This is a genomic window from Paenibacillus sp. GD4 (assembly GCF_030846225.1).
Lineage (GTDB): Bacteria > Bacillota > Bacilli > Paenibacillales > NBRC-103111 > Paenibacillus_G > Paenibacillus_G silviterrae.
In genome coordinates this window covers 4,451,619-4,509,289 of record NZ_JAVCYK010000001.1, presented here as the reverse complement: position 1 = coordinate 4,509,289, position 57,671 = coordinate 4,451,619, and the positions used below count along the sequence as shown (strand labels likewise).

At 53.6% G+C, this 57,671-nt stretch carries 42 protein-coding genes (2 of these 42 cut by a window edge); 3 read left to right on the top strand and 39 right to left on the bottom strand.

Annotated features, from left to right (window positions below):
* The 5 genes from RAC89_RS21275 to RAC89_RS21255 form a co-directional block, all read right to left on the bottom strand.
* A protein-coding gene (locus RAC89_RS21275) for an NfeD family protein (RefSeq protein ID WP_306615670.1) crosses the window boundary here: on the bottom strand, window positions 1-673 show its start. It extends 710 nt beyond the left edge of the window; 673 of the gene's 1,383 nt are visible here — the first part of the coding sequence; its start codon is at window positions 671-673; its stop codon lies beyond the left edge, outside the window.
* Between the two features lie 127 nt (window positions 674-800).
* Window positions 801-1,244: a GatB/YqeY domain-containing protein gene (locus tag RAC89_RS21270; protein WP_284638696.1), complete on the bottom strand. Its 444-nt coding sequence runs from the start codon at window positions 1,242-1,244 to the stop codon at window positions 801-803.
* A gap of 14 nt (window positions 1,245-1,258) precedes the next feature.
* Complete coding sequence (gene rpsU, locus RAC89_RS21265; RefSeq protein ID WP_284638695.1) at window positions 1,259-1,432, bottom strand: 30S ribosomal protein S21; 174 nt, start codon at window positions 1,430-1,432, stop codon at window positions 1,259-1,261.
* A 123-nt stretch (window positions 1,433-1,555) separates the two neighbouring features.
* Window positions 1,556-1,906 (bottom strand): histidine triad nucleotide-binding protein, encoded by a 351-nt coding sequence (locus RAC89_RS21260; RefSeq protein WP_306615669.1) that lies wholly within the window; start codon window positions 1,904-1,906, stop codon window positions 1,556-1,558.
* A 135-nt stretch (window positions 1,907-2,041) separates the two neighbouring features.
* A complete protein-coding gene (locus RAC89_RS21255) occupies window positions 2,042-3,502 on the bottom strand; it encodes a methyl-accepting chemotaxis protein (RefSeq protein ID WP_306615668.1) in 1,461 nt (486 codons plus the stop codon).
* 367 nt (window positions 3,503-3,869) lie between these two features.
* Between RAC89_RS21255 and RAC89_RS21250 the strand changes: the two genes are divergently transcribed.
* Window positions 3,870-5,789: an FAD-dependent oxidoreductase gene (locus RAC89_RS21250; RefSeq protein ID WP_306615667.1), complete on the top strand. Its 1,920-nt coding sequence runs from the start codon at window positions 3,870-3,872 to the stop codon at window positions 5,787-5,789.
* Between the two features lie 17 nt (window positions 5,790-5,806).
* Here the strand turns inward: RAC89_RS21250 and RAC89_RS21245 are convergent, their stop codons facing one another.
* The 5 genes from RAC89_RS21245 to addB form a co-directional block, all read right to left on the bottom strand.
* Window positions 5,807-7,933, bottom strand: coding sequence for a stalk domain-containing protein (locus RAC89_RS21245; protein ID WP_306615666.1), 2,127 nt, complete (start codon window positions 7,931-7,933; stop codon window positions 5,807-5,809).
* A gap of 111 nt (window positions 7,934-8,044) precedes the next feature.
* Window positions 8,045-11,437 carry an AAA family ATPase gene (locus tag RAC89_RS21240; RefSeq protein ID WP_306615665.1) on the bottom strand — a complete coding sequence of 1,131 codons (3,393 nt, stop codon included), beginning with the start codon at window positions 11,435-11,437 and terminating at the stop codon, window positions 8,045-8,047.
* A gap of 119 nt (window positions 11,438-11,556) precedes the next feature.
* Window positions 11,557-12,729: an exonuclease SbcCD subunit D gene (locus tag RAC89_RS21235; RefSeq protein ID WP_306615664.1), complete on the bottom strand. Its 1,173-nt coding sequence runs from the start codon at window positions 12,727-12,729 to the stop codon at window positions 11,557-11,559.
* Window positions 12,730-12,756: 27 nt separating this feature from the next.
* The gene (gene addA / locus RAC89_RS21230) at window positions 12,757-16,665 is read right to left on the bottom strand and encodes a helicase-exonuclease AddAB subunit AddA (RefSeq protein ID WP_306615663.1); all 3,909 of its coding nucleotides are present in this window, start codon (window positions 16,663-16,665) and stop codon (window positions 12,757-12,759) included.
* Window positions 16,662-20,330 carry a helicase-exonuclease AddAB subunit AddB gene (addB, locus tag RAC89_RS21225; protein WP_306615662.1) on the bottom strand — a complete coding sequence of 1,223 codons (3,669 nt, stop codon included), beginning with the start codon at window positions 20,328-20,330 and terminating at the stop codon, window positions 16,662-16,664. Before addB ends, addA begins: the two co-directional genes overlap by 4 nt.
* A gap of 367 nt (window positions 20,331-20,697) precedes the next feature.
* On the opposite strand from addB, the gene RAC89_RS21220 reads away from it, so the two are divergent.
* Both RAC89_RS21220 and RAC89_RS21215 read left to right on the top strand, forming a co-directional pair.
* Window positions 20,698-22,458 (top strand): ABC transporter ATP-binding protein, encoded by a 1,761-nt coding sequence (locus tag RAC89_RS21220; protein WP_373430033.1) that lies wholly within the window; start codon window positions 20,698-20,700, stop codon window positions 22,456-22,458.
* A complete protein-coding gene (locus tag RAC89_RS21215) occupies window positions 22,442-24,268 on the top strand; it encodes an ABC transporter ATP-binding protein (RefSeq protein WP_306615660.1) in 1,827 nt (608 codons plus the stop codon). Before RAC89_RS21220 ends, RAC89_RS21215 begins: the two co-directional genes overlap by 17 nt.
* A gap of 47 nt (window positions 24,269-24,315) precedes the next feature.
* On the opposite strand, the gene RAC89_RS21210 is transcribed toward RAC89_RS21215, so the two are convergent.
* From RAC89_RS21210 to lepA, 29 genes are all read right to left on the bottom strand, one after another.
* A complete protein-coding gene (locus RAC89_RS21210; RefSeq protein WP_306615659.1) occupies window positions 24,316-24,675 on the bottom strand; it encodes a response regulator in 360 nt (119 codons plus the stop codon).
* A 46-nt stretch (window positions 24,676-24,721) separates the two neighbouring features.
* Window positions 24,722-25,765, bottom strand: a complete 1,044-nt coding sequence (locus RAC89_RS21205) for a protein-glutamate methylesterase/protein-glutamine glutaminase (RefSeq protein WP_306615658.1) — start codon at window positions 25,763-25,765, stop codon at window positions 24,722-24,724.
* A 35-nt stretch (window positions 25,766-25,800) separates the two neighbouring features.
* Window positions 25,801-26,604: a CheR family methyltransferase gene (locus RAC89_RS21200; RefSeq protein ID WP_306615657.1), complete on the bottom strand. Its 804-nt coding sequence runs from the start codon at window positions 26,602-26,604 to the stop codon at window positions 25,801-25,803.
* 26 nt (window positions 26,605-26,630) lie between these two features.
* The gene (locus RAC89_RS21195; RefSeq protein ID WP_306615656.1) at window positions 26,631-29,717 is read right to left on the bottom strand and encodes a methyl-accepting chemotaxis protein; all 3,087 of its coding nucleotides are present in this window, start codon (window positions 29,715-29,717) and stop codon (window positions 26,631-26,633) included.
* 102 nt (window positions 29,718-29,819) lie between these two features.
* The gene (locus RAC89_RS21190) at window positions 29,820-31,892 is read right to left on the bottom strand and encodes a chemotaxis protein CheA (RefSeq protein WP_306615655.1); all 2,073 of its coding nucleotides are present in this window, start codon (window positions 31,890-31,892) and stop codon (window positions 29,820-29,822) included.
* Window positions 31,893-31,903: 11 nt separating this feature from the next.
* On the bottom strand, window positions 31,904-32,323 hold the full coding sequence (locus tag RAC89_RS21185) for a chemotaxis protein CheW (protein ID WP_306615654.1): 420 nt from the start codon (window positions 32,321-32,323) through the stop codon (window positions 31,904-31,906).
* A gap of 314 nt (window positions 32,324-32,637) precedes the next feature.
* A complete protein-coding gene (locus tag RAC89_RS21180) occupies window positions 32,638-33,291 on the bottom strand; it encodes a response regulator transcription factor (protein WP_306615653.1) in 654 nt (217 codons plus the stop codon).
* 25 nt (window positions 33,292-33,316) lie between these two features.
* Window positions 33,317-36,772 (bottom strand): PAS domain-containing sensor histidine kinase, encoded by a 3,456-nt coding sequence (locus RAC89_RS21175; RefSeq protein ID WP_306615652.1) that lies wholly within the window; start codon window positions 36,770-36,772, stop codon window positions 33,317-33,319.
* A gap of 131 nt (window positions 36,773-36,903) precedes the next feature.
* Window positions 36,904-38,493, bottom strand: coding sequence for a DUF4179 domain-containing protein (locus RAC89_RS21170; protein ID WP_306615651.1), 1,590 nt, complete (start codon window positions 38,491-38,493; stop codon window positions 36,904-36,906).
* Window positions 38,471-39,043, bottom strand: coding sequence for an RNA polymerase sigma factor (locus RAC89_RS21165; RefSeq protein WP_306615650.1), 573 nt, complete (start codon window positions 39,041-39,043; stop codon window positions 38,471-38,473). Before RAC89_RS21165 ends, RAC89_RS21170 begins: the two co-directional genes overlap by 23 nt.
* A 112-nt stretch (window positions 39,044-39,155) precedes the next feature.
* On the bottom strand, window positions 39,156-39,461 hold the full coding sequence (locus tag RAC89_RS21160; RefSeq protein WP_306615649.1) for a Dabb family protein: 306 nt from the start codon (window positions 39,459-39,461) through the stop codon (window positions 39,156-39,158).
* A 21-nt stretch (window positions 39,462-39,482) separates the two neighbouring features.
* The gene (locus RAC89_RS21155; protein WP_306615648.1) at window positions 39,483-40,226 is read right to left on the bottom strand and encodes a Bax inhibitor-1/YccA family protein; all 744 of its coding nucleotides are present in this window, start codon (window positions 40,224-40,226) and stop codon (window positions 39,483-39,485) included.
* A gap of 313 nt (window positions 40,227-40,539) precedes the next feature.
* The gene (locus RAC89_RS21150) at window positions 40,540-41,916 is read right to left on the bottom strand and encodes a class I SAM-dependent rRNA methyltransferase (protein ID WP_306615647.1); all 1,377 of its coding nucleotides are present in this window, start codon (window positions 41,914-41,916) and stop codon (window positions 40,540-40,542) included.
* 26 nt (window positions 41,917-41,942) lie between these two features.
* On the bottom strand, window positions 41,943-42,626 hold the full coding sequence (gene deoC, locus RAC89_RS21145; RefSeq protein ID WP_306615646.1) for a deoxyribose-phosphate aldolase: 684 nt from the start codon (window positions 42,624-42,626) through the stop codon (window positions 41,943-41,945).
* Entirely contained in the window at window positions 42,626-43,057 is a 432-nt protein-coding gene (locus RAC89_RS21140) for an NUDIX hydrolase (protein ID WP_306615645.1), read from the bottom strand. The genes deoC and RAC89_RS21140 overlap by 1 nt, the downstream gene beginning before the upstream one ends.
* A gap of 97 nt (window positions 43,058-43,154) precedes the next feature.
* On the bottom strand, window positions 43,155-44,504 hold the full coding sequence (mtaB, locus tag RAC89_RS21135; protein WP_306615644.1) for a tRNA (N(6)-L-threonylcarbamoyladenosine(37)-C(2))-methylthiotransferase MtaB: 1,350 nt from the start codon (window positions 44,502-44,504) through the stop codon (window positions 43,155-43,157).
* Window positions 44,504-45,274, bottom strand: a complete 771-nt coding sequence (locus tag RAC89_RS21130) for a 16S rRNA (uracil(1498)-N(3))-methyltransferase (RefSeq protein ID WP_306615643.1) — start codon at window positions 45,272-45,274, stop codon at window positions 44,504-44,506. Before RAC89_RS21130 ends, mtaB begins: the two co-directional genes overlap by 1 nt.
* 93 nt (window positions 45,275-45,367) lie before the next feature.
* On the bottom strand, window positions 45,368-46,039 hold the full coding sequence (locus RAC89_RS21125; protein ID WP_306615642.1) for a site-2 protease family protein: 672 nt from the start codon (window positions 46,037-46,039) through the stop codon (window positions 45,368-45,370).
* A 12-nt stretch (window positions 46,040-46,051) separates the two neighbouring features.
* Window positions 46,052-47,032 (bottom strand): 50S ribosomal protein L11 methyltransferase, encoded by a 981-nt coding sequence (prmA, locus tag RAC89_RS21120; RefSeq protein ID WP_306615641.1) that lies wholly within the window; start codon window positions 47,030-47,032, stop codon window positions 46,052-46,054.
* Between the two features lie 120 nt (window positions 47,033-47,152).
* Window positions 47,153-47,548, bottom strand: a complete 396-nt coding sequence (locus RAC89_RS21115; RefSeq protein ID WP_306615640.1) for a hypothetical protein — start codon at window positions 47,546-47,548, stop codon at window positions 47,153-47,155.
* A 21-nt stretch (window positions 47,549-47,569) separates the two neighbouring features.
* Window positions 47,570-47,719, bottom strand: coding sequence for a YfhD family protein (locus tag RAC89_RS21110; RefSeq protein ID WP_284638671.1), 150 nt, complete (start codon window positions 47,717-47,719; stop codon window positions 47,570-47,572).
* 130 nt (window positions 47,720-47,849) lie between these two features.
* Entirely contained in the window at window positions 47,850-48,977 is a 1,128-nt protein-coding gene (gene dnaJ / locus RAC89_RS21105) for a molecular chaperone DnaJ (RefSeq protein ID WP_284638670.1), read from the bottom strand.
* Between the two features lie 111 nt (window positions 48,978-49,088).
* Window positions 49,089-50,924: a molecular chaperone DnaK gene (gene dnaK / locus RAC89_RS21100; protein WP_306615639.1), complete on the bottom strand. Its 1,836-nt coding sequence runs from the start codon at window positions 50,922-50,924 to the stop codon at window positions 49,089-49,091.
* 68 nt (window positions 50,925-50,992) lie between these two features.
* Window positions 50,993-51,586: a nucleotide exchange factor GrpE gene (grpE, locus tag RAC89_RS21095; protein WP_306615638.1), complete on the bottom strand. Its 594-nt coding sequence runs from the start codon at window positions 51,584-51,586 to the stop codon at window positions 50,993-50,995.
* 60 nt (window positions 51,587-51,646) lie between these two features.
* Window positions 51,647-53,188, bottom strand: a complete 1,542-nt coding sequence (locus tag RAC89_RS21090) for a TCP-1/cpn60 chaperonin family protein (RefSeq protein ID WP_306616158.1) — start codon at window positions 53,186-53,188, stop codon at window positions 51,647-51,649.
* A complete protein-coding gene (hrcA, locus tag RAC89_RS21085) occupies window positions 53,185-54,219 on the bottom strand; it encodes a heat-inducible transcriptional repressor HrcA (RefSeq protein ID WP_284638666.1) in 1,035 nt (344 codons plus the stop codon). Before hrcA ends, RAC89_RS21090 begins: the two co-directional genes overlap by 4 nt.
* A gap of 567 nt (window positions 54,220-54,786) precedes the next feature.
* A complete protein-coding gene (locus RAC89_RS21080; RefSeq protein ID WP_284638665.1) occupies window positions 54,787-55,254 on the bottom strand; it encodes an N-acetyltransferase in 468 nt (155 codons plus the stop codon).
* 76 nt (window positions 55,255-55,330) lie between these two features.
* On the bottom strand, window positions 55,331-56,497 hold the full coding sequence (hemW, locus tag RAC89_RS21075; protein WP_306615637.1) for a radical SAM family heme chaperone HemW: 1,167 nt from the start codon (window positions 56,495-56,497) through the stop codon (window positions 55,331-55,333).
* Window positions 56,498-56,701: 204 nt separating this feature from the next.
* Window positions 56,702-57,671, bottom strand: the 3' portion of a protein-coding gene (gene lepA / locus RAC89_RS21070; protein ID WP_306615636.1) for a translation elongation factor 4. 842 nt of this gene lie beyond the right edge of the window; only the last 970 of its 1,812 coding nucleotides appear in the window; its start codon lies off the right edge, out of view; its stop codon occupies window positions 56,702-56,704.

Here is a 57,671-nt window from a genome sequence, read left to right as displayed (position 1 = left end):
CCTGATTGGCGGCCAGCTTCTCGGAATATCCCACCTTCAAGGCTTCTTCTGCGCTAAGAGACACTAACTGTCCCTTCTCCACCGTACGACCGATCTCCGGCATCGTCACCCCCACGTTCTTATCTACCATCGCTTCTGCGATTTTAGGGTTACGTCCCCGCATTTCTGCGGCGGCTCTCATCTCGCTTGCCCAGTGCGCAACCACCTTGGCGTCATCAATGGCATTGCCCGTGACATCCACCACAGCTGCCGCTCCGATAGAGCTGCCTGGCTCCATGGCGATTTTCGTTGCATTCAGAGCAATATAGCTCCCTGCCGAAACCGCTTTCCCATGAACAAATGCCGTAGTAGGAATTTGGCTTCCCCGGATCATCTCTCCGATCTCTTCCGCTGAGTCCACTCGGCCTCCTAACGTGTCAATGTCCAGGATGATGTGCACCGCCCGCCGCTCCTCCGCCTCCCGGAGTGAACGCTCGATAAACTTCTGCAATCCCGTCTCAACCGTTTGATGTACTGGAATAATAACCACCGGTGCGGACTGCGGAGGTTCTGAGGGGAGGGTCTTGGGCGAGGCCGCCGCCGAAGTGCTTAGCCCCAGCAGATGAGCCAGCATGACCGTCCAAAGGACGAACCATCGAAACCACCCCGTGTTAACGCCTGCATGTATCGGCATGGCATACCTCCAAGAAAAGTAACTTTGCTTACATCAGGTTATACGCATGTTTTCCTTTTTTGATTCAGAATAAGCTCACAAAGGCAAAAAAAAGAAACACCCCACAACATGGAGTGTTTCTTATGGTCTACGACAAAAATTGCGAGACGAACCCGTTCACGAGCTTCCCGTCTGCACGGCCCTTTACCTTTGGCATTAATGCGCCCATGACTTTACCCATATCCGCTTTCGAAGAAGCTCCCACTTCTTGGATGGTCTGCTGTACAATGGCTTTAACTTCTTCTTCCGTTAATTGCTGCGGCATGTAATCCATCAAAACGGCGATCTCCGCTTTCAGATCATGAGCCAAATCATCTCGACCGGCTTTTTCAAATTCTTGGAGGGAGTCTCTGCGCTGTTTGATCTCGCGATTCAGAATATCAAGCACTTCTTCTTCATCTAAGGTTCTACGCTGATCGATTTCCACATTCTTTATCGCAGCACGCACCATACGGATAACGGAGAGCTTAAACTTGTCCTGACTTTTCATCGCGAGCTTCATGTCTTCATTTAATCTATCGCTTAAGCTCATCGATTAAAGACCTCCTAGAACTTTCTCTTACGAGCAGCCTCTGACTTCTTCTTCTTCTTCACGCTAGGCTTCTCATAATGCTTGCGTTTCTTCACCTCTGCTAAAACGCCATCTTTCGCGATGGAGCGCTTAAAGCGACGAAGTGCAGCATCTATAGTTTCGTTCTTGCGAACTCGAGTTTCTGACACCAGTTTTCCCTCCCTCCGAACAGACCGTCCAAGACGAAAAAGACATTCATCAAACTTCATTATAGGTTAAACAGAAACATAGTGTCAACCTAAACTGCAAAGCATTTGCAAAATGCTTGCAAATCAAGCGCTTCGAACGTTCAACCCACCCAGCTTCTCACCGGCAAGAAGGTGATAGTGAATGTGGAACACGATCTGCCCGCTGTCCGGACCGCAGTTGTTCACGAGCCGATAGCCGGTTTCGGCGATCCCTTGCTCCCGTGCGATTTGCTGGGCAGCCCGGTGAATCTCGCCTATCAGCGGCCAATCCTCCGGCTCAACGTCATTCATCGATGCAATGTGCTTCTTGGGGATGATGAGCAAATGCAGCGGCGCTGCGGGTTGAATGTCGTGAAACGCTATGACATGCTCGTTTTCGAACACCTTTTTGGAAGGGATCGAGCCTTCGACGATCTTGCAAAAAATGCAATCCATGCTTGTCCCCCCTTCCCGCAATGAAACTTCTATTATCATACCGAAAATTGAATCAAAAAGCGAATCAAAATCGGGGCGAAACGGAAATAAATTTACTTCCCCGCGGCAGGCGGCAGGCGTTCCTCCTCACTGACCTCACTCCATCCAATCGTTTACCAGCTCTACCACCCGTTTGAATCTTTCGCGGCCCTGCATCACTAACGCTTCTTTTGCACGCTCATATTCTCCCGCCAGCATCCATTTGGCATTTTGATCCTTAATCAAGCCGAAATGAAGCCATGCCGTCTGCAGCTCCATGTAATACCTGCGGTCCCGGGACGTCTGGAGCGATTGCTCCAATTCGATGAAGCGCTCCTGAAGCTTCTTTTCCTCGATCAGCTTGCGTTCATGCCAAGCCCCAATGAGCGACGGATCGGTCGAGTAAATCATAGACACCATGACGGCCCGGATGCCCAGCGCGCAATCCAGCCAGCGATCCAGCTCCTTTTGAAGCGGATGCAGCTCCTCCCGGGAGGGCAAACGGAACTGCGATACGACAGAACGCAGGGTCAAGCTGTTATGCGTGGCCTCCTGAATCGATAGATTCATCTGTCCGAGATTATTCAGCTGCAGTTCCGCAGAGGCAAGCACCTCCTGGCTTCCCGCCGATGCCTGCTGAATCATGGCGGATGTTTCATTGACGCTCGACGTGATCGCCAAAGAGCTGCCGGCGATGTCAGCGACCCGTTCATTCATTTGGTTCATATCCCGGGCGATGCCGCGCAAGAACGCGTCCATCGCCTCGTACCTCACCAAAGCCGTTTCCATGGAGCTCCTGCCCGACTGTGCAGAAACTTTCATGTGAGCTATGCTCCCGTTCAAATGCCAGCCTTGTGTACTTACCTGCTCCAGCTGCTCCTCAATGTGAAGAGTAACCTCATTAGTCCGTACCGCAAGCTTGGAGATTTCGCCAGCCACTACGGCAAAGCCTTTCCCCTGTTCTCCCGCTCTTGCTGCCTCGATGTTGGCATTGAGTGCCAGCAGCTTGGTTTGGTCGGCAATATCGGCTATGAGCTTTGTCATCTCCGATATCAGGATCAAGGTTTGATCCAGGCTGCTCATTCTTTGGGCTACTTCCTCCGTATCCGAGGAAATGCGAAGCATCCGCTCCAGCGCTCCTATCATTTCCTGCTTACCCGAAGCTACATCCTCAGTCAGCTTGCCGGCGGAATCAGCGACAGCATGGCTTGTCCCGCGAAGCTCTTCCAAATGCCGTGAAATACGAGAAAGCTCCTCAGCGGTTTCCTGCACGTGAACAGCCGCCTCCTGCAGCCCTTCACTCATATCACGGATAATGTCCGTCACGCTTCCGACCTGCTCCTGAATCTGCAGAGAACTCGCCTTCATCTCCTCCATCCGGCGATGAAGCTTGCGCGAGCTTCCATCAACGATCCTCAGCATACCTCTTAAGCTACGAAAGCTCCTGACCAGTGCCCGGGACATTCGATTCCGGCCGCTTCCGTGAACCGTCTGCTCCTTGGTGAAATCCCCCTCCGCCATCAGTGTAAGGGTCTCCTCTAAGCGTACGGCTGATTTTGAAGAAAACAAACGTATCATGACCAAAGGCCCCCTTGCCCAAAAACCTATGTAATATTACCTTACACTAATGAGGCTTATAACCCAAATATAAATCAAAAACTGACATTAATCAACGATTTTCGGACTATTTTTCACCTCTTTTCAGTATGATTGGGCAGATTTCCTTACATGAAGTTATTTTCCATCGGAATTACCGAACAAAATCCCTTGTTTTTCTATGAAACATTCGCCTCTTTTAAAAATGGACTAGCGCCTAAACAAAGAGTCCGCGGAATTTATAGACCGCGAGTCTAATATCAGTTATAATAATGATAAATCAAAGTTTTACTTATGAAAGCTTGTATTGGAACAGATCATTCGGTTTGGATCAGGGGGCTTGATCGAAATGAACCGTTATATGCGGGAGTCCACCCAGAAGAAGCGCGAATTCATGATGGAGGTTGCGCTTCGCCTGTTCGTGGAGCGTGGGTATGAACATGTTTCCGTAGACGACATCATTGCGGCAACGAATACGTCCAAAGGTACGTTTTATCACTATTTTCAGGGCAAGGATGAAATACTGAGGGAAATTCCGCGGCGGCAAATCGCAATCATCGAAGCCTGGTCAAGCCGAACGCCATCCCAAGTACCGTCGCTGGAGGCTCACGTCAACCGCCTTATGCTGGAGCTTGTTGCGCCCATCGGCGCTTCACCCAAGCTTATGCGGAGCTTAATTGCATTGTCCATGCAGAACGAAGGTCTGCGCGCTGCGGTGGATGAGCAGAATCGGTATCTATATGAAAGCTTATTGCGCTGGCTGCCGGAGCCGGGAAAGGCACGGGTGCTGGTCACGGCGTATTTGGGTACCATCATGATCTGGTGTTCGCGTGAAGGCGAGGATCTAAATGAAATACTGCGCAAGCAGCTCGCTTGGGCTTGGTCGGGCCTTCGCACAAGCCATGTTGAGGAGCCTGTGCTGCCGGAGCCGGAAATGAAAGGAGCAAGAAGCATGAAAATTGCGATTATTGGAGGAGGCTTAGCCGGCCTGACGGCTGCAGCCTATTTATCGGAACACCCGGGAGTAGAAGGCGTTCTGTTCGAAAGAAGCCCGCAGCTCGGCGGCCGCGCTTTTACGTACGAGAAAGCCGGATTCACACTGAACTATGGTGCCCATGCGATATACGGAATTGATCGCCATGAAATCTCCGCTATGGAGCGCGAGCTGGGTCTTTCCTTCAGCTCCAAGCAGGTAGATAAGCGAAAGGTTATGTATGCCAAAAACGATGAGCTGACGCCGGCGCCGCTTGATTTTGTCAATCTGATGCGGACCGAGCTGCTCAGCCCGATGCAGAAGATGCGTTTTGTCGGTGAAATTACCGCCATTATGGCGAATATCCATACTCTCAAAAACTTCAATACGCTAGGCGATTACTTAGCCGACTCGGATGCCGGCGAGGACGTAAAGGAGCTGTGGGAGCATCTGGTCTGCTCCAATTTTTTCATTACGCCGGAGGAAGCCCGCAAGGTTCCCGGTTCCGTCATCAGCGAGTACTATCATAACCTGTTCCTGTCCAGCCGCCCCGTCAATTACGTGCTCGGCAGCTGGGCCGTCATTACGAACCAGCTGAAGCAGAAGATCGACATGTCCGGTCGATGGGATATTGCCTTGCAGCAAGGCGTTGAAAGCATACGTTACGCCGACCGCAAATTCGTGCTGCAGACGAAGAACGGGGAAGCCGCTTTTGATAAGGTGATCTTTGCCATGCCGGTGCAGCAGGTGTGCAAGCTGACCAAGAGCACTCCGTGGGAGCCGTTCCTTGCTCCGTACGAGGATAACACGGCTACCGAGGTGATGGTGTACGATATCGGTCTGCGAACCGTCGTTGCCCGTCCGTTCAGCTATATCAGCGATATGAACAACAAGCTCTTTATAAGCGACGTATCGGCTACGGATCATACTCTTGTGCCGGCCGGCGGCCAGCTGCTGCAGGGCATCGCTTATTTAAGCGATAACTTTGCCGATGAGGCGGAGCGCAAAGCTTACCTTGAAGCCAAGACAGCTCAGATGGAAGCTCTGTTCGATCAATATTATCCGGGCTGGCGCGAGGCGATTGAAGTGAAACGAGTGTCAAAGAAGGCCATGGTCGCCAGTGTTAAAAATATCAGCAGCAACCAGCTGCTTCCGACGCGGCTGGAGAATGTGCCGTTCTACTTTTGCGGAGACGGCTGCCAGGGCAAGGGCGAGCTCGCAGAACGGGCATTTTCCACCGCTCGTCACGTTGCGAAGGCGATTCTCGAAGAAGCTAAGGAGCTCGTAAAGGCATAATACCGTTCGGTATGGACTTACAGCTTGGCTGTAAGCCATGTTTTGACGCGATGGAACAGTCCTGAAGCGGCTGAGGCGATCGTCTGAAGCTTAGAACGCCAACCCGATTCCTGTGTGGAATCGGGTTTTTGCTCATCTGCAGGTTCGGAAGGCTGCGCGGTTGTTTGCTGCGTAGAGGAGTGCGGGAGTGCTGCGGTGTTGCCGTTCGTCGTAATTTGAACCGTTCGGGTGGTTGCGTCCCAGCCCACTTTGCCGCCGAACGCCTCTGCGACGAATCGGGCCGGGGCCATCGTATAGCCGTTCACCAGCTGAGCGGCCATATCCAGTGTTACCTTCTGTCCGTTCTTCTCGGCAATAGGGTTACCGATTTGGATCGTAACCGTAATATCTCCCTTCTTGGCCGTGGCTGTCTTCGATGTAGGGTCCCACTCGACGACGGCGCCCATAGCCTCGAAAATGGCGCGAAGCGGAGCCAGCGTGCTGCCCTCGCGAATGACAGGCGGCTGCTCATAGCTCTGCAGCTTGTTATCGATCGCAACGGATACCTCGGACGAGAGCGTAAACGACTTGGAGCCTACCTTCCTACCGTCATGGTTATAGACTGCCAGTTCAATTTGGGAGTTTTCAGGCACGGAGCCCGCCTTCAGGTCGATGCCATATGGCGGCTTGGTTTGTGTTTCCAAAAGCTCTCCGTTTAAGTAATACTCTAGCTTGCCGATATAAATATCGGGAATCTTCACAAAAGGCGTAAGCTTAGTCTGCTTCGCGAACGCCAAGCCGTCCGTTACCTTGACATGTCCGATGTGATCCGCGGGCTTGGCGTTATTCTCCACCTTCGTAAGGTAATAAGGGCTGGCTATCAGCTTGCGGTAAAGCTCGTACATCCGTTCGTTATCGCGAAGCAGATAATTGTTTCTCGATTCTCGGTCCGCCAAATTTACGTTGAAATAGGTAATGGACTTCAAACGCGGGTATTTCTTCGGCATGATATCATATAAACGCTGCAGATTCAGTGTCCCATATTCCGTGAACGATTCCTGCGGGATATGCGCGTAATGGGAAACGGCCGTTTCGCTAATCATCAGCGGCTTGCGGTCCGCATACGTTTTGTACAAATAATCCAAACGCTCGACCGGCGAAGTTGCCTGCATGTTACCCTGAGCAGGATCGCCGTTCTCATACGGCTCAGAGTACAAGCTTACCCCGACCCAATCTACGACGTCATCTCCCGGATAATAGGCGTCCATTGAATACATCGGAACGTCGCCCGGACTCCATACCATAGCAACATTCGGCGCTTCCTCCGCCATAATTCGGTGAACCATCCTGAATTTCTCGATATATTTTTGCGGATCGCCATGCCATGGAACCCAGTTGCCGTTCATTTCGCTGGCATAACGCAGGAAGATCGGGATGCCGGAGGCCTTGGCTCCCTTGGCGAAGGAGCGAACTATGTCCTCCGTCACCGCATCCAAGCCCTGCGACGGCTCCCATGCGATCTGAATAGCCGCACCGGCTTCCTTCGCCCGATTAGCGAATTGGGTCGGAAAGTCTTTGCTTACCGGACCGTAGGTTAGGTAGAGCGCATGCTTTTTATCGTAAAATTGCTCCGACCGGGTAAAAAAGTTCAGCATTTTCGGATCCTGCTCCGAATATAAGCCGATATACGTACCGTATTCCGGCTCGAACTTCGCCAGCTTGCCGTTCTTCGGTGCGGCCTGGCGTTTCAGCTCCTCCTCCTCATCCGTCGACATATATAGATCGATCGTCGTACGGATTTGCTCCGCACGAATGAGATCCACCGCTCCCCAATCCTTGCCGTGAAGGAGCCAAAATTTATTTTCCAGCTCGTAATATTCGATGGCTTTGTCATACTCCTTGATGCTGTCGTAATACTCGTTCAAGCTCCCGCTGAACAAGGCTGCTCCCTGATAATCTCCCAGCTGTTCATAATGCTTTACAAGAAACTCCCAGTGCGGTACGGCGGCAGCAGGATTGCCCTGTTTTACAGCTGCTTCGGCCGCTACCCAGCGGTCCCAGATCGCATCGGCGCGGGCCGGGGCCGGTGAAGCCGCAGTCAGCAGCAAACTGCAGCATATCGCAGCTGCGTATAGCTTGCGGGTGAATCGTCCCTTTTGCTTCATGATTGCTGAATCCCCCTTGTATGTAGGCACTGACCTCATTATAACATTACGTATGTGGGACGAGGTACAAGTATTCATGTATGGCGGGGTATGCATTTCGTGACCGATAATCTACATTGTCTCCAGTGTGATTCGGCTGCCTTTGCCCCCCGGCTCCGCGGGATGTACGACCAAACGCCGTGCCAGTCTCGCTCTAAGCTCCGGCACATGGCTGATAACGCCGACGGTCAGCTTGTCCATATGCAGCTTCTCCAGGGCACCGATGACCGTCTCCAGCAGCTCTTGGTCGAGTGTTCCGAAGCCTTCGTCCAGGAAGAAGAACTCCAGCGGGTACTGGCCCTTCAGCTGAATTTGGGCCGACAGGGCGAGCGCCAAGGATAACGAGGTAAGGAAGGTCTCTCCTCCGGAGAGCGTGGATACCGGCCTTCGAACCCCGCCGTTGGCGTCATCCCGGATGACAAAGCCGCCTCCCGAATCCACCTCGATCGCATATTTCTGCCTTGTCAGTTGTCCCAGCCGCTCGGAAGCGGCCCGGCTGACCTGCATCAGCTGCTCCTCGGCCAGGTATTCTACGAAGGCATTGCCTCGCAGTACGCTTTGCAGCTTCCCCAGCAGCTGAAGCTCCGCTTGCTTCTCCTGCCTCACCGCTTCCAGCCCGCTCCACCGCTCATGCTTCGCTTGAAGCTCCTCGGCGTCCCGTTCCGTTTTCGCCTTAGCCTCCAGCGCGGCCTCGTCGCGCTCCTTGCATCCGGCCAGCTCCTGCTCCAGCTGCCCCCATGCTTCGTCGGACACCTCGCGCCCGGCCAGCTCCGCCTGCAGCTCCTGGAGCCTTGCGGCTACCTGATGCTCCTGCTTGCGCTGCTCCTCCACTTCGCGGGTGTATTCCTCCAGCTGCTGCGGGGTAAGAAGCGCATCCGTCACTTCCTCCGGAGTAGCGAAGCCTTCCTTCACCGATTCAGCCGCCCATTCGCGCTCCGCTTCCGCGTAAGCCTGAGCAGCGGAATCGACGGCCTGCCGCGCCGCCGCATCGGCCTGCGCCTGCCGCTGCTGCTCCTGCCCAGCCGCGTCCAATACTTCCGCGCTGCGCTTTGCTTCCGATTGCAGCTGCTGCAGCTGCTGCTCCGCGGAACGGGTAAGCTTCCCGATTTCCGTATCCGAGGCCACCCAAAGCGCCAGCTTGTCCTCCTTTTGCTTCACCTGCTGCTGCAGGGTGTCACGCTCCGCGATCGTTTGGACATGCTGTTTCTCGTACTCGTTCAAACGCTGCTGCAGCGTTTCCATATTGCTTTGCTTTTGCGTCAGGAAGTCCGCCGCCACGGCAAGCTTCTCGCGCAGCTGCTCCGCCAGCTCGTCCTTCGCCTGCAGCTCCGCAGCCGCCTGCTCCGTGCTGTCCGGTGACAGCTCGGGGAAGTGCACAGCCCATTGCGACTCCAGCTGACCGAGCTGCGACTGAAGCTCCTGCGTCCTCCGCTCTTGCTGCTCCAGCCACTGCACGGCAGACTGCCGTCGCGCTGCCAGCTCTTGCGACTGCCTCTCGTGCTGCCTACGTTCCTGAAGCAGCTGTGATAGTCCCGCTTGCAGCTGCTTGACTGCTCCTGCGAGCTGCGGCAGCACGCTGCCGGGCTGCAGACTACCTGAGAACGCCGCCGCGGGGGGAGCTGCCGCTGCCGCGGCTTCCGCCAAGCCTGGCAAGCCAGGGGCACCCGAGGCTTCGCTTTGCAGCGCCTCCCGTACCTGCTCCCCCATGGCCGTAAGGCTGTGCAGCTGCTGCTTGCAGGTCAACTGCTGCTCTCTTGCTTCCGCCAGAAGCCTTTCCAGCTTCTCTATGCTGCCGCTCTCTGCGTCGGCTGGCGAACCCGCCGGCTGAGGGTGCTCCAGCGAGCCGCATACCGGACAAGCCTCTCCTTCATGCAAATGAGCTGCCAGCACCGAGGCTAGGGAGCTCAGCTCCGCCTGTTTCATCGCTTCGCGCTGTTTTTTGATCTCGTCCGGCAGCGCGGCGAGCCGCTCCTCAATCCACGCCTCCGCCTGACGAGCCTGCGCCTGCAGCCCCAGGAGCTGCTCCACCCAGACCGCCAGCCTCGCCTCCGCACCGCTCTGCTGCTGCGCCAATGCTTGCCGCTCGCCGTCAAGGCGCGCCAGCTCCTGCCGCTGCTTCGCGAGCTCCGCGCTTTGCGCTTCCGCCTCCTGGCGCAGCCGGTCCTGCTCGCGCTTCTGCTGCAGCGCGGCGGCCAGCCGCTGCCGCTCGGCGCTGCCGACCTCGGCGCGCTTCAGCTCCGCCTGCGGTTGCGCCTGCCGCCGCAGCGCGCCTTCTCGCGCGACTCGCGCTCGCGCGCCAGCTCGGCGCCGGCCTGCGCCAGGCGCGCCTCGAGCGCGCCGCGGCCGCCAGCGCGGCCAGCCGCGTGCGCTCGCCGGCGAGCTCGGCGCGAGCGCCGCCGCCTGGCGCGGTTGCTCGAGCCGCGCGGCCAGCGGCGCCTCCTGCGCGGCGAGCGCGCCCGCGGCGACGCCGTGCGCGGCCTGCGCCGCGCCGAGCGCTTCGGCGGCGGCCGCCAGCGCGGCGGCACGGGCCGCGGCGGCGGCGCGCTCCTGCGCGAGCGGCGCGGACGCGGCCTCGCGCCGGCGCACGAGCGGGCGCGACCGCTCGGCCTGCGCCGCGCGGGCGAGCCGCGCCGCGAGCGCCGCCGCCGCGGGCGCGCGGGCCGCGAGCGCGGCCTGGCGCGTGCCGAGCGCCGCGAGCTCGCCGCGCTCGCGCACGGCGCGCGGCTCGGCGGCGCGGCGCTCGCAGGCGGCGAACTGCGCGCGGGCGGCGGCGGCGGCGGCCTGCGCGTGGCGCGCCGCTCCTGCGCGGCGGCGAGCGCCTCCGCGGAGGCGTCGCCGAGGCCCTCTTCGCTCCGCCTGCGGCTCCTTCACGGCAATGTCGGTTTCCTTGAACCGACCGGCCGTTTTGGCACTAAGCCGATCCCCGTAAGGCTCGAGGTGGAACAGCCGCTGCAGCATAGCCCGTCGCTCGCTGCCCTTCAGCCCGAGGAACTCGGCGAACTTGCCCTGAGGAAGAACAACCGCCCGGGTAAAGTCCTGCATGGACAAACCCAAAATATCGGCTACCTGCTGGTTCACCTCACCGGCTTTGTCCGCAAGCACGACGGTGCCGTTCTCTTCATAGGCGATTAAACGGGACACCGTGCCGTTGACGGACACGTCCCCGCCCCGCTTGAACTGACGATCTACGCGATATCGCTTGCGTCCCCCCGGCTGACCCAGCTCGAAGGTGAACGAGACGGAAAGCGTCGTCTCCGCATGGTTCATAATCGCTTGCGTACCGCCGGGCGCCCGTTCGACCTTGCCGAACAGCGCCAGCGTCATGGCATCCAGGATCGACGACTTCCCGCTGCCGGTCGGCCCGAAAATACCGAACACGCCGGCTCCCGTCACCGTCGTAAAATCGATCTCCTGTACCTCACGATAGCTCTGCAAACCTGCTATGGACAAATGAATAGGCCTCATCGCCCAGTCACTCTCCCTTCCATCTGTAACATGCTTTTCCTGCCCTGCTTCTTATAGCGTCAAGAGATGACCACTGCGGCTCATCAGCCTGTGCTGCTCCTTCCTTCAGAACGGGGCGCTTAAACCGCCTCTTCCTCCGTTCCCTCCAGAAGCTCCAGGAACAGCCTCACCAGCTCGGCCTCGGGCTCCGCGCCCCCGGTCTGTCTGACATAAAACCGGCGAAACAGCTCATCCATCGGCAGCTTAGCAGTCGAGCCGGCCTCCGCCAGCTCCGACTTCATCTCGGGATACACCGGGCGGATGTTCACCAGCCCTTCCCGCGCCCCTCGCAGCTGATGGATCTGCTCCATGGACATCGTTTCCTGCAGGTGCAGCTCCAAATCAATCCAAGCCCTCGCATCGCGCCCTTCCTCCAGCCAGCGATGCACCTCGGCAAGACCTCCCTTGGCCGTCCAGCGAACGAGCGGCCGTCCGCTGTTCAAATAAATCTCCTCCACCTGCGGCATGCCTCCCGGCGCCAGCTCCACCACCGAAACCGACTTGGCCTGTCCCGCTTCCGAGAAGCTGTAGGCAAGCGGCGACCCGCTGTAGCGAATCATCGTATCCGCCTTCATATACTGCGGTCTGTGCAAATGACCCAGTGCCACATATTGTGCGCCTGTACATAAGGCGGACGTATGTACGGTATAAGCGCCGCCGACCTGAATCGGCCGCTCGGATTCCTCCTCCTTGCCGCCAAGAACGTACAAGTGACTCATCAGCAGATTGACCGTATCGGCTCGGAAATGCCCAGATTGCGCAAGCGAAATATGGCGTACCCGCTCCGAATAGGCCGCCCGCAGCACCTCTTCCTCCGCCGAATCCGTCAGCAGCTCTTTCAGCCGGGACTCCGACGGATAAGGCAGCGCAAACAGCACCGCCTTCTCTCCCGTACGAGACACCGCCGTTTCGTGTACGCGGGCCTCCGGCAGCCCGACCAGGGTCACGCCCAGCTTGTGTGCCAGCGGAGCCGCCGCCGCCAGCCGGTCGGGATGGTCATGATTGCCGGCAATCACATAGACGGGACGTCTTCCCTGATCCGCCAGCCTGGCCAAAGCGTCATAAAATAATTGCTCCGCCGCGGCTGGAGGATTGACCGTATCGTACACGTCGCCAGCCAGTAAAACCAAATCGATCTGCTGATCCCGTACGATCGCCGCCAGCTCATCCACGAATGCCTCCTGCTCCGGCAGCCGGCTTCTTCCCTCCAGCGTCCGGCCCAAATGCCAATCCGCCGTATGCAGTATTCGCATGCACCTCTTCCTTTCCTTCCACCGCATTTACAATGGAACCACATGCGCCCCATCGAATAAAAAGATATATTTCGCCGCAACCGACCGCTTCCAGATCGTTTCCACCGCTCTCGCATACAGCTCAAGCTGCAGCCGGTATTTCTCGCCGACTGCGGCGGGAGAGCTTCCTTTGAGATGATCCGTCTTAAAATCAAGCAAAACAAGCCCGGCATCCTCTTCAAACAGGCAGTCTATCACCCCTTGAAGCATAATGATCTCATCGCCGAGCCGCTCCGAGTTCTTCAAGCTTTCCGCGCCGTAAACATCCTTGGCAGGCAGACCATAGCTGAAAGGAACCTCGCGATGCACCTTCGATGAGGCAAGGAGGCGTCTGCCGAGCTCGCTCTCGAAGAAGGAAACGATGACTGCCGGCTCCACCACGCCGGCTTGATCCTCCGTCAGCAGCTCGCGGGTCACCATTCCCGCGAGCACTTCGCGTACATCGGCCTCCGTCGGCGTCTTGGTCAGAGGCATCTGCTGCATGACGGCATGAAACACCGTTCCGCGCTCCGCCGCATTCAGCTTCGTTTGCTCCAGAAAACGAGGTCTGCGAACAATCGCCGGCCGATAGCCGGGACCTCCCGACCTTGCAGCATCGATGAGCCCGGATCCGGGCAGTGCCAGCCCCTCCTCCGTGAAGACGGCCTCCGCCGTTCCCTCGGACTCCGATAACAGCTCCATGAGTTTATGATGCTCAGACAGCCGCTTCAGCTCCGTGACCGATGTCTTGGCGAGCACCTTGGTCGCCTGCTCCTCCCGGTACTGCCAAGACAGCCTGCGCCATACCTCATGCTCCCAGCGCTCCGTCTCGCCTACCGGTTCCAGACGGAGGATGGTTTGCAGCCGCTCGTTGCTCCGCTCGATCGTTCCGGCGGCTTCCGCCATACCTGCGAATACTTCCGTCCCGATAATCTCGACGCGCCAGCGGGAGGGTTCATTCATCAGGAACGCTTGAGCCCGGTAACCGCAGCCCGCCGCATCGCGCAGCGGCTTCCCATCGGGATGACGGAAGACGGCCGGGCCGATCCAGTCCAAGTAACAGCGTGCGGATGCGAGCGCATCATCGGGCAGCTCCTGCCGGTCATGATCAACGAAGCGCAGCCAGGACCGGAGCGTTTTGTCCAGCCCCTTTACCGAGCCGATCAAGTAAAGCTTCTCTCTCGCACGGGTCAATGCCACATACAGCACGCGCATCTCCTCTGCAAGCAGCTCCAGCTTCATCTTGCGCTGGATGGCAAGCCACGGTAGCGACGGATAGCTGACCCGGGTATCCAAATCCATATATTTCGGCCCGAAGCCGAGCTCCTTGTGCAGCAGGAAGGCGTCCGTCAAGTCGCGGCTGTTGAACTGCTTGGCCAGTCCGGCCACGAAAACGACCGGAAATTCCAACCCTTTGCTCTTATGGATCGTCATGATCCTTACGACATCCTCCTGCTCACCAAGCGCCCGAGCCGTCCCCAAATCGCTCCCTCCCGCCTGCATCCGTTCCACGAAGCGAAGAAAGCGGAACAAACCCCGGAACGAGGTTGCCTCATACTGCCGCGCCCGGTCATAAAACGCCCGCAAGTTGGCTTGCCGCTGCTGCCCTCCCGGAAGTCCCCCGACAAAGTCGAAATACCCGGTAGAGCGGTAAATGCCCCATATTAAATCGGCGAGCGGACCTTGCTGTGCCTCTCTTCGCCACTCCGCCAGCTGAACGAGGAAAGCGGCAAGCTTCTCCCGCAGCTCCGAATCCACCGGTCCGTCGTCCTCAGCGCTCCCGGCATAAGCACGCACCGCATCGTAGAAGGCGCCTTGCCTGCTTCGAATCCTTACCTTGGCCAGCTGCTCGGCGCTCAAACCGACGATGGGAGAGCGCAGCACCCCGGCAAGCGGGATATCCTGATAAGGGTTATCCACAATTTTGAGCAAGGACATCAGCACCTGCACTTCAATTGCGGTAAAATACCCGGTACTCAGCTCGGCATACGCAGGAATTCCCTGGGCTGCCAGCTCCTCAATCAGCACGGGAGCCCATGCTTGCGTCGCCCGAAGAAGAATGACCATATCCCGGTATGTGATATCGCGCATTCCCTTGACGGACTTATCAAATACCTGAAACGGCCGGTCCCCGTCCATCCCCAGAAGCCGGCGAATGTTCAGCGCAATCGTACGCGCTTCGAGCTGTACGACCGCCAGCTCCTTCGCTTCTTCCTCGAGACTCGGTCCTTCATCCGCAGGCGAATCCTCCGCCTCCTCAGACCAAACCGCAGACTCCTCTTGAACGTTTGTAGCATTCGAACGGTCAATCAGCAGGAGCTCAACGGCCAGCTTATTGTCCGATCCGCTCTCTTCCGGATAGCTTGCTCCGCATACCAGCTCCGCCGCCCGGTCATAGGCAATCTCACCGACGGTTTCATTCATCACCTGACGGAATATATAGTTCGTTCCGTCAACAACCTGCCTGCGGCTGCGAAAGTTACGCGCCAAATCGATTCTCTGGCCCGGTTCCGTTCCGCCCGGAACATAGCTTTTATACTTCTCCTGAAATAATCCCGGCTCGGCTAGCCGGAACCGGTAAATGCTCTGCTTCACATCGCCGACCATGAAACGGTTCCCGGGAGCCGCGCGGGAAATCAGCTCTACAATAGCCTCTTGCACCCGATTTGTATCCTGATATTCGTCCAGCAAAACCTCCACAAACTGTTCCCTGTAGTCTTGCGCCGCTTGGGAAGGAAGCAGCTCCCCGGGAGAAGCCTCCGCTGAACGAAGTATTTGAAGGCAGTAATGCTCCAAATCGGCAAAGTCCACCAAACCCTTCGCCGATTTCGCCTTCCGGTATCTCTCCCCGAATTCAATGACCAGCTCGACCAGCTTATTCATCAATGGAGCCATTGCGAGAAGCTCTTCTCCGTGCTCCCGAGGCGTTCTGCCGAACAGCTCCTCCTTGATGGCGCCGAGCCGTTCCTTCACTTCATTGCGAAGATCCTTAACCTGCTCCTGAAGCTCTTTATCATAATCGCCCTTGCACGGCTTCAGCTTTCCGAAGCCCGCTCCCTGGAAGGCGTTATAGAGCAGCTCCCATCGATGCTCTCCGGAAACCATCTCCAGCAAATATTCGATAACAGCCGTGTCATCCTCGAGGTTACCCGAATATGGCTCCGGTCCGCCAGGCTGCTTCGTCACGCGAACCGCTTCCTGAAGAACGGCAAGCATGCCCTCCAGCTCCAGCTTGACGGATGCCCGGAGGCTCGGAAGCCACGGACTTTCCTCTTCATTCCAGCCTTGCGTGAATTGCCCTGCCATATCCCGAAGCCATTCATCCGGGAACGGATGACTTCGCGAATAATCGTAAAGCCTTTGAATGAGCTGAAACAGCGCTTCGTCGCTCTTGTCTCCGTTAAACCAATCGGCAAGCCGCCAGAAGGCATCCCCCTCGGCAGACTCTCCGTACTGCTCCTCCAGCAGCTCTTCCAGCAAATCCTGACGCATCAGTGCACTCTCGGTCTCGTTCGCTATGCGGAAGCCGGGGTCCAGTCCAATAAGCTGGTAGTACCGGCCGATCACCTCAAGGCAAAAGGAGTGCAGCGTGGTAATGGAGGCTCTATGGATCAGAGCAAGCTGCCGCCGCAAATGATCGGAGCCCTGATTCGCCGCCAGCGCTTTCTCGAGCGCTTCGCTAATCCGGTGCCGCATTTCTGCGGCAGCCGCCTTCGTGAAGGTAGCAACAAGCAGCCGGTCTACATCGATCGGATTTCGCTCATCCGATATGCGTCGGATAATCCGCTCTACGAGTACCGCCGTTTTGCCTGAACCGGCTGCTGCGGCCACCAGCATGGAATGCCCGCCGAGGGTAATCGCGTCCCACTGGTCGTCCGTCCAGGAGCTTCCCTCCGGCTTCGGTATTCTATCGATCACGGTGCATCTCCTCCTTCCTTCGCTCGGTCCTCATCTTCTATTGTCACTTGAAGCGCGGCAAGCTTGTCCTCCGCTCTTCCCGCCGGCCGGAATCGAGGTGACGATGGGATCGGCTTCACCTGACCGGCGGCAGGGGATTCCATCAGCTCCCATACCCGGTCCTTTCCAAGCATCGGCAGCTGACGATGAGCATTGCCTTCGAACTGTGTGTCAAACTGGCACACCGGGCGATAGGAGCAGCCGTTGCAGGCTGCCGATGGCCCCATGCGGTAAGGGGCGATATCGATTCGGCCTTCCGTTATGGAGGTCCCGATGCTTTGAATGGTTTTTTTCACATAGCTTCGAACCGTATTCCACTGCGCCTCCGTTGCCACCGAGGAGGTCTTGTAAAAGGTTCCGTCCGTCTTGAGCGCCGCTGGCAAAATTTCCGAATAGCCGCTGGAGCTTGCCAGCCCGTTATCCATGAGCTTGACGATCTCGGCATCGGCCCGAAGCAAGCCCTTCATTTTGAAGCGCTTCTTGACCTCCTTCTCCACCGCCTCGGCCTCCAGCCGGTTCTTCTGATTCAGCACGGGATTATGTACATGGAAGTACAAGACGCCGGCAGGCTCCGCTTCCTTGCCAAGCCAGATCGGCGCATGAGTCAGAACAACGTCCAGGTAAGCCAGCATCTGCAGAGATAAGCCGTGATAAACCTCAGCAAGATTCAGAGCCTTAGAGCTCGACTTGTAATCGATCACCCTCAGCAGCGTGCCCCGTTCCGTATCCGCGCGGTCAATGCGGTCGATCCGGCCGCGGAGCTCCATCTTGACTCCGCCGGGAAGCTCGTATTCCAATGGCGGAATCGGCTGCCCCTTGCCGAAGCCGACCTCAAGCCCAATCGGGCGGAATTGTCCGCGCCGCTCATGCTCTCCGAGGATGGCTGCGGCTTTGCCGATGACCTGCTTCAGCTTTCGAGCGATATAATGGTACCTCTTCGAGCTCAGCAGAATTTCACCCTGAAGCCTCGGTGCGAGCATGTCGATGACTAAGGCTGCCCGCTCCTCGCACTCGCGTGCAGACAATCCGCCCCAATCGACCCCTTCCTGCAGCACCTGCTCTGCGAAGCCGCTCAGCGCAGAATGGAACAGCTGCCCGATATCCGGAGCCTCCAGCCGGAACAGCTGCCTCTCCTTAAGGCGCAAGCCGTGAGAAACAAATTGGGAGAACGGACACTGCACGAACCGTTCCATACGGGAAACGCTCGTCTCGATGGTTTCCCCATACAGCTCCCGGCTTGTTTCCTCGCGAAGAGGCGCCTCTTCGTTCGTATATAGCAGCGACTGTAACAGCCGGGATAATCTTCCGCTATATTCCGGCTGACGGGCAAACCAATTGTAAACCGACCACCATACCTCGTTCACTTGCTCTCCATACATCCAACGCTTCAGCTGCATAATTAATAGGCTAAGCGCTTTGTCCGGATGGGCGACATAGCTTAAGTGCTCCGTAAGGCTGTCTTCTTCACCCGGCTCGATGACCAGCAGCCTTTCCTTTACCGCAGGAAACATTCGCTTGATCTGCCGGATCACATCCGACGGAAGGAGGGTCTTCCCTTCCTCGTCCGCCAGCGGGTAGCTAAGCCAAAGCCCGTGGGAGGGCGTGCAGAAGGCGCAATACATTAAGAACGGCTCATCGAGCAAACGGCGCCGGCTGCTTTCGGCCAGCATCAGCCCTGAGGCTGCCAGCAGCTCCCGCTCCTGCTCGGAGACGACCCCGTTCTCCGTAATTTTGGCCGGCATCACGCCTTCATTTACTCCCAGCACAAACATGATCTTGACTTGCCCCGACCGGGTACGATCCATGCTGCCGACCAGTACTTGATCCAGGGTCGGCGGAACGAGCCCCAGCTTCATGCTCTCCATGCCGGTTTCCACCAGCCGGGCGAACACCTCTGTGGACAACGATTCCTCCCCCATCAGCTCGACCAGCTGATCCAGCATGTCCATTACACGATCCCACACTTGAGCGTGCTCTCTCGCCTTCTCGGGCTTTCCTTGGCGAAGCGCCTCCTGGCTCCAGGCCTCCAGTCTTTCCGGTACCTGAAGCGTCACCAAAAGCTCGTAAAGCGCCTCTACGCGGTCCCTTACGCGCTTGCTCGTCTTCATCTTCTCCTGCATTCGCAGCAGCGGTCCCGTCACCCGCCTCCGGCAGGCATTGATTTTGCGTAAAAAGGCTTCCTCTCCCGCGCTTCCTTTCGTACCGTCAGAATCCAGGTCAGCTCGCAAGGAATACGTCCAATCGTCCGGGGACAGCCATTTGGAGCCCTGAATCCCGAAGGCCAGCACATAGTTCTCCAGCTGATCCATCGCATGACGGTCGATAATGACCTCCTCCGAAGTATCCTTGCCGAGAGGCAGGAAGAAATCCGTTTTGACACATCGAAATACAGCATCATACTTCCAGTACAGCTGAATGACCTCCAGAGAGGAACGGATCAGCTCAACGACCGGATGATGCATTACGGTGCGCTTCTGATCGAAAAAATGAGGAATTCCATAATCCTGAAACGTGCCGGCCAGGAGATCCCCATAAGCTTCAATATTTCTAACCGAGACCGCAATATCGCGATAACGCAGCCCGTCCTCCCTCACCAGCCGGACGATATCCCTCGCTACACTTTCCGCCTCAGCCCGGCGGCTTACCGCTGCAGACAATCGAACAGGGAAAGGCTTGCTACGCTCCTCGAAAGAGGCTGAGTAGGGCCGTTTCACTCGCTGCTCCCACGCCGTCTCCAAATACGCCAGCGCAGGACTGTCGGCGAACCTCGCAGGGGGCTCAGAGTCGAGAAGAACGGAAGATTCCATTCGAGTTCCCAGCTCCTGCAATCTCGCATGCAGGTTCATCATGGTGCGTGCCGTCGGATGGAACAGATCGAGCTCATGGGGTTCCTCTCCGTCCCGGTACTCTCGGTTTAAGCACAGCGTCAGCGATACATTCTCGCAATGGACCGCCAGCTGCTCCACCACCGTCATCTCCTGGGGCGTAAAGCCGTGGAAGCCGTCGATCCAGCACTCCGCACCAAGTACGTATGATGAATCCTTCAGCTGCCTGGCCAGCAGCGCCAGGTAATCCTCTCCATCGAGATATTGCCTTGACAGCTGCCGCTCGAATTCACCGTATACCAATTGGAGATCGTGCAGCTTGTCTCTCAAATGCCTGCCGCCGAGGCCCTCCCTTGTCTCCTGCTGCTCTATGTACTGCTTCAACCCGTCTGACGTGACACAATACCTCTTGAATTCCGTCAACAGCTGATTCAGGTTATCCAGAAAGCCCATCTGGTCGGCTGAAGCGTCGAATAATCGTAAACGGTCCTTCTGTTTATGTAAAATGCTGTGAAGCAGCAGCTTTTTGCCGGTTTCATCGATAGGCAGTCTTGCGGTGCCCCCGACCTCCTGCATGACCCGCCAGGCAAGCCTGCGGAAGCTGAGCACCTGTGCCCTTAGCGTGCCGCCAAGCTCCGGAGATTGGATCAAAGCATACTCCGCTTGCGACGTGGCCTGCTCCGGCACAAGCCAGATCAGCGGACGCCCGTCCGGCCGCTCCGCCAGCCTCCGTTTAATTTCCTGCAGGCACCATGTCGTCTTCCCGCTGCCTGCCCTTCCGAGCACGAATCGAAACGCCACCGTTTGTCCCCTCCATCGTCCATTCTATCATTCTATTATTCTATCAAATTTCCATAAGGAAAGCGAAGGTATGTTCTGGTTGGAGCGGCTGGTTTTTGTTTCCGCAAATATCTTTTTTGGATTTTGCACAAAAAGAATGATTATTTTGCGCTTGACTGGTCTAATTTTGTTTCCGTCTATAAACCACAGGAATCCGAAGGGATCGGAAGCATTCGTAAGGTTAATCTGACGTACACGCGTTTTGAAGGGAAATGAGGGGAAATATCCGTGTATTGGTGGGTGAGCCCGGATGATATGATAAGCAGGTCGAAGTATAATATGTGGTTGAGACGGCGATTTGGATATTACAACTAAAAACAGGATGTGGATGCCATTGAAGGACATACGTTTACTTAAGGATTATCTAAAGGCCCACTGGTATGTTTACTTGTTCGCCGTGCTTTGTATTTCGGCGGCCAACATTACGCAAGCTTATTACCCGAAGGTGCTCGGAAATTTCACGGATGATTTGCAGCAGAGCGGGATTACCGCATCATCCATTCGCAATTACAGTCTGCTGCTGCTTGCCATCGGTCTGACCTATGGAATCTTGGGCGGAATCGGGCAGTACGTTGTAATGAGAATGGGCAGATTGTTTGAATTTGTTACCCGAAAAAAATTGTTTGCCCACTTCACAACGCTAAGTGAAAGCTATTATTCCAAAAATGGTGTCGGCAAGCTGCTCAGCTATGTGATGAACGATGTGACGTCGGTCAGAGAATCGATTTCGCAAGGAATCAACCACACGACCAATGCAGTCATTATTATTTTATCCGTAATTGTCATGATGATCTTAAGCTCAATTCCGCTTTATTTAATCATGATTTGTATATTGCCGATGCTAGCCATTCCTTGGGCGGTGGTTTACTTCGGCCCGAGAATACGCGACCGTTCCAAAAAGGTGCAGGAGGCGCTCGCCGGTATGACTGAATCGGCAGAAGAGCAATTCGGAGGCATCCGCGTAACCAAGAAGTTCGCTGTAGAATCCGTCATGCGAGCCAAATTCGGCCAAACGGTCGACCGCATCCTTGACAATCAGGTTAGACTGGTGAGAATCTCCTCCCTGTTTCAGGCGCTGCTGCCGTTTTTGGGAGCGCTGTCTCTGATTCTCTCCCTCGCCGTAGGCGGATACTTAACCGCACACAAGCATATTACTCTAGGCAACTTCGTATCTTTAACGTTATACATGCGGATGATCGTCAACCCGCTGCAGCAAATTGGAAACGTCATCAATACGATGCAGCGCTCTCGCGCCTCTCTGGAGCGACTCAATGCTCTTCTTTCTCTGAAGCCCGAGGTTGCGGAAGCAGCCCATGCTTTGCCGATGGATTCTGACGCTGTTTCTATCCGCGTGAAAGGTTTAACGTTTGCATACCCGGAATCAAGCAAGCCTTCGCTTCGGGACATCAGTCTCACCCTTCCCGCAGGGAAAACCTTAGGCATCATCGGCAAAACGGGAAGCGGCAAAACGACGCTCGTCAAGCTGCTGCTTCGGATCTATAATCCGCCCAAGGGCACCATATGGCTGGGTAACGAAGACATCCATGACGTGACACTGGAAAGCTTGCGGTGCAATATTGCTTACGTGCCTCAGGACGGCTTTCTGTTTAGCACCACCATCCGTGACAATATTGCCTTTCATAACAGAGACACGGCTTTTGAACATGTGGAGCAAGCCGCAAGGCGCGCGCAAATTTATGACAACATCGTTGATTTTCCCGAGGCTTTCGAGACGAAGCTCGGCGAAAGAGGGATTACGCTGTCTGGCGGACAAAGACAGAGAACGTCCCTTGCCCGCGGCTTTATTAAGGACGCGCCCGTGCTAATATTGGACGATAGCGTCAGTGCCGTTGATGCCGTAACGGAAACAAAAATCATTGATAATATTCGTCTTGGACGAAAAGGAAAGACAACGATTATTATCGCTCATCGGATCAGCGCATTGAAGCACGCCGATGAAATTATCGTATTGGATGAGGGACGCATCGTTCAGCGGGGAACCCATCAACAGCTGCTCGCTGAGGATGGTCTGTATGCCTCTCTTTATTCCATTCAGGAGGAGGGGACACGGTATGCCGAAGGAAGCTAACGGCGGTAAGCAGGAGGAAGAAATCAACGCGTCCTATCACGTCAGCCCTGAGCAGCGCCGCCAGGCCTTTCGAGCTATGCTATCCTACATCGTACCGCACCGAAGCAAATTTGTAACCGTGTTTTGCTTTACCTTTCTGGCCATCGCGGCGGATCTGCTTCAGCCCTATCTCGTGAAGATTGCCATCGACGACAATTTGGCCATAGGCAAGAACGATATGGGGATGCTGCTGGTGATCTGCGGCATATACCTTGCACTTTCCTTGCTGGGTCTCACTTTTACTTATTTGCAAAACAATTTGCTTCAATTTACGGGGCAGAGCATCGTCGCCCGAATTCGCAAAGAGCTGTTCGAGCATATCACCAAGCTGCAAATGTCGTTTTTCGACCGTTTTCAAAGCGGCAGTCTTGTCACTCACGTCTCCAGCGATACCGAGACGTTAAACCAATTTTTTACCCAAGTGTTCCTCAGCATGATTCGTGACGGTCTGACGCTGATCTTTATCATCGCATTAATGTTTCATCTTGATCCTACGCTGGCTGCTTACAGCATGATCATTCTTCCGATTATTGCAGGGATCGCGATCGGTTTCCGCAGCTACATTCGTAAAACCTATCAGCTTGCACGAACCCATTTATCCAGACTGATCGCGTTCGTAGCGGAGAATTTGGCCGGGATGAATCTGATTCAAGCGTTTCACCAGGAAAAAGAACAGAACCAGCGATTCACCGGGCGCAACGAAACGTATTTCCGCGCGAACCTTCGCGAGGTCCGTACGAATGTCCTGTTTAACCGCTCCTTTGACTTGCTCGGCAATATGGCTGTAGCGTTCCTGGTGTATGTTGGAGGCCTGGCGGTATTTAACAAAAGCATCGAGTTTGGCGTTCTTTATGCCTTTATCACTTATATACGCCAGTTTTTCCAGCCGATCAACAATATTACCCAGCAGTGGAACACCCTGCAATCCACGATTGTTTCTATGGACCGGCTCTGGAGAATTTTTTCTCTCAAGCCTGAGATTACGGATACAGAGAAGCCTGTCCCGATCGATTTGTCCGCCGTGAAGGGGCGTATCGATTACAACCATATCCAGTTCGGGTATTCGGAGGACAGCACGGTGATCGAAGATTTGGACCTGCACATACGCCCTGGGGAAATGGTTGGCATTGTCGGTACAACCGGTGCGGGCAAGAGCTCATTGATGAGCCTGCTATGCCGCTTCTATGATGTTCGGGAAGGCAGCATCCTTGTGGACGGAACGGATATTCGAGACATCCCGCAGGCTGTTCTGCACCGCATGATCGGTCTCGTGCAGCAAGAGCCTTACTTATTCTCGGGATCGATCATCGATAATGTGAGACTCTTTGACGAAAGCATTTCAAGGGAAAAGGTTATCGAGGCATGCCGCTTCGTCGGAGCAGACGTATTGATCGAAAGGCTGAAGGATGGCTATGATACGCGCCTATCGGAGCGCGGCAGCGGATTATCCGCCGGAGAAAGGCAGATGATCTCCTTTGCCAGAATCGTCGTGTTCGAGCCCAAAATCCTGATCCTCGACGAAGCTACCGCCAATCTGGATTCACATACGGAGCAGCTGGTACAATCGGCGCTTCAGGTGGTATCCCAAGGACGAACCACGATGGTCATCGCCCATCGTCTTTCCACCATTATGCAAGCGGATCGAATTATCGTAATGCGTCAGGGCCGTATTGTAGAAGAGGGAACGCATCGGCAGCTTCTCGATAAACAAGGGTACTATGAGCAGTTATACCGGCATTCGCAGGGCAAAGCGAGCTTAGGAGTAGGCTGATTGCAAAAAAAACGACACGGGGCATTTCCTCCCGTGTCGGAACCTTTTCAGCTGGAGACTGCCGCTACTGCAGCAAGCACCCGATCCTGCTGAAAGGGCTTCACTATGAAATCTTTAGCACCTGCCTGAATTGCTTGAACAACCATCGCTTGCTGCCCCATGGCCGAACACATAACCACTTTCGCTTCGGGGTCATGGTGGCGAATACTTTTCAGTGCTTCAATGCCTTCCATTTCAGGCATCGTAATATCCATTGTAACGACATCTGGCTTTAACGAGATATATTTCTCAATTGCGTCCTTCCCATTCACCGCTTCCCCTACGACGTCATGCCCGCCATTCACAAGAATTTGCCACAGCATCTTCCTCATAAAGGCCGCATCGTCCACAACTAAAATTCTTGACATCGTTGCCCCCGCCCCTCACTGCTTTTCTTAGTTGTACCCTGCCATGTTACACAAATGAAATGATTTGCTGGTACATATGCCCAAGCAATGCCTGGCGATCGGCCAGGCCGGCTTCATAGACAGCCTTAGGCATCCCGTATACGATGCAGGATTGTTCCGCTTCCACAAGAACCCGGCCTCCGTTAAGCTTCACTTCCTTGCACCCGATCAGACCGTCGACCCCCATTCCCGTAAGAACGACAGCCAATAAACGATTACCATAAATGACGGCAGCCGATTGCAGGGTTACATCAACCGAAGGTTTATACAAAGCGTTATAAGATTCGCTGCTTAACACGCGGAGGATAACCCGCCCCCCTGCTTTTTGGAATATCGTGTGATACCCAGCGGGACAAATATGGATGACGCCGGGTGTAATCATATCCCCATCCTCCGCTTCCTTCACCTGCAAGCTGCAGATCGTGTCGAAACGATCTGCCAAAGGTTTGGTGAAACCCGGAGGCATATGCTGAACGACCACGATTCCCGCTGGAAAATCACTTGAGAATCGCGGAAGGATGGACTGAAGAGCCGACGGGCCTCCGGTCGAGCAGCCGATTACAAGCAAATCCGTCTTCGAACCGGAATCATGATAGGGAACCGGAAATGGCTCCTCTTTGGCAATGCCGCTCCCCGCCGCATGAATGTTCTTCGCATTGGCTGCCGCTTTCACTCGCGCCAAAAAGTCCGTTAGAACGGGCTGGTCCATCGGATCCTTCATCAAGTCGGACTTAAGGAAAAAGTCGACGGCCCCCAGCTCCAAAGCGCGCAAAGAAGCTTCCGTTCCTTCACTGGTATGTGTACTGAGCATAACGACGGGAACAGGATCGGATTTCATGATTTCATGCAAAGCCGAAAGTCCGTCCATTTCAGGCATCTCGATATCCATGGTCACCACGTCGGGCCGAAACCTGTGGATCTTCTCCAACGCTTCTATCCCGTTGCGTGCGATTCCTACGATAAAAAAATCAGGATCCTTATCGAAAATAAGACTGATCGCTCTTCTCATAAAGGCGGAATCGTCCACAATTAAAACGCCGTATTGCTTCACGATCTCTCCCCCCTCTCCCTACAAACAGGTTTTAGTTAAATAATGCGGCGGGTTGAACCTTCTTTTTTGCGATAATAATAGGTATTCGGAGCATTCACGGTTTCAAAATCGGTATTGATTCCCAGAATCGTCTCGGCATGTCCTAGAAACAAGTAGCCTCCGGGGTTTAAACGGTCGTAAAAATGGCCGATGATGCGTCTGGTCGTTTCTTCATCAAAATAAATCAAGACGTTGCGGCAAAAGATGATATCCACACGTTCCATCTTTCCTATATCCTGCACCAAATTTAAAGGGCGAAATTCCACCTGATTGCGAATCCGCTCATTTACTTGATACTTGTCACCTTCCAAATGAAAGTATGAATTCAACATTTCGGAAGAGGTTCTTCGAAAGCATAAGGATTGCTTCGGATAACAGCCTTGCCGCGCGAACTGCAGCACCTTACGGTTGATATCCGTCCCCGTAATGGATACCCGTTCGAGCGGAATATGTCCTTGCTCAGCTATCATCATGGCGATCGAATAAGGCTCTTCGCCCGTCGAGCAAGCTGCACTCCAAATGCGAATACGCGGCCTTTGCTTCCATTCCGGTAAAATCACGTTACAAAGCTCGTTCAGCTGAGCCTCCTCGCGAAAAAAGTAGGTCTCGTTAATCGTGATACACTCTACCAGAGGAACCCATTCCTCTTTATGACGGTTAATGTATTCCATGTATTCCGGCAAAGTGATGCCGAGCTCACAGAGCCTTCTGGCTACTTTGGATTCCAGAAGCAACAGGTTATCCATATAATTGATTCCGCAATGGGCATGAATCCATTCCGACAGTATTCTTAAGCTCATGCTATGCATCGTATCCCCCCATATGCTTAAGAGGATTTCAGTACGGACAGCGTATTATAAATCTTAGCGGACTGATCGGCCAGCTCGGCGGTTACCGATACCGTACGCTGCACGTCGTTAATGTTTTGCAGAACGATGCGCTCCGTTGACGAAATCGTTTTTTCCAGCTTCGCCATCTCCACGACTTGGGTTTTCGTATACTCGGTAATTTCCAGAGCTTGGCCAGCAATGCTCTCCACCGCGCGAACGATTTCTTTACCGTGCTTTGCTTGCTCAACGGTAGCTGCTGTTATTTGACGCACCTGCTCACGGGCTTGAACGACGCCCTGTACCACTTCTTCCGCTCCGACAGCCTGCTCCTTGCTTGCTTGAGTGACGAGTGCCGCTTGCTTCGTAACATTCTCAACCGCGCTTACGATTAGCTTGCCTTGCTTAGCTTGTTCCGCCATAGCGACCGTAATCTGGCGCACCTGCTCGCGGGCGTTCCCGATTCCCTGTATGATTTCCTCTGCACCTACAGCCTGTTCCTTCGCTGCTTGAGTGACAAGTGCCGCTTGCTTCGTAACATTCTCAACGGCTCTAACAATTTCCTTCCCTTGTTTGGCTTGCTCCCCGGTAGCAACGGTCACCTGGCGAACTTGCTCACGCGCGTTCCCGATCCCTGCAATGACTTCCTCTGCGTTTCCAGCTTGTTCCTTTACAGCTTGTGTAACCAACGCCGCTTGCTCGGATACATTCTCTACCGCACGGATCATATCTTGTCCTTGCTTTGCCTGTTCTCCGGTAGCAGCGGTAATCTGGCGCACTTGCTCACGCGCATTAATGATTCCCTTGATGATTTCCTCGGTTCCAATGGCTTGCTCTTTTGTTGCCTGAGTGACTAAGGCCGCTTGCCGGGTTACGTTCTCCACGGCATTTACGATTTGTTTTCCTTGGTTCGCCTGTTCACCTGTAGCGACAGTAATTTGACGAACCTGCTCGCGGGCGTTTCCAATTCCTTGAATGATCTCCTCCACCCCGATAGCCTGTTCTCTCGTCGCATAAGTCACAAGCTCGGCTTGCTTCGTAACATTCTCAACGGAACGGACGATATCCTTACCTTGTCTTGCCTGCTCGACGGTGGCGGAACTGACCTGGCGCACCTGTTCGCGCGCATTACCGACCCCTTTAACGATTTCATCGATGCCTAACGCCTGCTCTTTCGTTGCTTGAGTCACCATTTCCGCCTGGCTCGTCACCACGGCTACCGCCTTAACGATTTCCTCGCTGCCTTTGGATTGCTCGATGGTGGCTGTCGTAATTTGTCTGATTTCCTTTGTAATGCTTTCGATTCCGGCAACGATCTGTTCAATGGAATTTCCAGCTTCATCTGCCAGACGATTGCCTTGCTCTACCTTTTCCGTACCGATCTGGATTGCCCTGATTGCATCCGCAGTCTCTCCTTGAATACCTTTGATCAGTTGGGCAATTTCCTTCGTTGCCTTTGCGCTTCGCTCAGCGAGCTTCCTGACCTCGTCCGCTACAACAGCGAATCCTTTACCATGCTCACCGGCTCTAGCGGCTTCGATGGCGGCATTTAGAGCAAGCAAATTGGTCTGCTCGGCAATATCGTCAATGACTTCAATGATGCTTCCGATTTCTTCGGAGCTCTTTCCTAGACTAGTCATCACCCCGGAGGCACGATGCACCACTTCCGCAATTTCTTTCATTCCTGTAAGAGATTGGGCAACTGCATTCTTCCCGCTCCTGGCGTCCGCTTGTACCTTTTCCGTCAGCGCATTGACATTTTGCGCATTCCCCGCCACTTGTTCAATGGAAGCCGCCATTTGCTGAATGGAAGCAGACGTCTCGTTCGCAGACCTCTGCAATTGATCGGCATTGACCGCCACTCCTCTAACGGATTTGCCCATCTGCTCGATGGAAGCCGAGATTTGCTCCACAGAGCTTGCGGTACTTTCCGCATTCCCCGCTACCTGCTGAATCGACACGACCAGCTCTTGAATCGCCGAGGTCGACTCCTGGGCCGAGGCGGTAAGACTCTCCGCATTGTTCGCAACTCCCTTAATCGAATTGCCCATTTGTTCAATCGAAGCCGATATTTGCTCCACCGAGCCTGCCGTGCTCCCACTGTTCCCCGCAACCTGCTGGATGGACGCTACCATCTCCTGAATCGCCGCCGCCGTCTCTTCGGCAGAAGCGGTTAGGCTCTCGGCATTGACTGCGACCCCCTTGATCGATTGACCCATCTCTTCAATGGAAGCGGATATTTCTTCCACGGAGCTTGCCGTGCTCAAGCTGTTCCCCGCCACCTGCTGAATGGAAACAACCATCTCTTGAATCGCTGCAGCGGTTTCCTGCGCAGAGGCGGTAAGAGTCTCGGCGTTGCCGGCAACCCCCTTAATGGATGTGCCCATCAGTTCAATCGATACGGATATTTGCTCCACTGAGCCTGCTGTACTCTCAGCATTGCCGGCTACCTGCTGGATGGAGGCTACCATTTCTTGGACGGCTGCGGCCGTTTCTTCCGCCGAAGCCGTTAAGCTCTCCGCGTTGCCGGCTACGCCCTTGATAGATTTGCCCATTTCCTCAATAGAAGCCGATATTTGCTCCACAGAGCTGGCCGTGCTTTCCGCATTTCCCGCTACCTGCTGGATGGACGCAACCGTCTCTTGAATAGCCGCGGCCGTTTCCTCCGCTGAAGCCGTCAAGCTTTCCGCGTTGCTTGCTACGCCCTTGATCGACCTGCTCATTTCTTCAATGGACGCCGATATTTGCTCGACGGAACGGGTTGTGCTTTCGCCGTTACCTGCCACCTGCTGGACTGACGCTACCATTTCCTGAATCGCTTCCGATGTATCTTTAGCGGAAGAAGTCAGGTTCTCGGCATTACTGCTTACACTTGTAATGGAACCGCCCAGCTCTTTAATAATCCGGGAGCTTGACTCGACCGCAGCTGTTTGTTCGTTGGTTCCTTCCGAAATTTGCCTGGTTACTCCTGACAAATCTTTCAGCTTTTGTTCCAGACGCTGTGAATCCGAAACAGATTGTTTAATCGCATGAGTAATGCCTGTGTCATTCATAAATTTGCGTGCCAATTTTTCGCTAAAGCTCATAGGGAACCCTCCAATAGTTAGGTAAATGGTATTTTTCAATATGATTTTGCCGCGAAGGCTGAAGCTCCCTATCTGGGGCCCGACGCATTTGAACTCGGTGGTTTATACTACCTCTTCCGTTTCTTCTTGCACATAGGATCTCTCCTTGTGGACGAGCTTGCCGATGCCGGTGATATCCAGAATCAATGCCACGCTGCCATCGCCAAGTATCGTCGCACCGGACACCCCTTCGATTTTTCCGACGTAAGAACCGATGGACTTGACCACAATCTCCTGATTGCCTATTAATTCATCGACCACGAGGCCTACCCGTTTTTCCGCGATCCCGATGATGACGACGAACACATTATGCGTCCTTCGTTTACTTCGCTGCAGCTTAAAATGATCATGCAGCCAAATTAACGGATGCACCTGGTCTCTTATTTTCACTACCGTTTGACCTTTAATGGATTGTATTTCTTTTTTCGGCAGTCTTACAATTTCAATGACGCTGCTCATCGGCAGCGCATAGGTCGTTTCCCTAAGCTTTATCAGCAATCCTCGGAGGATGGCCAATGTCAAAGGCAGCTTGATCGTGAATTTCGTGCCTTTACCCTGCACGCTTTCCAAATCGATGATGCCGTTCAGCTTCTCTATATGGCTCCGAACGATATCCATGCCGACGCCCCGGCCGGAAATATCGCTAACCGTTGAAGCCGTGGAAAAACCAGGCATGAAAATCAGCTTTTTTATTTCCTGCTCGGTTAAAGCTTCAGCCTGCTGGGCAGTGATAAGCCCTTTACGCATGGCCGATTGTTTGACTTTGTCTGCATGAATCCCTGCACCGTCGTCCTCAATGGTCAAGACCACTTGGTTTTCCTGATGATGGGCTGATATTCGAACTGTACCCTGGGCGGGTTTACCGAGACTTCGACGTTCGCCCGCTTCCTCAATGCCGTGATCGATCGAATTGCGTATGAGATGTAGTAACGGATCGCTAATTTCTTCGATGACAGTACGGTCCAGCTCGGTTTCCCTCCCCTCGATCACTAGATTAATATTTTTGTCTAATGACTTGGACAGGTCCCGCACCATGCGGGGGAATCGGCTAAACAATTGATCGATCGGTAGCATTCGCGTCTTCATCACCGATTCCTGCAATTCTCCGATGACTCTGGATATGTGATTGGAGATTTGATCCAGATCATCCAGAGCTTCGTCGTTCGCGATAAGCTCACGCAGCACATGGCCGGCTTGTGCGATTCGGGTCTGATCGATAACCAATTCACCTACGAGATTCATGAGGCTCTCCAGACGTTCTACATCCACCCGAATGGTTTGCCCTACCTTTTTTATTTCATCCTCCGCTTTTTCTTTCGGCATCGGAGCTGTATTGGAGGCTTCAAAGCTCTTTTTGTCCGTTTCACTGTTTGCATTGGATTGGGGAGAAGGGGGTTCTCCCTGTTCCAGAGGAACCACATCAATCTGCTTCATATCCAGCAGGTGATTGATCTTATCCTTAATCTGCTCGGGAGTAAGTTCGCTCACAACGATATAGGAGACGACATCGGGAGCGAAATCCGTGCTGCAAGCTCCATCCTCCAAGTCCGGGTTTGAAGCTAGTACGTCGCCTACTTCTTTTAGCTGGTTGAATGCAATGTATGCCCTCGCGAGCTTCATTTCACATTGCTCGTAGAAGGTAACTGTACAAACCCAGCACCGCTGACCCGGCATTAGCTTCGATGCCTGTTCGATCGTCCAACCAGCATGGTCGTTTCGCGCAGGCTTCGGTACGTCGGCAGCTTGCGGCCGATCCTTTTCCAGCAGCCGCAATTGAGCGACGACATCATCGATCCTCGTATTTCGCCCTCTGCCGCTTTCGATTTCACCCTTCAACTCACTTAACCGGTCCAAGCAAGTAAATAATACATCGACGACTTGCCCGTTAATCGCCAATGCATGGTTGCGGATTTTATCCAAGATGTTCTCCATCTCATGCGTCAACTGCTTCATTTCGATATACCCCATTGCCGCCGATGACCCTTTCAAGGTATGGGCTACCCGAAATATGCTTTGTATGGTTTGCGGAGATTCCCCCTCGCGCTCCAGCTTCAAAATATCTTGCTCTAACAGCTGCAGCTGCTCGTTAACCTCAGCGAGAAACACTGCAATAAGCTCTGAACGATCGAAGCTCATCTCTTCGCCTCCTAATCATTCAATACACGATGAATATGTAATATACTGACAAGCTCATTCCCGGAATAACCGACGCCGTCGAAATAGCTTTCTTCCAGGCCCGAAACAATATCGTTCGCACTCTGAATCTCCGAAAATCGGGTTACCTCTCTGACCGCATCGACAATGATCCCGACAATGTCTTCCCGACAATTCACTACAACGATCCGGGTGGATTTGGTAACCTTTACTTCAGGAAAACCAAATCTTTTGCGCAGACTAATGATAGGAACAATCTTTCCGCGCAAATTTGTAACTCCCTCCAAGTAATGCTTGCTGTTCGGTACTTCGGTAATTTTCTGCATCTTTATAATCTCATGGATATCAGAAATATTAAGCGCGTATTTTTCGTCACCCATTTCTACAACGATATATTGATCCGCTGCACACATCTATACCCCTCCTAGTATTAGGTATTTTGGACTATGTAATATTCATCTCACTCTGATTATATAGGCGTATATCCCCCCTGTAACCGAAAAACCCTTTCGTGACCACGCAAAAAATATGTAGAATAACGCAATTATTTGTCGAACTGTGACACATGTCATAGAATTCATGTTTATGCACACGGGATAGAATGCTGTTTGTACGCAAAAAAAACCGCCTATCCAGGCGGCTTTGATACTACATGTTAACGAGACGGTGCGGCAAAAAGAAACTAGTTCCCGTAGCCGGGCTTTCCTGCGCGGCCGCGCAATCCGTTTCATTGTACGAAATCGGATTCCGACAGCAATCCCATTTCTTTGGCTTTCATGACAACTTGAATTCTGGATTTCACGTTGAATTTTTGAAACAACGCAGTCAAGCTATACTCTAATGATCGTTGGCTCATATGCAAATTCTCGGAAATTTTCCTGTTACTGTACCCGTTGGCGATTCCCTTCAAAATTTTATATTCCTGAGTACTTATCGGCAGGTTATCGGTTTCCTTTGCTTCCTCCGGATGAGCGGCGACTTTTCTTAGCTGTTTTACCAGTGAAGTCGGCAGCACCGTTTCCCCTCGCAACGCACAACGAACCGCAGTAACCAGCTGCTCCTTATTCGCGGTTTTTGACACGAATCCGTGGATCCCTGCTTCCATCATCAAATTAAAATGATTTTTGCAATCGAAGCCGGTGTAAATCAGAATGACGGCCTCCGTATCCCGGCTTATGATTTGCTTTGCCAGATCAATTCCGTTAATATCCGGCATTTGCATATCGACAAGGATCAGATCAAAACGTCGTTTAGCCGCCATCTCGATCGCTTCCGGACCGCCCCCTGCCAAAGTGACCCTAATATCTCCTTCTTGCTCCAGCAACATCCTCGTGCCCTCCATGACTGCCGGGTGGTCATCAACAAGTAAGATTTCAATCATTCTCTTCTTCCCCCCTCTTATTTACCTATAAGACTCTCCCCGAAACAGGTATAGAGATACGGATAGAAAGTCCATTATTCAGCGAGGAATGAAACGAGATGCCACCATCCATACTGCGGACCCTTTGCTCCATACCGTACACACCCATGCTTGCAAAGGAATCCCCCAGCGCACTTACCTCCATGCCTATACCGTTATCCTCGTAAAGAAGATGAATTTGTTCTGCATCGCTTGCTAAAGTGAGTATCACCTCGGTAGCGTTGGAATGCTTGGCCGCATTTGCCAAAAGCTCCTGCACGATACGGTATAAGCCTAACAGCTGATCGTCCGTCAAGGCTTGGGAAAAAGCCGATGCGTCGAATGCTACGGAGAAATCAGCGCGTAATTGCGTGATTTCGAATAAAGCCTCCAAGGAGGAGACAATGCCCTCTTCTTTCAGCATCGGCGGCCGCAATTCATTACACGTAAGCCGTATTTGATAAATGACGTCGAGCAAGCCTTGCGTAATTTGCTGCAGCTGCTCCCTAAGTGCCGGTGAGAACGACGGATTGGTCGACAGCTGATCCAGCTTTCGGTACCAGATGATCTGTTCTTGCAGCGCCGAATCGTGCAAATCCTGAGACAACCGTTTTCTTTCATTTTCGGCCAGATTGAACAAGAGCCGCAAAAGCCATGAAGGCGTAGCCTGATTGGCTGCCAATTCTTCAAGCTCCTTTGTCAAATCCTCTATCATCCGAAAGTTATCATATAGAACGCTGACGTAACGGGTAATGGTTTTAAGCCATACTCTTTTTGAATTGATTTCCAGAGCTTGCGGTTTTGGAGCGATGCCAACGACCAGCATCGATCCGCTAGTGTCGGCGATTTTCAAAAAGTAACCGTCCGTCACTTCAAATAATTCGCATAGCGGAAGGGTTCGCAGATGTACATTAACAATCTCTTTAATAAACGAATTATCTACCGAAAGCTGGCTGTGCTTTAGGCTGACTTGGTTACCTTTGTCCACCTCAAAAAGATAAACCTTATCTACCTTCATCGTATCCTCAATTTCTTTGATTAAACGCTTTTCCATCTCCGTTACTCTCATCACGCCAAAAAGATCCAGCGAGAATCGGTCTAAGCTGGTCTGTAACCGGTAATATCGCTCTTCACTTTCTCGAATAAGCTGTTCCATGGCCTTTCTGTCCGCTTCCGCCTGCTTTCGATCCGTGATATCGCGGATTAAGGACAGCCCTGCATGCTTGCCCATATTGGGAAGCGGAACCGTAACGGTTTCCACGTCAATGACGGCTCCGTCCAGCCGGACAAATTTCTGTTCCATTGGCAAGGCACCTAAGGCTCGTTCATACACGGCGGCCAGACGCTGCCTTGCTGCTTCGCGAAAATCAGGATGGATGTTATCAAGCAAGGAACGTCCGAGGATCTCATCCATGCTTGACGCTCCGAATAAGGAAACGCCTGCCGGATTGACATATTCGAACGTGTATTCGCTGTGCACCACGAGCGCCTCCGGTGATAATTCGATCAGCCGGCGGTTTAGTTCCTCGCTTTGCTGCAGCGCTCGTTCCGCTTGTTTTCGATCGGTGATATCTTCAAAGACGATCTCTACAGTAGCGGATTTGCTGTCGAATATGGATGATATCTTAATATCAATCGTTCGTCCGTCCAAACGCACGAGACGGTATTCGCCGGGAGTGGAGCAGCCCATATGAAACATCATCTGCGCCCGATCCTTCACTAGTGCCAAATCATCGGGATGGATCCACTGCGTTACCTTCGTGCCTATGATATCCTCCGGACGCTCCACACCCATAAGCTTCAAAGCGGAGAGATTCATATACTTCACCGTTTCTTGAGTGCAAACCGCAATGGCCATCGGGGAAAGCTCTACCAGCCTGCGATAATGTTCTTCGCTTTCCTGAAGAGCCCTTTCCATCCTTTTCCGATTCGTAATATCGTTAAACAGCGCCAAAGTGGACTTTGTTCTTTCATCATGTAAACTGATAATTTCCACTTCGACCTCTTCCCGGTCCTGACGGAGTAAGGTATACTCTACAGGCCCGGCGTATTTATGTTCCAGCACCTTCCGCACTCTTTCCCGTGCTAGATCCATACAATCCGGGTGAACAATCTCATAAACAGATTTCCCTATGATCTCGTCATCGCTATCGGCGCCCAGCAGCTTCATCGCGGCAGCATTCACATGGATGAATTTGCCGTTGCTGTGCGTTGCCATCGGCTGCATCGAATGGTCCAACAGCAAGCGATATCGTTTCTCGCTTTCCACAAGCTCCTTTTCCGATCGAATATTCTCTGTAATATCTCTTGAAACGAAAATAACGCTGTCTACTTCCCCCTGCACATCCTTAACCGGAGTGATTAAGGAATCGAAATGAACCGATCCTCCCTCATTATGAACTAAACGAAACCGAACCGGGGCCACTTCCCCTGTCAGCACCGTTTGTTCGAATAGTTTAGCAATGGGGGCCAAATCCTCAGGATGAATGTAGTCGAATCCGTTTGTGCCTGTCATGCTTTCGCTATTGTAGCCCAATATTTTGCCAAAGCTCGGGGAAGCATAGCGCATGACCCCATTACGGTCAACGCTTCCCAGGAGATCCGTCATGTTTTCCGCAATGAGCCGGTACTTCGCTTCACTTTGGGTCAGCTCCTGCTCCAGCTGCTTACGCGAGGAAATATCCAGCACCACTCCATGAAGGCGAATCATTGCCCCTCCTTCCAGCTTCGTAATGATTCGATTTTGAACCCAACGAATCTGTCCATCGGCATCAATGATTCGATATTCACTCGTATCTGAAAGTCCAAGGCGAAGATTCAAGGATAATTGCTCGAAAATTTCCAAATCATCCGGGTGGATGATGCCTACCCATGAGTCGCGGTTGATGAACACTTCCCTCGGATACCCTGTAATCTTGGTTAATCCTAATGAAACGAATAACATTGCACCTGCCGTATAATCGTACGACCAGATGCCTAAATCAACCGTATCCAATATATTCTGAAGCATCTCGAGGTTTTGTTCAGCTTGCTGCTGAGCTGCCTTCTTTTCTGTAATGTTGATGGCAAGCCCATTGACCTTCACTACCTGGTTTAATTTATCCATTACAGGGTTGCATGTGCAATGAACCCATCGGATTTTGCCATCCGGAGTAATGATCCTATGCTCGAATTCGCCGGGAATCCCGGAAGCAGCACTGTTCATTTGTTCGTACCATTGGGACCTATCGTCGGGATGAATTACTTCCCTCCAAAGCTTTGCATCTCGCTCAAACGCTTCACGGGTATATCCGTACACCTGCTCATAACCCGACGATAGATCGAACCGATCCGTTGCTATTTCATATGACCAAAGGGCTCCGCCCATATTGTCGAATAGGTCGGAGAAACGCCGCTTGGTTTGCTCTAATTCCCTGGTAAGCTGATCTATTACTTTCTGCGATTCATTCATGTTGGTATTCATGCTGTCATTCACTTCTCATTCAACTATAGTAATGTATGAAATAAATGTAATATACATTTTGTTAGAATTATACCATCAATGTAACTGGAATTTAACAAATCAAAAACTGTCAATTACCGCCGCATATAGCTTTACCGCTTCTCTCTCACCTCGACAGACCTTTCGATGATTGGATAAAATTTATTAACTACCTTCCGCACTAGCGTCACCCGCTCGGGGAGCGAGGTCAACTCCTGCATTCGAAATTGGAATAAGACGGAAGGATCCGCACTTGCGCCGCTTAGCACAAATAGCCCATTCTCTCCGCTGATTGCCCCTCTGCCGTCCACCCTGAACTCCCGTCCATCTGCCGTTTTTAGGCTCCAGCCCTCCGTAAGACGCTCGTTCATAAACGTTCCTTCCACATGCAGTGCCGCTTCTACCTTATCGCTCTTGGGATCTGGACTCGGCTCCAAGGTGAATCTCCTGATGATCAGCACATCCCCTTCCGCCCGGAACGTCACAGGCTCCTGTGCCAGCTGATTCGTGACCAGCTCCACCGCTGTACCGTCGGTCTGGGCAACGGTAAACCCGTCCCACACAAAACGGTAGGAACTATCCTCCGGCAAGTACTTGAAGGTATAGCTGTGACGCATGATGCCTGGCTTCTCTCCCGGCAGCTTTTGATAGCTCATCAGGCTGTCTCTATGGGGCATCATTCTGCTGTTCACGCTATGGATTTCTTCCCCCGATTCATCTTCGAAATGAAAGCTCAGCTCCTGCTCCTTCCACAGGTCTCCCGGCGAGCGAACGATTGCTTCGCTGCTAAGCTCCGTTTCCAGCTCGAGCCGCACACCCTGCACCATGCGGGTCAGCTGCTTCAGCCGGACAGTCATACCTTCTTTTGCCGTGAGCTCACCCTGCAACGGAATAACCACCGTTTGGGCCTTGGCCTCGCGTAAATCCATAGCGAAGCTGAAATTCCACTGCCCCTCCACGAAAGGCAGCCTCTGTATCTCGTTGCCAAGCCGGCGGATCGTGCCTTCCACATAGATTTTGTCCGCTTGAATCGGCTCCGGAAAAAATGCGACCATATAGTAAAAATCGCCTGTTAGCCCCATGTCATACATTTGCCCCAGCAAACGTCCCTGTTCATCTTTAATTTGAATCTGATTTCCCGGAGCCATCGTCAGTCGGTCGTCATCATGGCGGCCGTCCGGTCCGAACAGCTGCAGCGCCATTACCACCCTAGTCGGGTCCGCCACAGTCTCCTCAATTTTGAGCGTGTACCCTTGATCCTTCACCTTAATCCCCGGGTTGTGCACGATCCCCAGCTCCTGTGCCCGTAAAAGCCCGATATCAACGTTATCGCGGCTAAATAACGAGCGGACCATCTCAGCTACGGTGGGCCCATTCAAAGCCAGCGCAGCAATAATCGTGAGAACCAGCACCCCGGCGGCAATTCGCGAATAACGGACTCCGGAAGTTGGGACGGCAGCCGGTTCCGCCTTCACCGGTTCGATTTCCACATCCTTCAAGGATGCCATTACCCGCTCCGTAAAATCCTCCGGAAGCTCTTCGCGAAACAATGACTCGGAATAAAACATCTGCTCCTGCAAAACGTCCTCAAACAGCTTTTGGCAGCAGGCACACACGGCTCTATGCAGCTCCAGTTCTTTTGTCTCTACGGAAGTGCTTGAGGCAAGGCAGCGATCCATTTCATCTCGTGTCCAACAATTCATTTACCGCTACCTCCTTCTCCGTCATTACCTGCTTAAGCCTTTGCTTTGCACGATACAGATCATTTTGTACCTTGCTGGTTGGAATGCCCAGCAATTCCCCTATTTCCTCGTAGCTTAAATCGCCGGTATATCTAAGCAGCAGAGCCTCCCGGTAGCCCCGGGGCAATTGCTCCAAATACACTAGAAGCTCCCTCTTTCTCTCTTCCAGAAGAAGCGCTTCCTCCGGACCTTTTTCACCTGAAGGCAGCTGCGAGTCCAGCTCGGTAAGCTCCATTCTTCGTTTTTTCCACTCATCCTTCACCAGGTTAGTCGCTATGGAATAAATCCAGGCTGCAAAGCTCCGTTCCTCCTGCCGGGCGGCCAATTTACGGTAAGCCCTTAGGAAGGTTTCTTGCGTCAGATCCTGCGCATCCTGCAAGCTTACTCCCATTCCCCGGATCACGTTATAGATCTTGTTCTTGTACTTATTTACCAGGAAGGCATATGCTTGCTTGTCACCCGCAAGTACGCGGCGGGTCAGCTCGCTGTCCTGCTCCCTCTCGTCCCTCATCCCTGTGCCACCACCTATTCTGTAAATATAGACGATGACCGACTGGAAATCTCTCACTTGAACAAAAGAAAAAGCCTAATCCGATGCTTTGGAATCGGACTAAGCTTTACTACTACCGGTGAATCGGATAATCCACTACAACCACGCTATCGAGGTAGCCGTCGAGCATCCGCACGAATTCTTGATGAACCGGGTGCGGACCGTATTGCCGGAGCGCTTCCCGGTCCTCGAAGGTCACCCGCAAGCCGAGACTATAGCCATGCCTATTTTCCGTTTCTTCCGTCACGTTCACTCCTGCCGTAAGCTCCACTATCCCTGGGATGCTCCCCTTGAAGGTATGCAGCTTATCAATCAGCCTTGCCGCAAGCTCCGGCGTATAGCTGCCGTTAAATTTAAATGAAACCAAGTGTTCGAACATCGATTATTTCCTCCCCCCGGCTTAGTCGCGGCTCCGCAGCTTGGACAGCAGACGAAGAATTTCAATATAGAGCCACACGAGAGTAACCAGCAAGCCGAAGGCGCCGTACCATTCCATATACTTCGGTGCATTCCTTTTGGCGCCATTTTCGATAAAATCGAAATCCAAAACGAGGTTCAGCGCAGCAATGACAACAATGACTAAGGAGATCCCGATGCCAATCGCCCCCGTATCGTGCAAATAGGGCACCTGCATGCCGAAGAAGCTGAGTACGATGTTGATCAAGTACACCAAAGCAATGCCGCCCGTCGCTGCTACGACACCCAGCTTGAAGTTTTCCGTAGCTTTAATCAGCCTGGTCTTGTAAGCAAGCAGCAAGGCAATAAACACGCCGAAGGTCAGCAGCACCGCCTGTACCGTAATGCCGGAGAACGCAGCTTCATATCTTGCCGATAAGCCGCCGATGAACAAACCCTCGAGCGCGGCATAGACCGGCACAAGATACGGTGACGTCGTCGGCTTGAAAATAATCACCAAGCTGAGAATAAATCCCCCGATAACTCCTGCAGCCAAGTAAGGAGCAACATTGTGACCGTTGAAGTACATGTTCCAGGTATAAAAGGCTGCCCCCAGCAAAATCGCCAGCGAAATAAACGCTTTGTTGACTGTACCATCGATGGTCATCGTGCTTCCGATAGACGAGCCCCTTTGTCTTTCGAACGTATCCTCGTTTAACGCCGGATTTCCGCTCCTGCCATAATTCAATGGATATCCACCTCTTTTTGTATGGTTAATTACTGTTTCGACAATGAATGCTCGATTTCCTACTTATGGTTATCCATCCTTACCAAATTTCCCCTAAGATATCCTTAAGGTTTTCTCATAGACACGGCGAGCACCCTGCCTCCCTCTCTCGTCACTCACTTTTTTTATATTCCTTGAACCAAGCTTATATTCATAGGTAAGAGAACGTCGATACTCCCAAAGAAAAAACCACCGATAAAAGTCCATCGGTGGTTTTCGTTAAGATCCCTATTACTCCTGCGCGCCGCGGCGGCTGCCTGACGTTCTACTCAAGCTAGACCCTCTTCCGGCTCCGCACCTCGAAGATGGCGAACTTTAAGTAGTTCCCCTCGTCCACTCCAAGTATACGAGGATGATCTTTGCCTGCAGCCCGGTACTCCAGCAAACGCAGAACCTTCCCCGCGTCGACCGCTGCCGCATGAATTGTTTCCAGGAACAGCTCCGGCTTCATATGGTACGAGCAGCTTGCCGTCACAAGATATCCGCCCTCATTCACCAGCTTCATCCCGTGTAGGTTTATGTCCTTATATCCGCGGCAAGCTCCCTCTACCGCTCCTCGCGATTTGGCGAAGGCAGGAGGATCGAGAATGACCACGTCCCACGTGCGTCCTTTTCCCTCGAGAGGCTTCGAGGTATCCACCTTTTTCGAGGCGGCTTGCCCCCGCTCCTGCCTCTGTTCGATTCCATGCACCTGCTGGCGCAAATAATCGAACGCATCCGCTACGATAAATTCCACCCGATCCTCGAAGCCGTTCAGCTCCACATTGCGCTTCGCCGTCTCCACCGCATGCTCGGAAATGTCGAGACAGGTGACCTTCTTTGCCCCGAACTTGCACGCATGAAGGGTGAAGCTGCCGGTATGGGAGAAGCACTCGAGCACAGTAGCCCCATCCCAGTAAGGGAAGGTGACCTCCTTGCCTTTGGCATTCACAGGCATCCTGCGAAGGGTCCCGTTCTCATCCGCCTGCTCCTTCAATTCGATCCCGCTGCGCCGGCCCCAGCCTTTCATGAGCGGCTCTAGTGCCGCCCGGTTTTCCCGCTGATCGAAGAAGTAACCCGTCTTCTGCCCCTCTACAATGTCCACCTCTAACAACAAACCGTTTTCACGAATGGTCACATGACGAGGACAGTCGCCGTACAATACTCCCGTCCGCTGCTCCAGGCCTTCCAGCTCACGTACAGCTACATCGCTGCGCTCATAAATGCCCTTAGGCTGCATGACTTCGATTAATGCGGAAATGATAGCATCCCTTGCCTGCTCCATGCCCAGGGTGAGAATCTGAACGACCAGCACATCCTCAAATTTATCTACCGTCAAGCCGGGTAAAAAATCCGCTTCACCGTAAACCAGACGATACGAGAGATTCTCGCCTAAGAAGCGTTCGCGATGCTCCCTGCAAGCTCGAATGCGCTCCACGAAAAAGTCGTGGGACATCGCTTCAAGAGGCTCGTTCGATACGATCCGAACCGCCATCTGAGACGCCGGATTATAATAACCTGTGGCCATATATTGGCCGGCATGCGTATGTACTGCGACAAGTGCGCCGGGAGCAGGCTCCCCTTCCGTCCGGTCGATTTCGGATTGGAAAATCCAAGGGTGTCCCGCTTCCAGCCGCTTCTTGCGATTTTTTTGTAAAATAACAACTGCCATGGCTGCTCACAGCCTCCTGCCTCTACTCAATAGGATGATGTTCCTGTCGTTCCGCTGACCAAAGCTACGCCGGAGCTGGTGCCGAGTCTCGTTGCCCCTGCTTCGATCATGCGCAAAGCGGTCTCGAGATCGCGGATGCCGCCGGAGGCCTTCACGCCTGTCGCTGCAGCCACATTCGCACGCATAAGACGAATATCCTCTACCGTTGCACCGCCGGGCCCGAAGCCTGTAGACGTTTTGACATAATGCGCTCCCGCTTCTTCAGACAGGCGGCAAGCGGCAATCTTTTGCTCGTCGTTCAGCTGCCCTGTCTCGAAAATGACCTTAACAATGGCTTGTCCCTTCACAGCTTCCACCACAGCGCGGATATCCTCCCGAACGGCATTATGCTCCCCGGCCATCAGCCGTCCTACTTGCAGGACCATGTCGATTTCCGAAGCGCCCTGCTCGGCAGCCTTCGCCGCCTCATAAGCCTTTACACCGCTGTCATTCGCCCCAAGCGGGAAGCCGCACACTACGCTGATTTTCACCTGCGAGCCTTTCAGGACATCCTGACAGTAAGGTACCCAGGTCCCGTTTACACACACACTGTAAAACCCATACTGCATCGCTTCCTCACAAAGCTTCCTCACACCCTGTGCGTTCGCATCCGCCTTAAGCAGCGTGTGATCAATGTAAGAAGGAAGCTGGCTCATGTTAAACGTACTCATTATCCCTTCACCTCATAGCCTAGCGCTTGCAGCGCCTTCATAAGTACCGAATCGTTGTTGCCGTAGCCTGCGTTCATTTGCTGCTGCCAGGCATCCCGCGGCGTAAGCCATTCCACTCCGCGAATCTCCTCCACCTGTGCCTGCAGCTTCCCCCCGGTAGCTTCGACCAGGAAGTAATGAACCTCTTTATCAATCAATCCTACCCCGGAAAGAGTAAATTGATAAGTAATCGTCTCCAGCGGCTGTACGATGGAACCGGTGATTCCCGTCTCTTCTAGGATTTCCCTAAGCGCTGTCTGTTCAATCGTCTCGCCGGTTTCCATTTTGCCTTTCGGCAGTGTAATTTTCCCATAGCGGTCCTGGATCATCTGGATTTGCAGCTGTCCCTCGAATCGCCTGTACACCACGCCTCCCGCGGAGATTTCCCTCATCGGTCTCCATCCTTCCCAAGTATTTTCAGAGCCTAACAAGAGAGAAGGACTCCAGCTTCGGCGTGTGCTTCAGCATGAAATCCTCCTCTCCTTTCGTTTATACGATCGCTTTCTTTTGTACGGAGGCTGACAGCGGGGCTTCTACAAGCTCTCCCCGCACTTCGTTGACACCCGCCTCCAGGATTTTCACCCGGCATACTTGTCCAACCCAATCTTCACTGCCTTGGAAAACCGTTTGGAGGTAGTTATCGGAATACCCCATGATCAAGCCGCTGTTCGGCTGACCCTTGTATTCCCGCTCCGGAATAATCTCCAGCACCTGCCCGACGAATTTCTTGGCGTAAGCAAGCTGCATCCGTTCGGACAAATCGATCAGCTCATGAACGCGGGCATTTTTCAGCTCCTCGTCGATCTGATCCTCCATCCGTGCTGCAGGCGTACCGGTTCGCTTCGAATAAGGGAAGACATGCATTTCCGAGAATTGCATCTGCTCCATGAAGCGATAACCGTTTCGGAACATTTCCTCGGTTTCACCGGGGAAGCCCACGATGACATCCGTAGTAATCGCAGCACCCGGCATGATGCGGTGAATTCGCTCGATCTTGTTTCCGAATTCGGCCGTCGTGTATTTGCGTCGCATCCGCTTGAGTACGTCGTCATCTCCGGCTTGGAGCGGAATGTGCAGGTGACGGCACATTTTATCAGAACCGTTCAGCACCTCAAGCACTTCGTCGGTAATCTGGCTCGCTTCAATCGAGGAAATCCGAATCCGTTTCAGCCCGTCCACCTTATCGAGATCCCACAGCAGCCTGGCCAGGCTGTAATCCTCTATATCCTCGCCGTAGCCGCCCGTATGAATGCCCGTCAGAACGATTTCCTTATACCCGGCATCCACCAGCATTCTGGCCTGTTGGAGCACGCTTTGAGGCTCTCTGCTGCGCATCAAACCGCGGGACCAAGGAATGATACAGAACGTGCAAAAGTTGTTGCAGCCCTCTTGAATCTTAAGAAACGCGCGAGTGCGGTCGGCAAAATCGGGCACATCCAGTTCCTCGAATTGCCTTGTTTTCATGATGTTGCGCACCGCATTAATCGGTTGACGCTCGTTCTGGAGCTGCTGCACATAGGTCAAGATTTTATCCCGATCCTGCGTACCGATGACCAGATCGACCCCGGGAATCTCAAGGATTTCCGCAGGGGAGGTCTGCGCGTAACAGCCGGTGACGGCCACGATCGCTTCCGGGTTGCGGCGTACGGCCCGGCGGATCATCTGTCGACTTTTTTTATCTCCCGTGTTGGTTACGGTACAAGTATTGATCACATACACATCGGCAGTCGATTCAAAATCCACCTGCTCATAGCCCTCTTGCTTGAACAGCTGCCAGATCGCTTCCGTGTCGTAGAAGTTCACTTTGCATCCCAAAGTATGAAATGCGATACTTGGCATTATGCTTCTCCTCCCATCTCTCCAGCTTCATATAAAATGCACGTCAGCCCTACCATTGCGGCTGTTTCCGTACGTAGAATTCTTCGTCCGAGGCTGATCGAACGGCTACCTGCGGCTTCCGCTGCAGCTACTTCCTGCTCCGTAAACCCGCCTTCAGGCCCTACGATCAGAAGAAGGGTCGGTTTTCCTTCTTTTTTGGCAGCGTCGCTTAAAGCCTTTTTAATGGCGGCTTTCAGCTCCATCCCGCTTTCCTTCTCATAGCAAATCCAGGAGGCGTCCGCTTGCTCGGACCGCTTTAGCAGCTCCTTCCAGGATAGAGGCGATTCCACTATCGGCACCCGACTGCGGTGCGCCTGCTCCGCCGCCTCCTTGGCGATCTTTTGCCACCGCTCCACACGCTTCGCTTCCTTCTTCGCCTCAAGCTGAACAATCGTCCGCTCCGAGACAAATGGCAGGAACCGGCTCGCACCGATCTCCGTTCCTTTCTGGATGACAAGCTCCATCTTGTCTCCCTTCGGCAAGCTCTGCGCGATCCATACTTCGACCGCCGGCTCCCCGGTCATCGGACGGTGCTCCACGATGTCTGCGGTAACGCGGTCCTTCTCCAGCAAGGTGAAGCGGACCAAAGCTTCGCGGCTGATCCCGTCGCTGACAATACATTCGTCACCTGGCTCCGAGCGCAATACGCGGACCACGTGATGAGCGTCGTCGCCGGTAATCGTCACTTCCCGCTCGCCAAACTGCTGCGGATTAATAAAATAACGCTGCATGGGATTCCTCCTGCAAATAACCAACCTACATCATACACCGATTTCGTTCAAAAAACCAGTATTTCCAGCATTTCATAGGTGCAAGCTCATCGGCTAAAATATCAAACTCAGCACCGTGGAAAAGGCGCGTAAAATATCGCTTTCCAGGCCGAATATCGGACCTAGCGTTACCGCGCGAAGCGGCGGTATGAAAAACAACAGCAAAATGATATAGAAAAACCATTGCTCGTACTGCTTCATTCGCAGGGCCAGCGACCTTGGGAGAACGTCCTCCAAAATCCGATAGCCGTCAAGCGGGGGGAACGGCAGCAAGTTCAGGATAAACAAGAAAATATTCAATCGAATCAAATATTCAAAAAATAATTTCACCGCATCCACGACGCCCTTGCTCGACTGGTCGATCCAATGGAACTCGAAGATCATTGCATAAATCAATAAGCTGATAAAGGCCAATACGAGATTACTGAACGGCCCCGCGAAGGAAACGGCAATCCCCATCCCTCTCGGATTTTTAAAGCGGGAGCGGTTGACGAGCACAGGCTTCGCCCAACCGATGCCGACCAGCAGGAAAAAAATCATTCCCAGTACATCTAAATGGACCCTCGGGTTTAAAGTGACCCGCCCCATGGAACGAGGTGTAGGGTCACCAAACCGGTCGGCCAAATAGGCATGGGCAAATTCATGTACGGAGAAGCTCAGCATCAGCACCAGAAACACGAACGGCAAATGCTCGAGCGGATAAGCTAAGAACGAGTTCCAATCCATAGCTTCACCGTCCTATGGCTTGACAGCCACGATGACGACCCAATCCTGGTCCTCATTATGGTGCGAAATCTTGAAGCCAGCTGCGACGAGCGCATCCTGAACGAGCTGCTGCTTGCTCTGGATGACACCGGAAACAATGTAGCGGCCGCCCGACTCAAGCACGTCATATACATCCTTAATAAACAGAAGGATAATCTCAGCAAGAATATTCGCCACGACGACCTTCACCGGAAGCTTCACGCCAAGCGCTCCGGCCTGCTCTCCGCCGCTTTCGCTGTCGCGGAATACTTGCAGCAGGTCGCTCAGTCTTACCGTAATACGGTCCGACATGCCGTTCAAACGGATATTCTCGGTCGCACTGGAAACAGCCACCGGATCGAGATCCACGGCAAGCACGTGTCTGGCGCCCAGCTTCGCGGCGGCAATGGCCAAAATGCCGGAGCCTGTCCCCACATCGATGACATCCTCTCCGCCCTGAAGCTCCTGTTCCAGTGTTTTCAAGCATAGCGACGTGGTGGCATGCGTACCGGTTCCGAAAGCCATGCCGGGGTCAAGCTCAAGAATAAGCTCCTCAGGGGACGGTGTATACTCTTCCCAGGTCGGCTTAATGGTCAGGCGTTCGGTAATACGGATCGGTTTAAAATATTGCTTCCAGGCATTCGCCCAATCCTCGTCGTCAACCTCTTGAAGCTCATAGGCAGGATTGCCGGTATCAATATCATACTCGGAAAGCTCATCAACTCTGACCTTCAGCTCCGAGAGGATGGACTCCATCTCCGTTCCCTCGGAGAAATATCCTTTAATGACCGCACGCCCTTCCGGAATATCGTTCAGCGGCGTTTCGTACCATTGGCCTAAGGATGTGTCCCTCTTCTTATTGAGTGTCCCGGATTCCTCTATCGACACGCCTCCGGCCCCAAGCTCGTGTATAAAGTTCGAGATCATTTCGATCGCTTCTTCTGTCGTATGTACGGTAATTTCATGCCAGCGCAATGGGTATGCCCTCCTAATCCTTCAGTCATGCTTCTTAAAGCACATAATTCCCAGTATACAATAAAGGCATACCAGATACAACGAAAGAACCCCCTTCGACCGGGAAGGGGGCATTGCAGCTTACAGGCTGCCGCCTGCGTCCTGAATTACACGAACTGCTTGCTCATACACGGATTCATCGACAGACGCCGTGAGAAGCGTGTCCTTAAGCGAATTATCTGACGGATCCGTACGGTAAAAGTTATAGTCGCCGCCCGCTGCAAGTCCGCTCGCTTCCGGAGATGCGGCCATTAGGACGCGTGCATCCTGATTCGTCGATTCGGAGCCTAAGGTCAAGTAAGGAAGTCCCGGAAAATCGCTCGTCAATGGATTGATCGTCTCGCCGACGCCATTCCCGGGAACAACGCCGAATTTGCTCACGGATACGCCGGTGGCGCGCAGCGCCTCCAGCTTCCTTACGGCGCGATCCGCCTCCGAGCTGGAATGAAAATATGCCATAATACTGCGTTCTGCCATTGCTCTAGCCTCCCTGCTGATTTACTGCTGCTGTCTGGCATCCGCCTGATCGCCGCGTTCAGCCGCCTCCATATCGTCGGCATCCGCGAGCTCAGCGGAAAATTCCACGTCTTCGTTCTTTGCGATAGGCAATTGACGGCTTCTTTCGTTCTGCTGCTTCTTGTTCGCCATGGTTCATCCTCCTCCCATTCAAATGAATTCGGCCTATACTGCTTCTATTGTCCGCAAAACCTGCTTGAATATGCAATGCAAAAAAGACACCCAGCTCCCTCCCGGGATGCATGAGTGTCTTCGAATGAGCTTAGTCGCCCAAAAACGCTTTTTTCATTCGTTCGAAAATCGATTGGTTTTGCTCGTGTGTGTGCTCTCCGTTCAGCTTGGAGAATTCGCGGAGCAGCTCCTTTTGCTCGTCGTTCAGATTGGTCGGCGTGACGACAACCACCTTGACATGCTGATCTCCTTGTCCGTAGCCGCGGAGTCTTGGAACTCCCTTGCCCTTCAAACGGAAATACGTATCCGTCTGTGTTCCGGCAGGGATCTTCAGCTTCACTTTTTCCGTTAAGGTAGGAATCTCGATCTCGTCTCCAAGCGCAGCCTGTGCGAAGGTCAACGGAACCTCGCAATAGATGTCATCGCCTTCCCGCTCGAAAAATTCGTGTGCCTTCACGCGAATCACGACATACAGATCCCCTGGAGGACCCCCGCGTGTTCCTGCTTCCCCTTCACCGGACACTCGGAGCTGAGCTCCGTCATCCACGCCTGCCGGAATGTTCAGGCTGATGGTGCGCTGCTTCTTTACTTTGCCCGTTCCGTGGCACGTATTACACTTATCTTTAATGATTTGGCCTTGTCCGTTACAAGCGGAACAAACGCGGCGGTTCACAATGCGGCCGAAAGCGGTGTTCTGAACGACCTCTTGCTGGCCGGACCCGTGACAAACGCCGCACGTCTCCGGCTTCGTCCCCGGCTTTGCGCCGTTGCCGTGACAAGTCTCGCACGTTTCCGTACGAGGAATGGTAATTTCCATCTTCTTGCCGAAGACCGCTTCCTTGAACTCGATCTGGAGCGTGTATTGCAGGTCGCTGCCGCGCTGCGGAGCATTCGGATTTCGTCTGCCTCCGCCCTGGCCGCCGAAGAACATGTCGAACAGATCCCCGAAGCCGCCGCCGAAGTCGGCGCCGCCAAAGCCCCCGCCGCCCATGCCCTGATTCGGGTCTACGTGCCCGTATCTGTCATAGGTTGCCTTCTTCTGGTCGTCGCTCAGGACATCGTAAGCTTCCTTCGCTTCCTTGAACTTTGCTTCGGCATCCGCCGCTTTATTGACATCCGGGTGGTACTGGCGGGCCATCTTCCGATAGGCCTTCTTGATATCCTCCTGCGAGGCGTCCTTATCCAGTCCAAGCACCTCGTAATAATCGCGTTTACTCATGGTTTTTCCTTCTCACTCCCCGCCTGAAAAACATCCCCACAGCTCTGATTATAAACCGACAAACGGAAAGTCAAAGCACGGACAAGTCCGGCTTTGACTTCACTCGCTGCTTTACTTCTTATCGTCAACGACCTCGTAGTCCGCATCCACTACGTTGTCTTTTCCTTTAGCCTGACCTTCCGGACCGCCGGCATCAGCGCCGCCCTGAGCTTGCTGCGCTTGCTCATACAGCTTCACGGAGAGAGCCTGCACCACTTGCGTCAGCTCTTCGGTAGCCTTTTGGATTTCCTCGAGGCTGTCGCCTTCGAGAGCTTTCTTTACTTTTTCCTTCGCTTCTTCGGCTTTGGCCACTTCGCCGGCATCCGCCTTATCGCCAAGATCCTTGATTGTCTTGTCAACGGAGTACACAAGCTGATCCGCCTGGTTGCGAGCTTCTACCAGCTCTTTACGCTTGCGGTCTTCTTCTGCGTGAGCTTCAGCGTCCTTCATCATTTGATCGATTTCGGCATCGCTCAAGCCGCTTGAAGAAGTAATCGTGATCTTCTGGCTCTTGCCGGTACCCTTATCCAGAGCGGATACATTCACGATACCGTTGGCATCGATATCGAAGGTAACCTCGATTTGCGGAATGCCGCGAGGCGCCGGTGGGATATCGCCCAGAATGAAACGTCCCAGCGTTTTGTTGCCGTTTGCCATGGCGCGTTCGCCTTGAAGCACGTGAATTTCTACGCTTGGCTGGTTATCCGCATACGTAGTGAACACTTGCGACTTGGTTGTAGGGATTGTCGTATTGCGCTCGATCATTTTCGTGAACACGCCGCCAGCGGTTTCGATACCGAGGGACAGCGGAGTTACGTCGAGCAATACTACGTCTTTCACGTCACCGGTAAGCACCCCGGCTTGAACCGCAGCACCGAGAGCAACAACTTCGTCAGGGTTTACGCCCTTGTGAGGCTCTTTGCCGATCAGCTTCTTAACGGCTTCTTGTACGGCAGGAATCCGTGTGGAACCGCCGACAAGCACAACTTTGTCGATTTGGTTGGCCGACAGACCTGCATCGCTCAAAGCTTGGCGAGTAGGTCCCATGGTGCGCTCAACTAGGCCCGCAGACAGCTCTTCGAATTTCGCACGAGTCAGGTTGACTTCCAAGTGCTGCGGTACGCCGTCTACAACGGTAATGAACGGCAGGGAGATCGTTGTCGTCAGAACGCCGGACAATTCTTTCTTCGCCTTCTCCGCCGCATCCTTCAGACGTTGAACCGCCGCTTTGTCTTTAGAAAGGTCAACGCCGTGCTCCTTCTTGAATTCCGCAGCCAGGAAGTCGATGATCACTTGGTCGAAGTCATCGCCGCCAAGCTTGTTGTCACCGCTGGTTGCTTTTACTTCAAAGAAGCCGTCGCCGAGCTCCAGGATCGAAACGTCGAACGTACCGCCCCCGAGGTCGTACACAAGAATCGTTTGATCTTCGGTTTTCTCCAGACCATAAGCAAGCGCTGCAGCCGTCGGCTCGTTTACGATACGCAATACTTCCAGACCGGCAATTTTACCTGCATCCTTAGTTGCTTGACGCTGGCTGTCGTTAAAATAAGCCGGGACCGTAATAACGGCTTGGGTTACTGTAGTGCCAAGGTATGCTTCGGCGTCAGCCTTCAGCTTCTGCAGGATCATTGCGGAAATTTCCTGCGGCGAATACTCTTTGCCGTCGATGTTTTCCTTGTGGTTCGTGCCCATGTGGCGCTTGATCGAAATGATCGTGCGGTCCGGGTTGGTGATCGCTTGACGCTTCGCCGTTTCACCGACGATCCGCTCGCCGTCCTTCTTAAAGCCTACTACGGATGGAGTGGTGCGGTTTCCTTCCGCGTTAGGAATAACTACAGCCTCGCCGCCTTCCATTACGGCAACGCAAGAGTTCGTTGTACCTAAGTCAATACCGATTACTTTACTCATGCTATGGTAGCCTCCTTTAAATGGATCGTTTAATCTTGCTTGGGATCATATACTGCAGATTTAGTGCATTAAGAGCTAACCTTAACCATGGCCGGGCGAAGAACCTTGTCCTTGAGCATGTAACCCTTCTGGACCTCTTCCACCACGATGCCCTCCTCATGCTCCTCGGATTCCACCTGCATGATCGCTTGGTGATACTCCGGATTGAAAGGAGTCCCAACGGTCTCCATCGCCTGCAAGCCCTCGCTTGTGAGCACTTGTTCCAGTTGACGGAAAATCATATTAACGCCCTTGGCGAGCGATTCAAAGTCATTGTTATCCTTGCTGGCTGCGAGCGCACGCTCAAAATTGTCTACCACAGGAAGCAGCTGCTCGATCAGCTTCAGGGAAGCGTACTTCGCAAATTCCTCCTTTTCCTTCTGCGTGCGTCTTCTGAAGTTATCAAAATCCGCTTGCGTACGAAGGAAGCGCTGGTAGTTCTCCTCTGCCGCTTTCTTAGCCTGCTCCAGCTCAGGATGGCCTTCGGACCCGGCTGCATCCGCTGCTTGTGTCTGTTCAGCATCAGTTTCTTCCGCAGCGTATGTAGCTTCAGCAGCTTGGTTCTCCTCAGCCTGGTGACTCTTGTTTTGCTCTTGTTCTTGATTCTTTTGTTCCGTATTCAATTGTGTGTCACCTCCTTATCCTAATCCGGTTACTCATCTATTAGTGCATGGTTATACTGCCTATTCCTCTGAACGCGGGCCGCGCATTTTGATAACCGTATGAATCCGCAGCACGGCGGACGCTACCTCTCCTGCCGCTTGCAGTGCATGAAGCTTCACCAAAGCAGGATCGACCACACCATGCTCCATCATATCAATAATTGCCCCTGTATCGCAATCGACAGCCAAGCTGTCCCGTCCGGAGCTGATTTGCGCCGCTTTGACCTCCTCGACCTTCTCCAGCGGGTTGTAGCCCGCATTGACGACGATCTGCGCGAGCGGCTTCCGCAGCGCCCCCGCGACCGCGGCGAAGCCGAAGCCCTCCATGCCCTGCACCGTCTCGCGCCGGCGCTCGACCTCGTGCGCAGCGGCCATTTCGGCGGCCCCGCCGCCGGGCAGCACCCCGCCGCGCAGCGCAGCCTGCACGCTCGAAGCCGCGTCGCGCGCGATGCGCAGGCGCTCGCCGACAATCTCGCTCGTGCTGGCGCCCACGACGATCGTCACCTGCGCCCGGCCCTTGCCTTCGGCCAGGCGGACGCATTCGAGCCGCTCGTCGTAGCCGACGTGCCCGGCGGTGCCAATCGAGCCTGCGAGCTCCGCCGCAGGCTTCAGCAGCCCGCTGCGGCGGATCGGCCGCGCGCCCGTGTATTCGGCTAAGCGCCGGAGCTCCGCCCGAGGCAGCCGCTGCACGACCATGATGCCATGGTCGGTGCAGAACTGCTCCGCCTCGGGGTCGACGCCGCGTTCTGCCGCGATAAAGCCCACGCGAAGCTCAAGGAGCTTCTCCAGCGTGGCCCGGAACTGCTCGCGCAGCTGCGTCTGCCGGCGGAAGCCCGCTTCGGTCATGAGCGCTTCCTCATCGACCGATTCCGGCTCGAACGCATCCTGAAGCAGCAGCACCTGCGCCGCGGCCGGCGGAAAGTCAAGCTGGGCGTTGACCGGCTTCTTCTGAAGGAGCAAGCCAGGCCATACCTCGCTCCGACCTTTACCGCTGGACATAACGACCTCCGCGAAGCGGAAATGCTCCTCCAGCAGCCTTGCCGTTCCTAGCCGCTTGGCTCCTTCCAGGACGAGACCGGCCAGATCGGCGTGCTCTCTCCCGGCAATATAGGCGATTCGGTACAGCAGCGGATCCTCCAGACCTTCAATCGGTCTGCTGCGCTTCTGCAAGCTCTGCAGCGCCGTATCGATGCCCTCCTGCACCCCTCTCACCACTTTGGCGACGGGGACGCCTCGAGTCACCTGAGCGACGCCTTCCGCGACCAAGGCTCCGGCCAATACCGTTGCCGTAGTGGTACCGTCACCCACTTGCTCCTGCTGCGATCTCGCCACCTGGATGAGAAGGCGGGCGGCCGGATGGCTGACCTCCATTTTGTCCAAAATGGTCACGCCGTCGTTGGTGATAATGACTTCGCCGAGCGCGCCTACGAGCATGGTGTCGAGGCCCTTGGGCCCGAGCGTCCCCTCAACGGCAGAGCAAATCGCACGAATCGCCGTTGCGTTATTGCGCAGTGTGCCGTAAGCGTCCTCCGCCTCCGGACCGTTCGATTTCAATTGACTCATTTGTACCATCGCTCCATCGCCACGGTCAAATCCTTCGTAAAGTGCTCCAGCAGCTTAATGACCTTAGCATAATCCATCCGTGTCGGCCCCAGAATCCCTATCGTCCCCAGCGGCTGACCGTCAACCGAATACGAAGCGGTAATCAAGCTGCAATCGTTAATGGCTTCAAGCTCGTTCTCGCTGCCGATGCGAACCTGGATACCCGAGCCGGTTTCGTTGACGCCGGAGAACAGCCTTACGATCTTCGGCGTTTCGGAGAGCAGATCGAGGATGGTCTTCACCTTATCCACGTCCTTGAACTCCGGCTGCGTCAGCATGTTCGTGGTGCCGCCCAAGTAAATGCGTTCCTCTTCTCCGCGATCCATCACACCATTCAGCATCATGAGCAATTCTTCATAGCCGGAGACGTAGCTTCGCATTTCTTCGGCAATTTCCGTGTACAGGCTCGATTTAAAATGAAGCAGCGGCACATTCTTCATTCGGGCATTGAGAATGTTGACGAATTTCTCGATCTCGGACATCTGAATGCCTTCCGGTATCGTCACCGTCTTGTTCTCCACTTGCCCGGTATTGGTTACAATAATGGCAACGGCCGTACGGTCCGTGAGCGGCACGATCTGCAGATGCTTGAGTGTCGTTCCGAACACCTCGGGTCCGAGAACGATCGATGTATAGTTGGTCAGGCTGGAGAGCATCATCGCGGTTTGCTGCACGACACGCTCCATCTCCTGCATTTTCTCTGCAAAAAATTGCTTGAGCAGATCCACCTCATGGTTCGGCAGATGGCCGTAGGTCAAGAGATGATCGACATAATAACGGTATCCTTTATGGGATGGGATTCGGCCTGCCGACGTATGCGGCTGCTCGAGGTAGCCCATCTCCTCCAGATCGGACATCTCGTTACGGATTGTGGCGGGACTAAACCCAACATTGCCGCGCTTCGAAATGCTGCGCGAGCCGACAGGCTCTGCTGAACGGATATAATCATCTACGATGGCACTGAGAATCTGGCGCTGACGATCGGTTAACAATGCAGTTCCACCTCCGTGAGTTTTATTGGTTGCGTCGGTTGGCTCCGGTTCAGTGCTAGTTGCCTCCGGCCGCTCTTGAGATTAGGTTCCATGAACTTACCTGTCGGTAAGAACCTAATCTCAAAGGCGGCACGTAAACTCTCCGACAACTACACTGACCTGCGCCAAATACACGAACCAAGAAAAGGAGGATTCCACCTCCAAAAAAGACAAGGCATGCTCGATTGCCTGCGGCAACAAGCCGGCAGAAGGAAATAACGGACTTACGAGCCCTTATTATGCTCAAATATACCATGACGAACGGAATAACAGTTTGGTTAGGGTGTTATTCTGGTAAAACTCCTCAAAAATCACCCATATGCACTTGTATAGCCAAAATAAGGACTTTAAAATCTCTTATTTACTATATAACACAAAATAAGCAAGGAATAAGACCTTAAAAAGCTCTTATTCACTATTCACTTCAGTAAACGTCACTGCCCGGGCCTCTGGCCCGCATCGTTAGCACTCCACTTAGATGAGTGCTAACCTAAAATAAAAATAACAGACCCGAAGGTCTGTGTCAAGTCAATCGAGCCGTTTCAGAACGGCGATTTCGTCGCAGCAATGCTGCTTTTTACAGTGGATGCAATCGCGCCAAACCTTCTCCGGGAAGATCTCCTTCTGCACGACGGTGAAGCCGTTCCGTTCGAAGAAAGCCACTTCATATGTAAGCGCCATGACCTTCGGAATTTGCTGCTCCCGCGCTTCCTCCACGAGGAAGTTGACCAGCGCTTTGCCGATGCCCTGACCCTTGTGTCCTTCCGTTACGCCAAGCGATCGAATCTCGACCAGATCCTGTCCGAGCCTGGTCAAGGCGCCGCAGCCGACCAGCTCCTGCTCTATTTCAGCTACCACAAAGGTCTCGATCTGCTCAAGCAGCGTTTCCCGCGACCGCGGCAGCATAATGCCCTGCTCGGCATAGCCCTGAATAATATTGTATAAAGTATCCACATCCTGCTGATTTGCTCTTCTGCAGGTGACCGTCGCTTGCATAGCGGATCCCACCCATCAAGTATAATACAATAACATATGAATAAATATACAACATTACGCATAAAAAATTCAATCATTATTTTTGCTCGACAGCACCTAAAAATTCGCCGAACACTTCGTTTCCAAGCCAGATTCCCTGCTCACTCAATCGATACCCGTTTTCAGTCGCTTCCAGAAGTCGTTTTTCCTGTAATCGGTCCAATACCGACCCGAACACTACCTCCGGCAGGCGCCCGAATTGAGCGGCAAAATCCGAGCTCTTCACGCCACGAAGCAGCCGGAGGCCGACCATCATAAAGTCCTCCATCGCTTCTTCCTCGGACACTTCAATGCACTCGAGCTGAGGCAAACGTTCCTTCGTTGCGTCGATGTACGGCTGTACACCCTTAATGTTGACATGGCGTCTTCCATACGTGTAGCCATGCGCTCCGGCACCAATGCCATAGTAGCTCTGGTTGCGCCAGTACATGCTGTTGTGTCGGCTCTCATAGCCGGGCTTTGCAAAATTGCTGATTTCATATTGCTCGTAGCCCGCCTCCCGCAGCGTTTCCATAATGAGCTGGAACATCTTTTGCTCCTCTTCCTCCTCCGGAAGCGGCAGCTGGCCCCGTTCGTATAACGCGTGGAACAGCGTATTTTCCTCTACCTTCAGGCTGTAAATCGAGTAGTGCTTCAAATCGAACGCCAGCGCTTCCTTCAGCGTGGAGCGCATGACCTCCGCCGTCTGCTTCGGCAGGCCGAACATCAAGTCGATCGACATGTTCGTAAAGCCGATCTTCGCCGCGTTTTCCAGACTCCGATACACATCGTCGGTATTATGAATCCGTCCGATCTCTTCCAATAGCTTGTTATCGAAGGATTGCACCCCAAAGCTGATGCGGTTTACACCGCCTTCCTTCATCGCCTGAAGCTTTTCCAGATCCGTTGTCCCCGGATTCGCCTCCATGCTGAACTCCAGGTCGCCTGACCACTGCGGAAAATAGCATTTCACCCGGCGCAGGAAGCTCTCCATCTGATCCGGCAGCAATACCGTCGGGGTTCCCCCGCCGACAAAGATCGTTTCGATCTCCCCTGGCGGCACCGCCCGAACGGTACGCTCCATTTCCCGCTCCAGCGCATCGAGGTAATCCATAACCGGCTGCCCCTTCAGCACATAGGAATTGAAGTCGCAATAGTGGCATTTATTTGTGCAAAACGGAATATGCACATAAACCGCTTTCGGTGTTTGATGACGCTGCATCATGACTTACACACATCCTTTACTATAATCACAAGAAACCCGATTGGTGCCAATCCAAGATGAACGTCCCGCTTACAGCGGCACTTGTTTTCTCTTTATATCGGCATCCCGAATCCCGCATGGAAGTGGAAAAAGCAGGTGCTCCCCTTCCGCAAGACTTCGCGTGCAAAAGGATTCCGGCAGCACCTGCTTCTCTATTTACATGTTCTATTCGTCGATTTTCAGAACGGCCATGAACGCTTCCTGCGGAACCTCCACGCTGCCGACCTGCTTCATGCGCTTCTTCCCTTCCTTCTGCTTCTCAAGAAGCTTCCGTTTCCGGGAAATATCGCCGCCGTAACATTTGGCAAGTACGTTCTTGCGCATAGCCTTGACGGTTTCGCGCGCAATAACCTTCTGCCCGATCGCCGCTTGGATCGGCACCTCGAACATTTGGCGGGGAATCAGCTCGCGGAGCTTCTCGCAAATAATGCGTCCGCGATTGTAGGCACGATCCCGGTGCACAATGAACGATAGGGCATCAACCTGCTCGTTGTTCAGCAGAATGTCCATTTTGACAAGATTGGACTGCTTGTAACCCGTCAGCTCGTAGTCAAAGGAAGCATAGCCCTTCGTACCCGACTTCAACTGGTCGAAGAAATCATACACGATTTCAGACAGCGGGATTTCGTAGGTGAGCGTAACACGTGTCGTGTCCAGGTACTCCATGTTCACATACTCGCCGCGTTTGCTTTGGCACAGCTCCATGATGGTACCTACGTAATCGTTCGGAACGATTATGGAGGCCTTCACATAAGGCTCCTCTACGAACTCGATCTTGCCCGGCTCCGGGAACAAGGACGGATTCTCAATGCTGAGCACCGTGCCGTTCGTCTGGGTCACACGGAACACCACGCTCGGTGCCGTCGTAATCAGCGGAATATTGAATTCACGCTCGATACGCTCCTGGATGACGTCCATGTGCAGGAGACCGAGGAAGCCGCATCGGAAGCCAAAGCCTAGCGCTGTCGACGTTTCCGGCTCGAAGGAGAGCGAGGCGTCGTTCAGCTGCAGTTTTTCCAGGGCTTCCCGCAGATCGTTATAATCGCTGGTTTCGATCGGATACAGTCCGCAGAATACCATCGGATTGATCTTCCGGTAGCCCGGCAGCGGCTCCGGCGTAGGATTCTTCGCATCG

Bases quoted from the DNA above. Each gene is read 5' to 3' on its own strand.
- RAC89_RS21270 (WP_284638696.1), bottom strand. From the start codon at position 1,244: ATGAGCTTAAGCGATAGATTAAATGAAGACATGAAGCTCGCGATGAAA.
- RAC89_RS21260 (WP_306615669.1), bottom strand. From the start codon at position 1,906: ATGGATTGCATTTTTTGCAAGATCGTCGAAGGCTCGATCCCTTCCAAA.
- RAC89_RS21255 (WP_306615668.1), bottom strand. From the start codon at position 3,502: ATGATACGTTTGTTTTCTTCAAAATCAGCCGTACGCTTAGAGGAGACC.
- RAC89_RS21250 (WP_306615667.1), top strand. From the start codon at position 3,870: ATGAACCGTTATATGCGGGAGTCCACCCAGAAGAAGCGCGAATTCATG.
- RAC89_RS21245 (WP_306615666.1), bottom strand. From the start codon at position 7,933: ATGAAGCAAAAGGGACGATTCACCCGCAAGCTATACGCAGCTGCGATA.
- RAC89_RS21240 (WP_306615665.1), bottom strand. From the start codon at position 11,437: ATGAGGCCTATTCATTTGTCCATAGCAGGTTTGCAGAGCTATCGTGAG.
- RAC89_RS21235 (WP_306615664.1), bottom strand. From the start codon at position 12,729: ATGCGAATACTGCATACGGCGGATTGGCATTTGGGCCGGACGCTGGAG.
- RAC89_RS21220 (WP_373430033.1), top strand. From the start codon at position 20,698: ATGCCATTGAAGGACATACGTTTACTTAAGGATTATCTAAAGGCCCAC.
- RAC89_RS21215 (WP_306615660.1), top strand. From the start codon at position 22,442: ATGCCGAAGGAAGCTAACGGCGGTAAGCAGGAGGAAGAAATCAACGCG.
- RAC89_RS21210 (WP_306615659.1), bottom strand. From the start codon at position 24,675: ATGTCAAGAATTTTAGTTGTGGACGATGCGGCCTTTATGAGGAAGATG.
- RAC89_RS21200 (WP_306615657.1), bottom strand. From the start codon at position 26,604: ATGAGCTTAAGAATACTGTCGGAATGGATTCATGCCCATTGCGGAATC.
- RAC89_RS21195 (WP_306615656.1), bottom strand. From the start codon at position 29,717: ATGAGCTTTAGCGAAAAATTGGCACGCAAATTTATGAATGACACAGGC.
- RAC89_RS21190 (WP_306615655.1), bottom strand. From the start codon at position 31,892: ATGAGCTTCGATCGTTCAGAGCTTATTGCAGTGTTTCTCGCTGAGGTT.
- RAC89_RS21185 (WP_306615654.1), bottom strand. From the start codon at position 32,323: ATGTGTGCAGCGGATCAATATATCGTTGTAGAAATGGGTGACGAAAAA.
- RAC89_RS21180 (WP_306615653.1), bottom strand. From the start codon at position 33,291: ATGATTGAAATCTTACTTGTTGATGACCACCCGGCAGTCATGGAGGGC.
- RAC89_RS21175 (WP_306615652.1), bottom strand. From the start codon at position 36,772: ATGAATACCAACATGAATGAATCGCAGAAAGTAATAGATCAGCTTACC.
- RAC89_RS21170 (WP_306615651.1), bottom strand. From the start codon at position 38,493: ATGAATTGTTGGACACGAGATGAAATGGATCGCTGCCTTGCCTCAAGC.
- RAC89_RS21165 (WP_306615650.1), bottom strand. From the start codon at position 39,043: ATGAGGGACGAGAGGGAGCAGGACAGCGAGCTGACCCGCCGCGTACTT.
- RAC89_RS21160 (WP_306615649.1), bottom strand. From the start codon at position 39,461: ATGTTCGAACACTTGGTTTCATTTAAATTTAACGGCAGCTATACGCCG.
- RAC89_RS21150 (WP_306615647.1), bottom strand. From the start codon at position 41,916: ATGGCAGTTGTTATTTTACAAAAAAATCGCAAGAAGCGGCTGGAAGCG.
- deoC (WP_306615646.1), bottom strand. From the start codon at position 42,626: ATGAGTACGTTTAACATGAGCCAGCTTCCTTCTTACATTGATCACACG.
- RAC89_RS21140 (WP_306615645.1), bottom strand. From the start codon at position 43,057: ATGAGGGAAATCTCCGCGGGAGGCGTGGTGTACAGGCGATTCGAGGGA.
- mtaB (WP_306615644.1), bottom strand. From the start codon at position 44,504: ATGCCAAGTATCGCATTTCATACTTTGGGATGCAAAGTGAACTTCTAC.
- RAC89_RS21130 (WP_306615643.1), bottom strand. From the start codon at position 45,274: ATGCAGCGTTATTTTATTAATCCGCAGCAGTTTGGCGAGCGGGAAGTG.
- RAC89_RS21125 (WP_306615642.1), bottom strand. From the start codon at position 46,039: ATGGATTGGAACTCGTTCTTAGCTTATCCGCTCGAGCATTTGCCGTTC.
- RAC89_RS21115 (WP_306615640.1), bottom strand. From the start codon at position 47,548: ATGGCAGAACGCAGTATTATGGCATATTTTCATTCCAGCTCGGAGGCG.
- RAC89_RS21110 (WP_284638671.1), bottom strand. From the start codon at position 47,719: ATGGCGAACAAGAAGCAGCAGAACGAAAGAAGCCGTCAATTGCCTATC.
- dnaJ (WP_284638670.1), bottom strand. From the start codon at position 48,977: ATGAGTAAACGCGATTATTACGAGGTGCTTGGACTGGATAAGGACGCC.
- dnaK (WP_306615639.1), bottom strand. From the start codon at position 50,924: ATGAGTAAAGTAATCGGTATTGACTTAGGTACAACGAACTCTTGCGTT.
- RAC89_RS21090 (WP_306616158.1), bottom strand. From the start codon at position 53,188: ATGAGTCAATTGAAATCGAACGGTCCGGAGGCGGAGGACGCTTACGGC.
- RAC89_RS21080 (WP_284638665.1), bottom strand. From the start codon at position 55,254: ATGCAAGCGACGGTCACCTGCAGAAGAGCAAATCAGCAGGATGTGGAT.
- hemW (WP_306615637.1), bottom strand. From the start codon at position 56,497: ATGATGCAGCGTCATCAAACACCGAAAGCGGTTTATGTGCATATTCCG.